A 57,671-nucleotide genomic window follows, 5' to 3' on the forward strand; every position below is an offset into this window, starting at 1 on the left:
TATTTATCATTAGAGGTGATCAGCAATGGCGAGGCAAGCGCGACAATTAAGTAACAGTGGTTTTTATCATATCGTGCTTCGAGGGATCAATCATCAACACGTTTTTGAAGATGAGAGTGATTATATCTACTTTTTGAAAAGTTTGCACGACCTGAAAATAGCCCTTGTCTTTGAGGTGTATGCCTATTGTTTGATGAGTAATCATGTGCATCTTTTACTACGGGAAAAACAGGTCGGAGACATATCATTAATTATGAAGCGATTATTGACTAAATATGCAATGTACTTTAACCGCAAATATCAGCGTAGTGGGGCGTTAATAGCGAATCGGTATAGAAGTATGCCAGTTGAGGTAGACGAATACTTTATTCCATTACAACGCTATATTCACCAGAATCCGCTAAAGGCTGGGCTAGTGAATAAACTTGAAGCATACCCGTTTAGTAGTTATAGAGAATATCTATTAGGCGGAGGATTAACTGATACTGCATTTGCGTTAGAATTGATTGGGCGTGATGAATGGATCCGCTTGCATCGGGTAGAGTCAGATGATGATTTTGAGATTTCAGGAAAGATCAGTATTAATAACAATGAAATACGTCGTAGGATTATGCATTATACTCATGGGCGTGAGCCGCACGAGATTGGCTCATGGGCAAAAGCTGAGCGTGATTCTATGCTGAGAGAATTAAAAGAGACAGGCTTATCAATCCGGCAGATCGAGAGAGTGACCGGCATTTCACGAGGTGTTGTAGCAAAAAGTTGACAAAAAAGGAACGTCCCCCACTGTCCCTTATCGATGCTAAATGCTGCTTGTCTGGACTATAGCAAACGGCTCCAGTGCAGGATGATCGTGCCATGTGCGTAACCGGTAAATAGCGGTTGTCTTTTAGTGTGTTATAATGTAATTAGACGGAAGCTCAGTTTGCATAAACACCAGTTTTTTCAAATGTAGACTGCATAATGAATAATGAAAGGAGTGTTATTATGTTTAACAATAATATGCTGGATATTGTAACAAGGCGGGAGGTGCATACAAAATAATTTAGTGTATAGACCTCCCAAGAGTTACTGTATAACACTTTTGGAGGATTAAAAAATTGAGTAAAGATATGACAAATTTAGGACTCAGCCAAAGATTTATTACTGAGTCTGCATTATATGCCAGTCTTTATGTCGGGCGAGTAGTTTCCCAATATAAGGACCTATACAAGGTTATAACAGAAACTGGTGAGTTAGCGGCAACAATTTCAGGGAAGCTTCGTTTTGCTAGCAGAACTTTATCGGAGTACCCTGCTGTTGGTGACTTCGTTATGCTTGACCGAAATGATGATAACTGCGGGAATGCAATTATTCACCACGTTCTGACAAGAAAAAGCGCCTTTATTAGAAAAGCTGCAGGGACATCGAACGATGAACAGGTGGTAGCTTCGAATATTGATACAGTTTTTATATGTATGTCGCTTAATAATGATTTTAATCTTCGTAGATTAGAACGTTATCTTGCAGTTGCCTGGGATAGTCGGGCAATTCCGGTTATCGTGCTTACGAAGGCTGACTTATGTGATAATCTCCCTCAAAAGCTGTTGGAACTGAATGCTGTTGCCTGTGGTGTTGATGTGCTTGTTACTTCCAGTATGAGTGAGGATGGATACTCATCTGTTAAAAGTTATATTGGTAGTGGAAAAACTATTGCATTCATTGGTTCGTCTGGTGTTGGAAAATCAACCTTGATTAACAGACTCATGGGTGAAAATACCCTTGAAACCCAAAAAATAAGAAATGATGATAAAGGCAGGCATACTACTACCAGGCGGGAACTCTTTGTTCTTCCGAGAGGTGGCATTGTCATTGACACTCCGGGGATGAGAGAAATTGGGATTGAAAGTGCTGACTTATCAAAAACCTTTTCTGATATTGGTGAACTGGCAACAAAGTGTAAATTTCATGATTGTACTCATACAAGTGAGCCCCATTGTGCGGTACAAAGGGCCATAAAAGATGGTCTTTTGCCGGAGGAGAGGCTTGCAAATTATTTGAAACTAAAAAAAGAGGCTAAGTATGAGGGCTTAAATTCTAAACAGATTGAGACGGAAAAGTTAACTGCCATGTTCTCAGAAGTGGGCGGCATGAAAAATGCACGAAAGTTTCTCAAAGAAAAAAATAAGAAAAGGCAGGTTTTTTAATAGGGGACTCTGATTAGGCAGAAGACGGGACCCGATTTTGTAGTGTGTATGAATACTGAAAAAGTAGTGAAATACCCTGAAGCAAGTGTTTGCTTCAGGGTAACTTTTTTGATTAAATTGGAGAGGACATTAACTAGTTCCATATACCTCATAATTAGAAAAGACTCTCTTCCATGCTTGGATTGTAAACGGTATGCAAGTATCATATACTGGTAATGTATGGTTGAAGAGAAAGTAATGGAAGGGAGTCTGATAATTTGATGGGATTTTTGCGAAAGTTTAAATGGGGAGCTGCTTTGCTAGGGAGTTTACTGTTTGTAGCAATGCACACATCGTTTGCATTTGCTGCGGAAAAACTGCCGCCGGAAAAAGCCTACTTATATGATGTCTACAAAAACATGGCCAAGATAAGCAGTGTTCACTATGATGTATCCATTAAGGCAGACACCCCGCTGGGAACAGTAGAAACTGTTGTTAATGGGGATGCTCAGGATAAACCGCTGAGTATGAAAAATGATGCTAGCATTACGTATCGTGATATGCTGAATAACGAAAATACCATGCTGGTCAAGCAGTATGTAGAGCAATACCAGGGTAATTTAATGATGTATATGTTTGTTAATCAAACCTGGGTCAAACAAATGCTGCCGGTTGATCCTGTCATGAAGGCGAGCCTTGCTGCTGATGAAAAGTTCAATTCTCAAGCTGAGATGCTAAAATTTATTAAATCAGTAAAGCTGATAAGGGAAACACCAACTTTCAAATACATGGAAGTAACTTTGGATATGATCGAAGTAAGTGATGCTGTTGGTGCAACTGTCAAACAAGATAAAATGCAGAATAAGGATATGCAAAGAGCGGCTGCGGTAGGACGGCTTGCCTTGTTAGCTGCCGGTGATATCAAGTATATTGTTAAAGTTGACAAAGCAACAAAAATGATAAAAGAATTTGAATTTGATTTAACAGAACCGATTCGCAAAGGAGCAGGTTTGTTTTTGGATATAGCTGAGCCCAAAGATAGAGCAGCTATTGAAGATTTTTTAGCAAAGTCAACATTACATATGCAGGCAACATATTCGCAATTTAATCAAATAAGTCCTATAGAAATACCGCAAGAAGCGCGTGACAATGCAACGGATATCAGTCCGATGAGTAAAATATAACTTCACAATTGTGCTAGCGTGCAACGAACCCCCGAAGCTTATAATAGGCTTACGGGGGTTCGTTACATCTGAATGATATAATTGTGACAATAAAACTTATTATTTTCTAGAAACGTTCGATAGTATAAGTAGAACAGTACGGATGGAGTGGGAGTATGGCGATTAATCAAACTGGTTTAAATAACTTATTGGCTACTCTTTCGCCCAAGAATAATATGGCGGTCTTACGGGAACAACGTAGCAATGCTCTACAGAAATTGCAGCAGAAAATAGATGCCGGCAAACCGGATGAGTTAAAACAGGACATGCAAGAGCTGGCTGCAGTTGACCGGCAGCTTGCCCAGGGGATATATGATGAGGTATCCCAAAGACTGGAGAAAGAAAGGGTGGAAAGAGAAGCTGCTTTCGCTAAAAAGGAGAGGGACAGGGAACGGGCGCTGGCCAAGCATGAGCGCTTATTAGTAAATAGAAGCATGAGTAAAATCCTATCAGCTGCCAATAAGGCTGACTATCCGGGAGAAGTAACTATTAGTGCTTTTAGCGACGGCACCCCAAAAGAGCGAAGCTATGTGTCTGCTGTTGATCGCGATCTGCAGGAAGCAGCGCAATACGGGATTGCGGCGGCAGAAGTGGCTGTACGCCGGAAAAGCGCGGAGGCCAAGGCGCAAATCGAGGAAAGAATTGAGAAACAGCAGGCTGATCACCGAAAAAAGAATAAACGTGTTAATATCACGGTTTAAATGCAAGTTTTTTGAAAAAATGAAGTGGCATAAGCTATGCATATACACAATGGTAGAGCCTTGAAGAATAAAACTTCGAGGCCATTTCTTTTTTGTAAAAAGAAATGGAAGGAACCTTGCGCATGAAGGCAGAAGTTGAGCTGTAGTTTTTAAACTTCTCGTTGTGCAAGGAGACAAAAAATGGCGCCTAAAATAGGAATCATTTCACCATCAAGTACTCTAACTCAGTTAATACGAAAAAAGATTGAGGAAAGAGGCTTAGCTTTTGCAATTAGGCAAGCTTCGCAAGAAGATGCTCTGGATGCTGCGAAAGAACTAATTGCTAAGGGAATATCTGTAATTATCAGCCGTGGGAATACGGCGCGAGTGTTACGCAGTCGGTTAAATATACCGATTGTTGATGTACAGCATACATTTTTTGATTGCTATTCCAGTTATCAAAAGGCTCGCCGTATTTCTGACAAAATTGCTTTTTTAGCTACATCTGAAGGCTACATGAACATCTTAACCAAATCTAAACCGTTTTTAACCGATGCGTTAGTTTTCCCGATTAATCCACTGCTAGGAACAGAAGCTACCGAAAAGAAATTAGATGAATTGGCTGCCTTGGGGATCGAGGTGGCTATCGGTGGCCTATCTTTGGAAAAAGCGGTAATGAAGCGGAATATTCAATATATCATGACCACTGCTGATCAGGATGCCATCCAAGATGCCATTCATGCCGCCCTCCATTTTCTAAAGATTGAAGAGGAAAAAATTCGTAAAGGCTTAGAATTGCAAAGTCGCTATGAATTGACCCGGGCCATTTTAAACTGTGTATCAGAAGGCATTATCAGCATTGATCATAAGGGCATAGTTACGAATATGAATGCCGAAGTAAACCGGTATTTTGAGACATTGCGCTATGGACAGCCTATTGACAGTGTAATAAAGAAAAGCTATTTTTCCGATGTCCTTACTAAGGGTGAACCTATCCGCGGGGCTTTATTATCAACCGGCAAACACTCGCTTATTATCAGCATTGATCCGATTAAACTGGACCAGAATGTGATAGGTGCTGTAATGACACTGCAAAAGCAAACCGAGATTCAAAACATTGAACACAAAATGCGGCGGGTGCTTGCACAAAAGCATTCTGCCGATAAAACATTCGCTGATATTGTCGGCTCCAGTCCGGCCATTCAGGCAGCTAAGAAATTGGCACTTAAATTTGCCGCAGTGGATAGCACAGTTATGATTGTCGGTGGTACAGGAACAGGTAAAGAAATGTTTGCGCAAAGTATCCACAATGCCTCCGGCCGGAAACAGGCGCCTTTTGTAGCGATTAACTGCGCAGCATTTCCGCCCAGTGTCCTGGAAAGTGAATTATTTGGTTACGTAAAAGGGGCATTTACGGGGGCGCTTAGCGAAGGAAAACCGGGAATATTCGAATTAGCCCACAAGGGAACAATTTTTTTAGATGAAATAAGTGAAACGCCGTTGGATGTCCAGTTGAAACTGCTCCGTGTCATACAAGAGCGAAAAGTAATTCGCATTGGTGATGATAAGGTTACTCCAGTTGATATTCGGATCATTACTGCAAGCAATAAAAATTTGAATGATTTAGTTAAACAAGGCGTATTTCGTGAAGATTTCTTTTATCGCTTATGTGTGCTAAAATTACGCCTCCCAACCCTTAATGAACGGCGGGAAGATATTTCTGAGCTTACACGCTGCTTTTTGAAAAATGCCAATTTACAGCTCTGTGATATTACAGAGGAGGCTTTAGAGCTACTGGCATCTTGTGAGTGGAGTGGCAATATTCGGCAGTTGAGCAACATTGTGGAACGATTAGCTGTTATGTGTGATAACGGCATAATTGATAAAAAACTAGTGCTGGAAGTTGCTGATGATATTACCATTCCTAGTGGCGACAACTTGCCTGAGATTTTGGCTGCAGCGACTGACAGCGGAAGTGTGACAGAAAAAGAGTTTATTTATCAGATTCTATATAGAATGAATGGCAATAAAGCTGCTGCCGCAAAGCAACTTGGGATTAGCACGACCACTTTATGGCGAAAAATGAAAAAAATTACAGAAAGCGATCCGCATTATTTTGAGTTAGTCCGTTACAAAAAATAGTACTTTTCAATTGTTTTCATCTCTGAAGAATATGAAATGTTTTGCAATATATTGCAATGAAAATAGTTGTAGGGCAATAGACAAAATAATGATAAATCAATAAAATATTAAGATTATTTTATCAAATAAATGGTGGTTTTATCAGGCTTATGGCGTTCTGCTGTCTAAAAGCTGATTCTCAATGAGGATCAGCTTTTTTATCTGGCATACTTTTTGCTATTAGTTAGAAATGCATGCAGTAGTGCAGAAGGAGGAGCATAGTTATGCGATTAGTATTTATTGGTTTTGGAGAAGCGGCCTATAATATTGCAAGTGGACTAAAAGCAGAGGGTTTAATAGATATAGGCGCATATGACAGGAATGCGGCAGATCCACAATTGGGAGGTTTAATTCAACAGCGCGCTGCAGAAGTTGGTGTAGAATTATTTGAAAGTTTGGAAGGTGCCTGTCAGGCAGGTGAATTTATTGCTTGTCTAACCAGTGCCAATACTGCTCTTACTATTGCCGAGCTGGTTATTCCCCGGCTTAAGGCAGAACAGGTCTACATTGATATGAATTCAGCTGCGCCAACCATCAAGGCTGATATTGCTCAGATCCCCCGCAATGAAGGTGTCATGGTTTGTGATGCTGCCGTTATGGGGACAGTACCTGGCAATAAGCACAAGGTGCCTATGTTTTTAGCTGGTGACGGGGCCGCAAATTTTGCGGAGGCATTTTCCCCATATGGCATGAAACTGACTGTGCTTGATGCAAAAGCTGGAGGAGCTTCGGCTATTAAGATGTTTAAAAGCGTAATCATGAAAGGTCTTCCACAATTGATGTTTGAATCGTTTGAGGCTGCTGTGAAATATGGTGTGCTGAACACATTGGTGGACTCCCTTGCCAGCTCCCTTAACGGTAAGACGGTAGAGCAGCTGGCTGATACCTTTACTGCCCGCACAATGATCCATGCCGCCCGCCGCAGTGAGGAGATGCAGGATGTGGTTGCAACGCTGGAAAGTCTGGGAGTTGATGCTGCCATGTCAAAAGCGACGGTAGCCAAGTTAGACCGGCTGGCTGAACGAAATTGGGTGGAGTTACTTGGCGCAGATGGTGATAAGATGAATTACCAAGATGCGATATATTCGCTGATAGAAAATAAAGAAAGAGGTGCTATTGATGAATAAAGTTAATTATAAAAGTCTTCCTGATTTAATTCCTCAGGAAATTATTGACCGGGTGAAAAAATTAAGCCCTGCACAGCTGTGTGACGGTATGGAAGCGCTGGGCATAGAACGCAATGGCTGTATGGATGCCAGTCTGCTGCCATTAGATAGCGATAAAATTTTAATTGGTACAGCTTGCACTGTCGATACGGAAGATGGCGACAATTTTCCGATTCATGTCGCGATTTATCAAGGTAAACCCGGTTATGTACTGGTTGTTGCCGGTAAAGGCTATACCGAAAGATGCTATATGGGGGATCTGATGGGCAGTGCAGCAGAAGCCGTCGGGTTAAACGGAATTATTATTGATGGCTATGTCCGTGATAAGGTAGGCTTGTCTCAACTGTCTATTCCTATATATGCGAAAGGACTTATGCAGAGAAGTCCAGCCAAAAGAGGACCCGGTGAAATTAATACGGTAGTGAATTGTGCTGGCGTGAAGGTGACGCCTGGTGACTTGATCCTTGGTGATTATGATGGTGTTACTGTTATCCCTCGTGACCGGATTGAGGAAGTGCTGGCTGCTGCTGAGAAAAAAGATGCTTATGAAGCAAAGCGCCGGGAAACGATAGCGGAATTTGTCAGATGCAAAAATAATCAGGAGCCTTTGCCTGAGTTAGCTCCAGCCTGGGTAACTGAAATGATTAATAAAAAATAGGGTTGCATTCGGTATTACCTTGTTGCTTAAATGGCACTTTAGTGCCATTTAAGCTGTTAATTTAGAGAGAAAAGATAACGGTGTACCATACTTGAAGTGTTAGGAGAGGGGATAAATGTTAACGATTTTAGGGTATTTGCTGATCCTTGTATTTTTAGTTTTAGTCATTAAGCGGAAGTTATCACCCTTTACCGGTTTAATTGTTGTATCGCTGACAGCGGGTGTTCTTGCCTGCTTATTAAATGGTATACCTGTCGAAAAGATCCTTACCTGGGTAAGAGAAGGCCTGTTTTATACGGTTGATGCCAAAGGTAAGGTAAAACTAGGCACAATGAATACAACAATCATGATTTTGTTTGCAATTCTTTATTTTAGCTTAATGATGAATGTTGGTCTATTTGATCCGCTTTGCACTTATTTAATCAGAAAAGCAAAAGGCGATCCTTTAAAAATTATTATGGTAACCGCGTTTACGGCAAGTGTTGTTACCCTTGATGGCGACGGAACAACAACCATTTTAATTATCACTGCGGCTTTTGTACCTTTGTATAAACAAATGGGGATGAAATTATCCAATTTGGCTATGTTAATTATTCTTCCTACCGGTTTGGGCAACTGTTTGCCCTGGGGTGGACCTCTGGCGCGAGCGGCGGCCGTACTGAATGTGGAAGTAAATGATTTATTTGTCGCTATGCTGCCGATTTTAGGGGTTTCTTTTATTTATATATTTTTCATGGCCTATTTGATGGGGAAAAACGAAAGAAAGAGACTTGGTTTTATCCCTGGTGTAAATGCGGTAGTATCGCAAGATCAAATAGCGGAAATGGTAGCTGTTATCGAAAACAATGATAAAGAGTTGAAGCGACCCAGTAAGTTCCTGTTCAACTTGCTGCTTACCGTTATTATGTTGTTGACTCTGATTTTAGGATGGGTTAGCGGGGCTTTTGTATTTTTGATTGGTACGGCGATAGCCCTGGCAATTAATTATAATGCCAAGGAACAGCGTGAGCGTATTACGGCAAACGGTGGCGAAGCCATTGCTGTAACTTCAATAATTATCGCGGCTGGCTGCTTTTTGGGCATTTTAAATGGCAGCGGTATGGCAGAGGCGATAGCCAAGCATATGGCTAGCCTGATACCGGACTCCTTAGGCAGTCATACAGCTTTCATCTTTGCTTTTCTGGGAGCGCTGGCTTGCTATGCATTGCCTGTGGATGCGTATTATTTTGGCATCCTTCCGGTCGTTGCTCCGCTTGCCTATCAGTTCGGCATATCTCCCAGCGAAATTGGCATGGCATCTTTTATGGGGCAGGCTCTCCGCTATGCAAGTCCTACCGTTCCATGGCTGTTTTTATTAATGGATAGAACCGAAATGAGCTTTGGCGATTATCAAAAAGAGTTCTTTAAATGGTCGATACCCATGTTCTTCCTATTTATCATTACGGCTGTTCTCACAGGCCAATTACCCTTATAGGGATAATGCTGCAAAAGCATGCACCAATTAATGATGCATGCTTTTTTGTATCAATTTGCCCAGTGAGCGATGTTCTTTACTCTTCAGGCAATATTCTTGTTGTAGTTGTGCTGGTCCTGATATTCCTGCCGGTTTTTTATTACGTGACATCCGTATATTCCCGCGAAGGCAATTAAAAAGAGTACCGAAACCCGATACATTACGGCGTAATTCGTATGTGTGGCAATAAGCCCAAGCACTACAGCACCAACCGCATAGCCTAAATCCAGCGATGATAAAAATGTACCGTTGGCGGCGCCTTTGCGGTTAGCTGGTGAGCGGTTAATTGCCCAGGCTTGTAAGGAGGGATGCGCAGCTCCATAGCCCAATCCATAGAACAAAGATGCAATCAGTAAAGACGACTCTGAGGTTGCATAGGATAGTAGTGTCAGGCCGGTTATCATCAAAATGACTCCCGGGATAATCACAACAGTATGCCCCTTTTGATCAAACAGCTTACCGGCAAAGGGTCTGCTGATTAAAATCATGGCAACATGTCCGGCAAAGTAAATCCAGGTGTTTTCGACACCGATTTCTGCGCCATACAGCATCAGGAAGCTCATAATGCCACCAAGAGTAATGGAATGTAAAAAGCAAAGCACAGATGGCAAAAGTGCACTTTTTTCAAACAAGTCACTCCAGGTGAGTGATTTGTTTTTGTGGGAAGCTTTGGCAAGCTGCTTGATTGGTGCAATTGATATTCCCAATGTCAACAGCATCCCGATTACGGCTAAAGATGTAGATACGAGAAGCAGAGTCGTAAAGTCATAATGCTTCATAATCTCAATGCCTGCAATCGTGGCGAGTGATGTTGCCAAAATAATGGATAAGGCAAAATAACCTGTGCCTTCGCCGCGGCGATTGGCAGGAACAATATCAGACATAATTGTTGCAAAGGTCGTTGAGGCCATGCCCCAGCCGATTCCCTGACAAAAACGTAAGACAAGAATGACTCCGATAGTGGAAACGAAGAAATACGAGGAGTTAAAAAGAATTAGAATCAACAGGCCTGCCAGCAAGAGGGGCCTTCTGCCCAAGGTATCTGCTGCATTTCCGCTGAGGGCACGGACAATAAGGGCGGAGATTGAAAAAACGGCGAAAGGAAGACTGGCCTGCAAATCGTTTCCGCCAATTTGTTTCATATACACAGGAAAGGAAGGAATCAGCATCAGGATACCCTGATAAAGGAGTAAATTGCCTAATAGCAGCAGGACATAATTTTTGGTCCACAATTTTTGCTTTGAATTATGCAACGATATCATTCCATTCTATTTATAATGTATTTATGTTAAAAGTGTTCGTGATTGACGAACCAGCTTCGTATTGCTGTGCAGTTTGGTGAATGGTCTTCAGCAGGCGGGTCAGTTCATTTCTGTCATCTTCCGATAAAGCCTCTAAAATGGCCTGTCTGTGAAGTCCGGAGATTTCCTGCCACTTAGAGTATTGTTGTAAAGCCACGGCGCTCAGGCAGACGTTTTTTTCCCGCTTGTCCAGGCCGGGAGTTCGTGTAATGAAGCCTTTCTTTTCAAGCTTGACCAAGCTCCGTGACACAGCAGGCGGCTCAATATTTAAATAGCTTGCTAAAGTACCTTGTGTTATTGGACCTGTTTGTTTTAAAGTCGTAATAATTGACCATTCTGAGCTATATAAGTCATACGGCTCTAAGCAGTAATTTAATCCTTTGGAAATAATGCGTACAGTCTGAAACAACTGATGCAGCAGGTTTTCAGTGGTATCCATATTTAAATCTCCTATTAGTTAACTAGGTAACTAATAGTATAAAGGCAAATGTTTTATCTGTCAAACAGACTGATAGAGGTTAAAAAAGACAGGTAGTTTTTTTCTTAGCTTAACAGGGAAAATCGTTCGGATATCGAATACTAGCAATGTTCTTTTAAAAGGGAATAAATGGATGTTTGTTGGCGAAAAGGTTGTTAATTCTAAGCGAGGGGCGTCTTATTATGCGTAGATGTATCTGTCTAGTAATGGCCATGACTGTTTTACTAATACTTTTGTCTGGAATGTCATTTTGTAACGCGGCTGATTCGCAGGCAGAAGTGGACTGGGACTATCTGATTCCTTTTCACAGTGATCGTGATCTTAATACGGTAACACTGCATGTGATGAAGAAGTTCTCTGAAACTAAAGATCGTTCTTTGTATAGAGGCATAACCATTACCCGGCCCTATGGGGATATTTTTTATGAGAATAGGCAGCAAGCAAGCTCGGCAGTCGGCGTTGGTCCAAGCTATATGGTTCGCTTTGAAAAAGCCGGCTCGGGAAAACTGACGACTGCCTTTGATATCAGCGGCGGACTTATTTTATATGACAAAACCTTTCCGGCCGGAGGAAAGCAGTATAACTTCATGTGGCGAGTCGGACCGCGTTTTATTTATAAAATCAATGATCATTCTGCAGTGAATGTGGGATATATGGTAATGCACGTTTCGAATGGTTTAAAAAACGATAACCCATCTTATGATGCCTATGGGCTTTCGGTGGGCTTCACTTCCAACTTTTAAAGCAGTGCCAGAATAAAACGCCTGCAGAAATGCTATATTTCTGAGGCGTTTTATTAAATGTTGAAAATGGTGCTGTTATAAAAGTTGATTTTATTGTACCTTTATATAAATAACTCAAGTTAAATCTGGAGGGATACATATGTTTAGAAAAATGAGAAGATCTGACAGATTAATGGCGGAGATAGATACAGCCGTACTTTTGGACAACGTCCAGTATGGAGTATTATCAACTGTAGGAAAGGATAGTAATCCCTATGGAGTTCCCATAAGCTTTGTTTATATGAATAATGCAATTTACCTGCATTGTGCTACGGAAGGTGAAAAGCTGGATAATATCATTACTAATAATCGGGTTTGCTTTACTGTTGTTGATGCAGTAGAGGTATTGCCGGCTGCATTTTCAACTAAATACAAGTCAGCTGTGGTATTCGGGGAGGCTGCTGTTGTAGAAAATCCTGAGGAAAAACGCAGTGCACTTATCGGCTTCATAAAAAAATATAGCCCAGAGTTCTATGAGGCAGGCTTGCAATATATTGATAACGCCTTCGAAAAAACGAAGGTACTTAAGATTGTAGTCCGCAACATGACTGGGAAAGCAAGATCGTAATATTTTATAAACACTTGCCTGGAGTGTGCTTGCGCCGGTGTTGTTGATAGAGGAGAATCAGTGTCACGGTGAGGGGAAAAAGTACAAACCATCCTGAAAATAAGAAGACAATTCCTGATAGTAATGCACTTAGCCAGGCAAGGCATTTAGCCCATCTTTCGGAGACAATACGGGCTGAAGCAATCATTCCTACGGTGTATACTGCAAGAAAGTTTGCGCAGGGAATGGTGATGAGTGGTTTTAAGTCCCACGATAGACCATAGCTGAATAATAGGATAATGGTATAAATCGGGGCAAACAGGAGTAATGCAGTATAAGGGGTTTGAAATCGTGGATGCAATTTGCCGAAATAAGCAGGGAGATTGCCATCCCTTGCCTGTGCATATACGAGACGGGAAAAACCTGCAATGAAGGTATGGATAGGACAATAACAGGCAATGAAGCCCAGGAAGGCAATTAAGCTTCCCGCCATATTACCCCAGCGGTATGCTACCAGTGTTACCATAGCAGTGAGCGGGTTATCTGAATGATAAATATTTGTTCCTACTGTTATGAATGCTACTGAAAAATACAAACCATTAACCACTAATACCGATACTCCTAAGCTCAAAGGAAGATCTCTCAATGGGTTTTTAAATTCTTCGGCCAAATTTCCGATCATTTCCCAGCCGATAAATGCGAAGAAGATGAGAGCCATTGCCTGACCTACCGGTATCCAGCCATGAGGAAGAAAAGGAGTAAAGGCTGTTGCTTGCATTTGAGGAATAGCCGACCAGACAGCAAAGGTGAGGATAAAGAGGATAACGGTTATTACGCCGATTTGTGTCCGGCCGGAAAGCTCAATGCCTCTGTAGTTAAGCGTTATGGCAATCAGTAAGAGGCCAGCTGCTGCAACGTGTATGCCTGCCGGCGACCAATTAAAAACGCTGCCGAGATAATTTGCACCGATTAATGCGGTAACAGGCATGCCAAATGGCATAGCAGTCAGCATGAGGATGCCTGTTATATAACCGGCAGTATTACCGATTCCCTGGCGTACATAGGTGGCCATTCCTCCTGAATCAGGAAAACGGGAAGACATTATTCCGATAACGATAACCATTGGCAAAGAGAGAAGCCCCATGAAAAGCCAGCTGAGGATGGACGCAGGGCCAGCCATAGAAGCAGTGACCGCAGGAAGAACCAGAATACCTGCACCAAGAACAGCTCCGATCGTCAATGCTGAGCCTTGAATCCAGGTAATGCTTTTTCTAAGTTCGATTTGTTGGGCCATGATCCAATCTCCCCTGTAATTTAGATTCTTATTGCGAAAAAGCTGTTTATATCTTATCATAAGGATAACATACTGATAAGACGATTATTTAGAACGGAATGATCGGTTTTTCCGATTGGTGTGATGAGATGTATATAAAACACTTAGAGACTTTTATTGCAGTTGCCCGCCTGCTGAACTTTGGGGAAGCTGCCCGGACGCTTAATTACTCACAGTCGACCATATCCGAGCAAATTCATAGTCTTGAAGACTATCTTGGAGTGCAGCTTTTTGAGCGTATCGGTAGAAAAGTGTTTTTGACGGGGCAGGGGGAGAAACTGCTGCCGTTTGCTGAACGTTTGATAAGAGATGCCCAAGAGATTAAGCATTTATTCAATAATGAAGAAAAGTATGCCGGCTCAATTGTCGTAGGAGCAGCAGAAACACTATGTGCGTTTTGGCTTCCACCGCTGTTGAAAGAATTTAGATCCCTTTATCCTCATGTTCAAATCAATATTAAAGTAGGGAATTGTGTGGATTTTCCCCAATGGCTGCAACAGAACAGCATTGATGTTGCCTTTGGGCTTAATGATGAATCTAAGCAGCCTCAGTTGCGGCAAAGGATGCTCTTTCAAGGAGAAACTGTGTTTATTGCAGCTCCTGATCATCCGCTTTCCGCTACGGCGGTATTGCACTTGCATGATCTTACCGGCCAGACACTGCTATTGCCGGAAGGATATTGCGGCTATCCGATGGATTTAAAACGCCTGCTTGAGCAAAAACAGGTTGGGGCCAATACTATTTTGGAGTTTGGCAGTCTTGAATCTATTAAGCAGTGCGTTAAGAACGGTCTCGGGGTATCGTTGCTGCCGAGAATTGCGGTGGATGAAGAGCTAAAACGCGGTGACTTAGTTAGCCTTAATTTGCGTGATGTAGCCATTGCAATTGAAGCACAGATGGTTTTCCATCGGGATAAATGGTTGTCACCACCATTAGCGGCTTTGGAAAACTTAATATTGTCCAAAATAATTAAAAACCCGCAGGACTCCTGAAAAGTCGTGCGGGTACTTTTGTTATTTCTCATATGCCATAGCCGCTTTCGATTAAGCCGGATAACCGCGAAATAAACCGTGCAGCCGGGGCTCCATCAATGACATCGTGATTGAGTAATACCGTCATATATAAATATTCTCTAATTGCAATTTCACCCTCGAAAACTCCCGGTTTCTTCACAAGTGAACCCAAAGCGAAGCAGATTGGATGAATGCTGACCGGAATTACCCAGCCTTTTGCATTTCCAATTGCTGTAACAGAAGTTACAACAATCGTTCCAGCCGTGTTCTTCATGAGAAAAGGGTTTTTTAAAATATGCTTCCAAATCATAATTCGGAGAAATTGGGGCAGTGTAAGGTAGAAGCGCATGACCCATTTGTACGGATGATTGCCTAGTACATAATCCTCAGTAGTTTCTATAGTTTGCTCTTTGGCAGTCAAAATTTCATCCTGAATGTCTTGCAGTGTTTTTTCATTTACTTTTCTGATTACCAGAGGCAAGGGGACCTTTTCACCGTTAATTTCTTTCTCAACAATGATGGAAATATCAACATCATCAAAAATGACCAGCTCATCCTTACCTTTTCGGATACCGTGGACAGACTTGTGTTCGGCAACAGCCTGGCTTATGCATTTCATGATCCAGCCTGTAAAAGATATGGGTTCTTTATTGCTGCCTCGATAATGCCTAATCAACTCTCTGCCATGTGTGACATCCAACTCCAGGAGTGCCTTCATATGATGATTTCTAACTCCGAGATAGCCGATATCAAAGGTGGACTGCCTGCTGGAAGGGATTTCTTTAATTGTATATGGCTCGTGTTCTTTCATAGCCACCTCTTCTTTATTCTAAAGTGTATTCAAAGTGCGATAGTAGTTAAAGGGAGTATTTCCAGCTAAGCCCGCTGTATTCCTAGTGAGCTAAAGGCAAATTACACAATTTCCACTTTGTTTTTTCGCAGACTGTTAATAAAATTCGCTCCCAGGTGCAGGTTGCTTTGTACCAGCTCGGGAGGTGTCAGCGCCATCCATTGGTTGAGTGACATATCGGCATAACGGGCAGCCCGGAATATTTCCAGGAACCAGAGACTGCATTCACCGGTATTCTGTACATAATGGCCGTAGGGGAAAGGGATGTACCCGACGTCTCCGGCTTGCACATTAAAGGTGCGGGCGTTGCCGTTAGCGGCAAAAGCTGTCATTCGCCCAGCACCGGAGATATAATACTGCCATTCATCGTCGAAGTGCCAATGCATTTCGCGCATGCCTCCCGGTTTGACTTCTACCAGAGCGGCAGCTGTTGTCGTTGAGATAGGGAAGTTGGTAGAATCAACGATACGTACTGTGCCGTAAGGATAAACAAGTGGTTCCTGAGCGAGCAGCCTGTGCTTAAAACTTAAGGGGACAGTACCGAAAGGGTCAGGGACTTTTTGACTCTGTAGCGAACCAGGTACGCTTGACTGGTAAATATAGCGTTGTTTAGAAGGAATATTAGCAAAAGCGCTCTTGGGAACACCGAAGTTAGCGGATAATATATCCTTAGGTGTATGGGCAAACCAGTCAGAAATAGAGAAAGTATTAAGATCGGAAAAATTGCCGTCGTTGAAGACGAGCAAAAATTCGCAGCCATTTTCCAGTCCCTTGATGGTATGAGGGATTCCTTCGGGAAAGAACCAGAGATCGCCGGTGAATATATCGCCAATGAAGTTACGACCATCCTGATCTACTGAAGTGATACGAGCGCTACCTTTCAGTACATACGCCCATTCTGTCTGTGAGTGCCAGTGCATTTCCCTTACACCGCCCGGTGTCAGCGCCATATTGACTCCTGCCAAAGTAGTTGCAACAGGCAGCTCTCGTATCGTCACTTCCCGCGACCAGCCACCGTGATTTAGGGTCATATGAGCATCAGAAAAAGAAAACTTTAAATTGGGAATTAAGCCTGCATCAGTTTTCGGCGGGATAAACATATCTGGATTTTCCAGGTCACGCAAGACATTGCGTGGACCAAGATCAAGTGCTCCGGCGCCATCATCTCGTATTGGCTGAGGTATATCTTCGCACTCAGGCTGATTCCAAAAGCGTTTAGCCATAACGCATTCTCCTTTTAAAATTTATGTTATATTTTATGTAAATTTATAAAAGATGGGAACTTGCTTGCGCACAAAAGAATGAACCGTCTGAAACAAGAAGGTTTCAAACGGTTCATTCTTTTTCTTTGCAATCTGGTGATGCTTTCGCCTTTTCAGCAAGAGCATATATTTTTATAACTAGCCAGCGAATGAAGATTGCCATCGTGATATAGATAGGGAAGCCATAATAATATCGCCACTTAAGCAGTTCGTAAAAGCCGCTCCATACTAACAGCGGCTCCAGGATGAAGCAGAAAATAGTCGCCATCATCAGTGTCGCCTGGAAAAAGCTTTTCCAGGTTGGATATTTTTGATAAATGAGTGAATAGATCATGGGAAGACTGGCCAGGTCTACTGCTGATAAAGGTGGAAATATTGGAAAGATATCAGCAGGATACTCCCAGAGAGTCATTTCCTCCCCCATCTCATCCAAGATGAGAGTAATAATGGCAGTTAAACCGGCGTGCAAGGTAATTTCCGGCAGACGGGATTTATCAACTAATTTGCACCAGACAAGAGTGGAAAAAACAAAAACCCCGATCAGGAAGAACCAGCGGAAGTGAAAAAGGTCTTCCTGCAGCCATTCATTCATGCGTAGGTGTGTCAGCAGCTTTTGCAATTCTACAGCAGCAGATGTTTCTGCATCAGAAAACATAAGCGCCTCCTTAGTTTGAATCTCTTTGGGCATTATGGGCAATAGAGAAAAGAGTAGCAACAATTCCTCGAACGAGTAGTCCCACTATAACGTATAGCAAGAAGTTATAGCCATAGTTCCAGTTCAGTAATTGATATAAATTAATGAAGGAAAAGGCAGGCTCCAGGATAAATGCTAGTAAGCCGGAAACCACGATAGTAGCCGTACTAAAGCTTTTCCAGGTTGTAAAACACTGGTGGGTAATGGATAGCATCAGAATTGCAGATGTCAAATTGATTGCTGTTATAACCGGAAATACCGGAAATAAGTAGATTGGATAAACCCAGAGTGTCAATTCTTCGCCGCATTCGTCAACGCCCATCATAATAATGGTGGTAAAGACTGCATACAGTAGGACTTCTGGCAGTCTTACCTTATTGAGCAGTTTCCACCACATGCTAAGGGCGATGATAGACAATCCTAGTAACAAAAACCACTGAAAGTGAAATACATCTTGTATCCATTTTTCAATGTGGGCAGAAGTAAGCAGTCTTTGCATTTCCACTTCAACCGCCATACCTGTCACAGAAAAGAACATATGCTGCCTCCCAGGCAAAACTTGTTTAAGACAAGCATATTATGCCACAAGGCATAGGTCTGCATCCCAAAGTTAACAAACAAAAAACAGGCCCAATTACGGGCCTGTGAGACTGGCGACAAAAGTAATCCAGCAAAAGAGATCGCCACGCTACGCTCGCGATGACACCCGACTTTATTGTCATTGCGAGGAGTAAAACGACGCGGCAATCTCCTTCCAGGTACGGTTGTCTACACGCTGACAGGCCCAATTACGGGCCTGTCTTGCTTTGTTTTGAAATTAGAGTATACCGGTAAGGCTGTGGATGGTAATAGCGACAAATACCATGGCTGTCTTAATGATAGTCATTACGAAAATATCCCCGTAGGAGTCACGGTGAGTGAGTCCGCAAACAGCCAGCAATGTAATTACGGCTCCGTTATGCGGAAGTGTATCCATACCACCGGAGGCCATAGAGGCAACGCGATGGAGAATATCAGGAGACATACCAATGGCATTAGCCCAGGCCAGCCAGTCTTTTGCCATGAGATCTAACGCAATCGACATGCCGCCAGAGGCTGAGCCAGTGATGCCAGCAAGAACATTAACGGTAATCGCCTCAGAAACAAGCGGTGATCCACCTACTTTAATACCCATAAGTGCAGCGGAGATCGCTTTGAAACCGGGAAGGGAAGCAATTACGTTGCCATAGCCGACTTCAGAGGCAGTGTTCATAATTGCCAGCAGTGAGCCGAGGGCGCCTGCATTCAATGTTTTGGCAAGCCCGCCTGCCGGTAAGCGCTTGAAGCCGAGCACTACTGCCAGTATAATGCCGCATAATAAGGCGACAATTAAAGCCCAGATACTAATTACGTTTTTAATAGAAGCTGCGATAAGCGGTAATTTCATAGCTGTAAAGGGAGCGAGGAGACTGGGGTCCCAGTTAAAGAAGCGAATCATTGTAAAATTGACAACTAAAACAGTCAGCAGCGGCAATATAGCGATCTGCCAGGAAGGAAGGTCAACATCATTACGGATTTCTGGCTCGTTTAGCGTATGATTACCGTAGCCTTCACCAGCAGCTTTAGCTGCCTTGCGGCGCCGTTCAAGCCACATAATGCCCAGAGTAAAGATGGCAAAGCCGCTGATTATTCCGAGAGTTGGTGCTGCGTAAATATTAGTACCGAAAAAATTGGTAGGGATTAAATTTTGTATTTGTGGTGTGCCAGGCAGACAGTCCATAGTAGCGGTGAAAGCACCTAAGGCAATGGTGCCTGGGAGAAGGCGTTTGGGAATGTTAGCTTCCCGGAATAAAGCAGAGGCGAACGGATAAACAGCAAAAACAACGACAAAGAGGCTTACCCCTCCATAGGTCAATACTGCTCCGGCCAATACTACGGCTAGTATGGCCCGTTCTTGACCAAGGCTTTTAATGATGTATTGAGCAATGCCTTTGGCAAGACCGGTTTCTTCCATTACCTTGCCGAATACGGCTCCCAATAGAAATACTGGGAAGAATGACTTGATGTAGGTAACGCCCTTGGCCATGAATAGTTCGGTATAAGCCGGCATAACGGACAAACCCGAAAGTGCAGCAGCGAGCAGTGCAAATACTGGTGCAAAAAGGATAACCGAATATCCCCTGTAAGCAAAAAACATGAGCAAAAACAAACTAAGAATAATGCCGAAAACTTCCATAATATGTGTACCTCCTGAAAAATTTAAATTTGCCGAAAATTGTCTTTAAGCGGGATTTCAACTCCTTTCACAGATCTGACATACTTTATATTCGCAATTTCCGTGCCAAGTCTGAATTTTATCTAAAAATATAGAAGAAACGCTGATTAGAAAGGTGGTCTTATCTTAAAAATAAACAATGGATAATGCTGATTGTGACAAAAGTGTACGTTTTTGAGGAATGTGTGTGTTTGGATGCGTACAAAAAAACGAGTATTTTAATAGAATTTCTACAAAGAAAAAAATCTGCAAAAGGATTTGCAGATGCTATTGTGGAAGTATGCTGTACATATGTTATTACACTTATGAGGTGCTAGATGTACATAAATAATATCATTAATCGTAAGGCAGTACCAATTTCTGCGGAGATGACGCTGCAGGAAGCGGCTGAAACTTTTAAAAAGGCGGATATTGACGGGCTGCCTGTTGTAAATCAAACAGGTGTGCTTATTGGCATGCTTACGAAGACTCATCTGGTAAATGCCATTACAGAGCCTGCTTTTTTTCGTAGGCAAGTAAAAGATGTAATGGAAAAAAACGTTTTTTCGCTGCATATATCTGATGAGGTGAAGGAGATCCAGCGAAAGCATGGATTTAACCGGCACGAGCTCATTCCAGTAGTAGATGATAATAATTGCCCTGCCGGAATAGTAAGTCAGGCTGATTTTATGCGCTTTCTTTCTGAAGATGCTACGTTTTTAGCGGAAGAAATCCTGGCGATTATTAATTCAACTTGCAACGGAGTTATAGCAATTAATGCGGATGGTATTATTACGCTGTTCAATCAGGCCGCTGAACAAATTACCGGAATAAAGGCTCAGCAGTCGGTAGGCCGTTGTATTGACGAAGTTATTCCTGGCTCCGGTTTGCGTAAAGTATTGAAAATGGGAATTGGTGAAACCAATCAACAGCAATTGGTCGGATCGTGCAAAGTGCTAACGAATCTTTCTCCGATTCGCAAGGGGAATAGAATTTTAGGGGCAGTCAATGTTTTTCAGGATATAACGGAGTTACAGGCAGTTGCTGCTGAACTGGAAAGTGTTAAAGACTTAAAAAGTATTTTAGAATCTGTTATTGAAAGCATGTTTGAAGGTATTGTTGTTGTAGATGAAAAGGGCATCATTACGATGCTTAATCAGGCTTACGGTGACTTTTTGGGGATTGATGCCACTACCGCGATCGGGCATCCTGCTACCGAAATTATCCCTAATACCCGGATGCACCTTGTTGTACAGAATCGCAAAGCTGAGATAGGTGAAGTGCAGCGCATCGGGGAAAATAATGTGGTTGTAACCCGAATTCCGATCATTAAGGATGGGGAAATTACAGGGGCGGTAGGCAAAGTGCTGTTTAAAGATGTAAAAGATTTGCGGACGATGGCGAATAAACTTAATAAATTGCAGTCTGAGCTGGAGTATTATAAGGAAGAATTGCATAAAACTTACGGCGGTAAATATACGATTGAGAGCATTATCAGCCGCAGCGAAAAAATGGAATGGCTTAAAACGATTGCCGCTAAAGCAGCAAAAGGAAATTCGACAGTGCTGATATTAGGTGAAAGCGGGACAGGTAAGGAACTGTTTGCTCATGCTATTCATCAGGGCAGTCCAAGGCGCAATGGTCCTTTTATCAAGGTGAATTGTGCTGCAATTCCTGAACCATTATTGGAGTCCGAGTTGTTCGGATATGAAGAAGGGGCATTTACCGGCGCCCGCAGGGGTGGTAAGCCCGGTAAGTTTGAATTGGCAAACGGCGGCACTATTTTTTTGGATGAGATTGGCGATATGACGATGGCAATGCAGGTCAAACTGCTGCGTGTACTGCAGGAAAAAGAAGTGGAAAGGCTGGGTGGAACGAATACCAGTACGGTAGATGTGCGGATCATTACAGCAACAAACAAAGAACTGGAGCAGCTAGTAAAGCAAGGGAAATTCCGTCCTGACTTGTATTATCGCCTTAATATCATTTCACTAAGTCTGCCACCCCTTAGAGAACGTTACGAAGACATTCCCCTGTTGTGCAATGTTCTGCTGCAAAAAATCAGCAATACCATTAATACAGCAATTAAAGGAATATCGCCAGCAGTGATGAAACTTTTTACTGAGTATAGCTGGCCGGGAAATGTGCGGGAACTGGAAAACGTGCTAGAGAGGTCAGTGAATTTAATGGATGATGAAGAGTTCATTATGCTTGAACATCTGCCGCCGACCATTAAAAAATCGTATAAAGTGGTGGAAGAAACTTCAGCTGATATCTACAGCGTACTGGAAAATGCCGAACGACAGGCGATTTGTAAGGCTCTTGAGGCAATGGAAGGCAATAAGAGTAAGGCTGCTCAATTGCTGGGATTGCATAGGTCTGGCTTTTATAAAAGATTAAAGAAATATAAGATCCTTGATGGTGAATAATCTGCTGCTGGCGGCAGGATTACGTGAGAGTGCTACCGAAAGGCTGAATAAAAGGGGTGCTGAAATGTGGCGGTAAAATTAGAAATAGCCCAGCAGGCGCTGCTCGAGCAGGCGGCTGTTCAGCCGGTTGAGTCAGTTAGCCTGGAAATGAGCTGGCAGCGAATAATCGCACAGGAAGTGATTGCACAGAGTGATTTTCCGCCGTTCGATCGTTCGCCGCTTGATGGGTATGCTCTTTTGGCAGATGAAGCTGCTCTGGCAGTGCCGGAACGACCGGTAGTGCTGACTGAAATTGATTCAGTTGCAGCAGGCGAAGTCAGCCAAAAAACAGTTCGGGCAGGTACGGCCTGCAGGATTATGACTGGAGCACCCATACCGGCAGGGGCAACCGGAGTGGTACGAGTAGAAGATACTATTGTGTCGGGTAAGCAAGTTCAGGTATTAAATGGAAAGGGTTTGAATCTCAATATTTGCCGCCAGGGGGAAGAAATTGCTGCCGGAGAAAAAGTCATTGTTCCAGGAAGTGTTATTAATATGGGCGTTATGGGGATGCTTGCGGTTTTGGGGGTAGCCCGGCCATTGGTATTTAAACAGCCCCGTGTGGTATTGGTTGCTACCGGCAGTGAGTTGGTTGAAGTTCACCAGGAGCTTGTTCCCGGCAAGATTCGCAACTCTAACAGCTACATGCTCAGTGCCATGGTGAGGGAAGCCGGTGCTCAGCCTTTGCTGCTGGGCACTGCCAGGGATGATATTGACGAAATTAGTAGCATGATTACCGGTGCAAATGATTTTGATGTGTGCATTACTACCGGAGGGGCCTCGGTAGGGGACTATGACTTAATCGGTGAGGTATTTGCCAAGCTGGGAATTACCATTTTATTTGAACGGATTAGTATGAAGCCTGGTATGCCTGTGCTGGCAGGAGTAAAGGATGGCAAGCTGTACATTGGCTTATCCGGCAATCCGGCAGCAGCTAGTGTCGCCTTTGAGCAAGTAATCAGGCCTGTACTACTGAAAATGGCCGGACGGACAAACTGGTGGCGCCCGGTTGTCAAGGCTCAGCTGACAATACCTTTTGTTAAATGCGGTGGTGCCAGACGCTTTATCTGGTCACGCTGTTGGCAGGGGCCTGAGGGCTTATTGGTAGAGCCGCTCAAACTGCAGGGGCATGGCATGCTGAAATCAGCAATGGGTGCCAATGCTCTCCTGGTTGTGCCTGAAGACAGTCCGCCGCTGGCTGAAGGCACATGGTTAGAAACGCTACTGCTTGTGGAATAAAGCAAGCTCCTGACCTGACATTCTCGTCAAAGGTTAGGAGCTTGCTTTTTTATTCAATGCTTATTTGTTGTGCTTTGGGAATAGGCGGCAGCAATGTTAATGGTGAAGGTATAGCCGCAGCAGCAGGTAATGCTATTTTTTCCGGAAGAATATCTTCTCCGTTGATGCCCGGTTTGGGGAACTGAGGGATACGACCATTCGGATAATTTAGCTGGTAAGCAGCATAGCGACTGGTGAAGTGTTGTATTGTATTGAGTCCACGATGATATATGTCAGGCCACACTGCCACATAAAGTCCATCCGGTTTTTCTTCGAAGACCATTGTTTCATACGAAATGATCACTGGAGTCCCGACTTCTACATACTCGTATAATTCCTGTACATCCTGATTATGCATGCGAATACAGCCACCGGATACAGGATAGTTAATATCCCATCCTTTATTTGTCCCATGAATGCCGAAGGTTGGTTGAAATTCCAGCCACCTTGTTCCTAACGGGTTATCAGGGCCGTAAGGCACAGGTGTTTGATCTTCAAATTTTGAACCGGGAAACCAGGTGGGAAACTCTTCTTTGGATAAGATGCGGTATGTACCAGTCGGTGTTTGCTCGTATTGGGTGCCTACGGCAACAATATAGGTCTTTAAAACTTTGTTGTTCTCAATGAGGTTGAGACGGTATTCAGGAAGGTTGACGGTGATATGGCGAACGGCTTGGGCAGGCACGGTAAGGCTCATGGCAAGAAGCAGGACGGTCAGGATGAAACGCAACATAGCTGCACCTCGCTTTTCAACTGATATGCTTTTAGCTTGTCAATGGCAGGCTGGTAATACACTCGTTAATTATTGGCAATACTGTTATGGAAATGCAGCAGACGTGATAAAGGTCACAGTATTGCAGTCCTCTGCGCAGTACAATAAAGCTAACAAAGCAGAAACAACCGGGTCTCGAAGTTAAATAAGGAGGAATACAAGTTGAATAAAGTAACAAAAGACAGTATTATCGGAGATATTGTTCGTCAATATCCGTCCAGTATTGCCGTTTTCCGCTCCCATGGCATGGGGTGTCTTGGATGCCCTTCGGCTAGTGGTGAAAGTGTAGAAAAGGCAGCCGGCATACATGGAATTGATGTAGAAGAGCTGCTGGAAGATTTGAATAAAGTGCTGTAAAAAATAAGCCCGTTGGGAAGAATAAAGGCTAAAGCAGGCCGAAAGGAATGACAGTCATGCTACCCTTTGTACCCAAACGGGCTTTTTTTGAGCCACAGGCACTGGATTATCCGCTAGGTAAAAAAATCTATAACCATCTAACTGATATGGGCGTAGAAATTGCAATGACAGGCTCTCATAACAGAGTTACTGGCATACCGGGCAAAACCACTGGTGAAGCATTTCGTGAGGCCAAGCGAACCTTGGTAGTGGGGGTAAGAAAGACGACTGATTTTGCCAGCTGCAAACCGTCGGCTCATTATCAGCTGCCTCTAAATACCAGTTGTCCCAGTATGTGTGAATATTGCTATCTGGCAACTACGCTGGGGCGCAAACCGTATATGCGAGTATATGTAAATATTGAGGAAGTACTGGAGCAGGCGCAAAAATACATGGACGAACGGAAGCCGGAAATAACGTATTTTGAAGGAGCAGCGACCTCTGATCCTATACCGGCCGAATACATCACAGGGGTGCTGAAACAGGCAATTGAATTTTTCGGCACGCAGCAATTTGGCCGGTTCCGGTTTGTCACAAAGCATTCTCATGTTGATTCGCTGCTGGATGCAAAGCATAATGGGCACACCCGGTTTCGCTTCAGTCTCAATGCGGATAAAATAATTACCCGCTTCGAACATGCTACGCCTGGCATGGAAGAGAGAGTCCAGGCTGCGGGTAAAGTCGCCCGTGCCGGTTATCCAGTAGGATTTATCATTGCTCCGATCTTCTATTACCCTGAATGGCAGAATGATTACAGGCAGCTGTTTGCTGCGCTTGATAGGCAGCTTCCAGAGCATGTCCGGCAGGATTTGGCGTTCGAATTTATCACTCACCGCTATACTACACGTGCGAAAAATCAGATTACGGAAATTTTCCCAGCCACTACCCTGCCGATGGATGAAGAGCATCGTAAGTTCAAATACGGTCAGTTTGGGTATGGCAAATACGTTTATAATAAAGATGTAATGACAGAAATGAAAACGGCTATGGTGGACATGGCGGGCGAATTTTTCCCTGATGCCAAAACAGAATATTTTGTCTGAAAAGTTGAAAAAACCGCCACTAACTGTGGCGGTTTTATTATTTAACAATAACTTATTGCTGAATATGAAGGATATTGGAGGATTTGAACGAATTTTGTTGTATGTCATAACGAAACGAACCTGTATTATCAGGAGGTTAATATGCACAGTTATGCCGTTTCATCTTTAGATGAATTTTCCGGCGTGCGAGAGCAAATTCGCAGCATTACGTTAAAACTTTGCCCGGACAGAGGGGATCTGCTGTTTGTTGCATTAAATGAAGCAGTGAATAATGCACTGTTTCACGGCAATGACCGCGACAGCAAAAAATGTGTAGAAATTATCTTGACCCTTGAAGATAATCAGGTATGCATTTGTATCCGGGATCAGGGCCGTGGTTTTGATCACCGTAACCGGCAGGCGGTGGATGAGGAACTGGATGAACATGGACGGGGTATTGCTATTATGCAATATTGTGCCGATGTTATTGAGTTTAACGAAGATGGTAATGAAATCATACTGCGGAAGAATATCAATTAAGCATACGTGATATGCATAAAAATGCTGCAAGATGAACTAATCGATTTTACTAGTTATAGGCAGAATGAATCAATAGCAAGGAGAGATGTTGAAATGAGACAGGAAATTAACATTCAGGATGGTCAGGTATTTGTCAGCCTTTATGGCAGTTTATATGTGGAAGAAGCGGCTGTATTACGCCAAAAATTACTGATGAACATTGATAAGGGTTACAGCCGGTTTATCGTCAATATGGCAAACGTAGACTACATCGATAGCTCGGGCTTAGGTGTTTTAGTAGCGATTCACAAACGTTCACTGCAGCATGGCGGCAGTGTAGCCATTACCGGACTGAAAGGTACTGTTAAAGAGTTATTTGAGCTTACCCGCTTGAATAAAGTATTTGATATTCAATAGCTAAAGGTTACATAAAATGGTCTCTTAGGACCTAGTAAGTAGCGAAACAGGTAGATCAAAAGTCGCATTTTCTCAGTAAGTAGACCTAAGGTCTCATTGCAGGGTAGACAAAAAGTATTGTCGAATGATAAGATGAACGTGAAGATTAAATCGAATTTTGGTGGTTAATAGGTCCAAATTTTCCATTAAGGCTGGAGTTTGGTAGGAGGTCTGAATCTTGGAGTTAGCAACGATTATAGGTATGGTCCTTGGGTTTTTAACAATTACAGTCGGAATGGTGCTTAAAGGATCTAGTGTGGCTGCTCTTATTAACCCTGCGGCAATAGTTATTATTTTCGTTGGTACAGCAGCCAGTTTATTTAATGGTTTTGCCATGGACGATCTGAAAAAATTTCCGATCCTTCTAAAGCTGCTTTTCAAGAAACAAGAACTGATTGCAAAAGGGGAGCTGCTTAGATTATTTGTTGAATTATCCCAGACAGCTCGACGGGAAGGCATCCTGGCATTAGAAGGCCGTATGGAAGAGCTCAGTGATCCTTTTTTACGTAATGGCATTAGCATGATTGTTGACGGATTAGACGCAGAGTTTGTTGGTGACGTATTGGAAGCAGATGTACAAGCTATGGAGGAGCGGCATCGCTCCGGTGCTTTGATTTTTAGCCAAGCAGGTACCTATGCGCCAACACTAGGGGTACTCGGAGCTGTTATTGGTCTTATTGCTGCTTTGGGCAATTTGGATGATATTGAAAAGCTGGGGCACTCTATTGCAGCAGCTTTCGTTGCTACCTTGCTTGGTATTTTCAGCGGTTATGTCCTGTGGCATCCTTTTGCGAATAAGCTTAAGAATATGTCTAAGCATGAGGCCGAAAGAAAACGCATGATGATTGAAGGCGTTTTATCCCTTCAAGCTGGCGATTCGCCAATTGCTGTAGAAGCTAAGCTGCTGGTATTTGTAGGACAAAAAGAACGGGCATCCTTGAAACCTAGCAAGCCGGAGGCTTAAACCATGTCAAGAAAACATCGCAAAGAACATCATGAGGAACACGCAGATGAATCCTGGCTCATTCCCTATGCGGATATCCTGACACTGTTATTGGCATTATTTATTGTGCTCTTTGCTTCTTCTCAGGTGGATCAGAAAAAATTTGAACAGATGGCAACTTCTTTCAACAGTGCTTTTCAAGGCGGCGACAAGTCTATTTTTGATAACACGCAGAGTCCGCCCCAGATAACGCAGGGGCAGCCGCGGCCGCAAGGGCCGGATTCTGATTCAAAAGGCTTTGACAGCATGACGATACGGCCTGATCGGACTTATATAGAAGAGACACTGCAACTAATTGAAGTCAAGAAGCAGCTTGATAATTATATTCAAAATAATGGCCTTGCCGGTGATTTGGAGACTAGTCTTTCGGAAGATGGCTTGCTGGTACGCATTAAGGATACGGCTTTATTTGAATCAGGACATGCCGACTTACTGCCCGAATCCCGTCGTTTTGCCGGAGAACTGGCTAAAATGCTGGCTCCGATGACGCAGCGCCTCTTTGTATCGGGTCATACGGATAATGTGCCGATCAATACATATGAATTCCCGTCGAACTGGGATTTGAGCACAAAGCGCGCTCTGAATTTTATGAAGTTTCTCCTGATGCAGGAGCCTACGCAAAAGGCAGAACGCTTTAGTATTACCGGTTTTGGTGAATATCAGCCGATTGCCGGCAATGATACCGCTGAAGGTCGTGCTAAAAACCGCCGGGTAGAAATTTTGATTATGCGCAATCATCCTATAAAAGCAAGATAAGCAAAGAACCTTGACGATCAGGTCAAGGTTCTTTTTTCTATCTCAGAATTTATAAATTGTACATTCACTAAGAGGATTACTCTAGTAGATTTTATTAATTTTTTGACTCGAGTGATAATTGTCTGTAAAATAGGGATGATATTTGTTTGCAAAACCAGGCCCGTATTGATAAGATACAGGGGAAAGTACAGGGTGATTGGCATATGATAATAGGCGTAGGCATTGATATTGTTGAAATAAGCCGGATTGCGGCAGCAATCAAACGGAAGGCATTTATTGACCGCGTCTTCACTCCTGCTGAACAGGCGTATTGCGAAAACCGTGGAGTACAGCGGGCTGCGTCTTATGCCGCACGGTTCGCTGCCAAAGAAGCGGTGCTCAAAGCATTAGGTACAGGACTTAGAGGTGGTACGTGGCAGGATGTGGAAATTACAAACAATAATCTTGGCCGTCCGCTTGTTCAGATGACAGGATATTATCAGAATTTGGCTGGTGAGCTGGGTGTGCAGGAAATATATTTATCAGTGACTCATGCGCGCGAATATGCTGCCGCGCAGGTTGTCTTATGGGGAGGAAAACAGAATGAAGCTAGCAACAGCAGCCCAAATGCGGGAGATTGATAAACTGGCAATTGAACAGTACCAATTACCGGGTGTTGTATTAATGGAAAACGCCGGTTCGGCAGTAGCCAGGGAAGTAGAGCGTTTGCTGACTGGACTGAAAGATAAGAAAATCTGTGTTTTTGCCGGTCTTGGCAATAATGGCGGTGACGGGTTTGTCGCTGCCAGGTATCTTGTGAATAGCGGGGCCAAGGTTAAAGTTTTTTTAATTGGTGAAAAGGCAAAAATAAAAGGTGACGCGCAAATTCATGCGGATGTAATAAGCCGTATGGGCATTGATGTAATGGAAATTACCGGTGAGCGGGATTGGGATAAGGTACGCATAGCGGTGACTTTTTCTGATTGCCTGATTGACGCTTTAGTAGGAACCGGTTTTCATGGAGAAATGAGTGAGCCCCTTGCGCTGGTCATTGATATTATTAACAGATCAGGCAAGAAGGTTGTTGCTGTTGATATTCCCTCTGGTGTCAATGCTGATAATGGTCAGATACAGGGAAGCGCGGTTAAGGCACACCTGACTGTGACTTTTGGTCTTCCTAAACCTGGGCTGCTGCTATATCCCGGAGCCAGTCAGGCGGGAGAAATCATGCTTGATGGCATTGGTCTGCCGCTGCCATTGCTCACAACCGCACCAGTGCAGCAAATGACGATTACAGCAGGCTATGTGAGGCAGCTTCTTCCCAAACGCCGGGCTGATTCGCATAAAGGGCTGAATGGACATGTGGGAGTGCTCGCGGGGTCGCACGGGTTTACAGGTGCTGCCGTCTTATGTGCGACAGGTGCACTACGGGCAGGCTCCGGTTTAGTAACATTAGCCGTTGCTAATAGCTTGCGTGGTGTGATGGAAGCAAAAACAACAGAAATAATGACAAGGACCTTACCTGAATTAGCTGGCGGTGCCATAGGGCTGAAGTCCACTCCTTATGTGGAAGAATTGGCTAATCACTGGGATGTAATTGCTATGGGACCTGGAATGGGCCGCCACAATGAAACACAGGAAGCTATCCGGGAAATCGTTCGTAATGTGGAAAAGCCGCTGGTAATTGATGCTGATGGTATTGTTGCTCTTGCCGGACACATGGATGTTATGCATCAAGCAGATACTATGGCCATATTGACCCCCCATCCTGGTGAATTGGGACAGCTTACCGGCTTATCTGCCCTGCAAGTCAACCAGGATAGAATTGGAATTGCCAGGAGAACTGCCAGCCAGTGGGGCAGTATAATTGTTCTGAAAGGTGCACCTACTGTAGTGGCTTTTCCTGATGGTGATGTATACGTTAATACCAGCGGCAATGCAGGAATGGCTACTGGAGGCACTGGTGATGTGCTGACAGGTGTTATTGCTGCTCTTATTGCCCAGGGGCTATCCAGTCATGACGCAGCAGTAGCCGGGGTATATCTTCATGGTCTGGCCGGTGATATTGCTGCTCAGAGCGGAGCCGTAGGGTTGATTGCCGGCGACTTGCTGCAAGCTTTGCCTGCAGCGATTGCCGGATTACAAAGTGGAGTGTAAGCATATTTTGCCATTGTAATAGCCATACTGAAAATGGTATAGTTGTATAGCAGGATATTATGCTTGATGAGATGATATTATATATATAAAAGTTGACATTTTTATATACTGTTTTATATAATTAGTCATATTAGTGGATGTTGCAAATGGCGGGGGTGAGGGTGTGGCCGATTTAAAGCGTATCATGATTAGCATCCCGAATAGCTTGCTGCAGGAAGTGGATGGCATAATCGCCATGGAGAAACTCAGTCGCAGCCAGTTTGTTCGGGAAGCGATGCGTTTGTATATAGAAGACCGCAAACGCAAAGCGGTGCGCGATTTAATGAAAAGAGGATATCAGGAGATGGCCATCATTAACTTAGCTTTAGCTGAAGAAGGCTTGGTAGCCGATGCTGAAGCATACGACTTGATGCCTGCCAGCTTGCTGTCGGAGCGTGAATAATCGATGATTGTAAAGCGCGGAGATATTTATTACGCCAATTTAAGTCCGGTGGTAGGATCGGAGCAGGGAGGTCATCGGCCTGTTTTAGTTATCCAAAATGATGTAGGCAATAAATACAGTCCTACTATCATTGTGGCGGCCATAACCTCACAGATTTCAAAAGCGAAGCTGCCTACCCATATTGAAATTAGTTCAAAGCAGTTTAGCCTGGAAAAAGATTCTGTTATTCTGCTTGAGCAATTACGAACAATAGACAAAAGGCGTCTGAAAGAAAAAATAACACATTTGAATGAAGAAGTTATGGGAAGAGTCGATGAAGGCATTCGTGTCAGCTTGGGACTTATCCAGATCTAGCGTGCGAATAGGCGGGTAACTGCCTATTTTTAGTTTATAGTGCTATGCAGCATTACATATACATATGGGGAGAATGATTCATGATTACATGGTTTCAACGACAAATTCGCCCAGTGGCAGTTTGTCTGGTTTTAATATTCACGATATTGGCTGCAGGCTGCAGTACCGGCAACCGTCCGGCAGGAGTTGATACGACCGGGCAAGTAGTTGTAAAAGTACTGGACATTGGACAGGGGGATGCTATACTTATCCGGTCCGGCGGGCAGGTTACAATGATTGATACCGGTGATACGCCTGCCAAAGAAAAATTAGCAGCAATTTTAAGTAAAGAAGGAATTACTACTGTCGATAAGCTGATCCTTACCCATCCTCACAGTGATCATATTGGTGGTGCAACAACGGTTCTCGAACGTTTTACCGTTAAGCAGGTTTATGACAGCGGGCAAACTACAACTACTGCTACTTACCGCAAATATATGCAGACAGTGGAAAAGAAGAAGATACCCTTTACTTTGCTTGCGGCAGGTGATACTGTCGACATAGGGGGAGGGGCGAGCCTGAAAATACTCAGCCCGAAAAAACCTTTTTTTACTGAGGATAATGGACAGCTTGATCTGAACAATAATTCGATTGTGGCAAAGTTAATTTTTGGATCATTCTCAATGCTGTTTACAGGTGACGCAGAAAAACAGTCTGAATTACAAATGATCAAAAATAATGGCAGTGAGTTAAAAAGCTCGGTTCTGAAAGTTGGACATCATGGCAGTAATACCTCATCAACGCCAGAGTTCCTGAAAGCAGTAGCAGCTGAAGCTGCAATTATTTCTCTTGGGGAGGGTAATGACTATCATCATCCTCATCCGGGAACCTTAAAAAAGCTGGAGAGTCAGAAGTACAAAATATACCGTACAGATCGCAGTGGAACGGTAACGGTAACCAGTGACGGCAGAACATATACAATTGGCAAGGAGAAAGAATAATTGTGATTAAAGCAGTCATCGACCGGTTTGAAGGAAATAAGGCTATTTTGTTATTTGATGATACTGAGGATCAGGTAGTTTGGCCGAAAAACAAGCTGCCAGATCCGGTTGCTGAAGGCGATATTCTCACGATGCAGATTGAAATAGATGTTGAGGCAACCGCTATTGCCCGAAAAGAAGCTGATGCATTGCTGCAGAGAGTTCTACGGCAAAACAAAAATGACTGATCACTCATTAATTTCTCCATTATTTAGAGAAAATGACTGATCAGTCATTTTCTTCACTTTTTGACAAATATCTGCAGGAGTTTTGGTAATAAAGCGCGAACCAAGGTAAAATTAGACGCAATAGGGGAGGTGTATGCAATTGCACCGTTTTGTTATGACAATTATTTCCCTGGCAATATTCCTACTGCCCTTGCAAATTGGAATGGCTGCCAGTGAAGCAGCAGTCGGAGCGCCGGATGCCAAACCGGCAGTAAAAGCACCTAATATTAAAAGCAATGCAGCCGTGCAGGCGAAACTGGATAAGAATAAGAACCCGCAAATTACCGCTCTTCGGTGGGCGAATCATATTGATGCGGTTACCGGACTTAGTACACTGCGGCTTGTTTTTGATGTATCAGGCCCGGTTACGGTAAGTTCATCCGTTATTGGCAGTCCTGTGCCGCAGTTGGCGGTTGTTGTTAAGGGGGCTGTTCCGGGGGATGTTGCCAGTACCTATGAGTTTGACGGACGTATTGCTGAGTTGCTTACCGTATCGGCAGCCGGAGCAGACACCCGTCTTGTTATGCAGCTACCGCTCATGCTCGAAGACACGGATTATAAAGTATTTACATTGCGCAATGATCCGGCCAATAAAAAGCCATTCCGGGTTGTTATTGATATCGGACAGAAAATGCCCCCGATTAAGTTTAATTTTACGGCAGGTCTGAAAGATAAGACAATTGTGCTTGACCCTGGGCATGGTGGGTCTGATCCTGGTGCCGTAGGCGCTAATAAAACAATGGAAAAGACGATTACACTTGCCGTCGCGCAGCGGTTGAAACCAATGCTGGAAAAAGCGGGAGCTAAAGTTTTTTTAACGCGTAATGATGATCGTGATGTATTTGGTCCGAATGCCTCGGCCGTGGACGAGCTTAGTGCCCGTACGACGGTTGCTAACAATAATAAAGCAGATATTTTTGTCAGTATACATATCAATTCTTTTACAAATCCTATAGCTGGCGGTATAGCGACGTATTATTATCAGAAGACGCCGTATGATGCACTGTTGGCCAGCAGTATACAAAGCACAATTGCTCCTGCAAGCGGCTTACAAAACAGAGGCATTAATGCAGCTAATTTTTACGTTATTAAACGGTCAGTTATGCCGGCAGTTTTAACTGAGCTAGGGTTCATCTCCAATCCTGAAGAGGAAAAACTGATGAATACTGCCGATTTCCAGCAGAAAATGGCACAAAGCATTTACCTCGGCTTGGACAAGTTTTTCACCCAGGCCGCTAGACTAGGGGGTGGGCAATAATGGCTCACACACGTAAACTATGGTTTCTTGTCTTGATGATGCTGGCCTTGCTTGTGTCCGCTTGCGCAAATGATAAGACGCCGGACATGACCAAACAATCGGAGAATCCTCCGGCAACTGAGCAGCAGTCTCCCGTTAAACCGCCAAATGGCCAAGGAGCCATGCGGCTGACTGTGTATTATGCCACTCAGGATGCTATGAATCTGGTACCTGAAGTGCATGCAGTGGAAAAAAATGATCATCCTGCTAAAACGGCGATTGAATTATTGCTGGCTGAGCCGAGCAACAAGCAGCTGGTCCGTGTACTTCCAGCCGGCACAAAACTAAAGAGTCTGGCCGTACGGGATCATATAGCCTATGTTGATTTTAATGATAAAATCGTTAAGAATAACGGAGGCGGATCGGCTACGGAGATACTCATTGTCGCTGGGATTGTGAATACCTTAACCGAATTTCCAGATATCCATAAAGTACAAATTTTAGTAGAAGGAAAAACGGTGGAAACATTAAACGGACACATGAGTGTAGGAGAGCCTCTCAGCCGTTCAGAAGGCATTATCAAGAAGATGTAAGGATAAGAAAAGCCGTTTAACCAGACAAGCGTCGGTTAAACGGCCTTTTTAATAGGGACAGAGCTTTTTCTTTTTTTGTATCACTGGAACCGTCCCCGTGCCATATGATGGGTTTCGTTCTTTATGGCCTTTCAAGTCTTTTGGAAGAATTGAAAGGCCTTTTTGCTCCTATTGATTTACGTATACCCGCGGTACGCGAGGACTAATGGCACACAAAAGCTCATAATTAATGGTATCTGCCAGATCGGCTAATTCGGTAACCGTAATTTCCTCGCTACCCTGCTTGCCAAAGAGTATTACCTCATCACCAACAGACACATCACAAACGGGGCCGATATCGACCATGATTTGATCCATACAGACCCGGCCGACGATCGCGCGGCGTTTGCCTCCTATTAAAACAGAGGCTTTATTGGAGAGAACGCGGTGATAGCCATCGGCATAGCCAATCGGTAAGGTCGCCAGCCAGGTTTTCTCAGCACAGCGATAGGTACAGCCATAGCTGATTGGAGAGCCTGGCAAGACTTCCTTAACATGAACGACTTGTGTATGCAAACTCATCGCCGGAATGAGATCAAGCTGATGCTGCATTTCATGAGAAGGCGGCAGACCGTATAGAATAATTCCCGGACGTACGGTAGTTAATTGACTGTCAGGCAGATCGATAACGGCAGCACTATTGCCGGCTGAAATGAAAGGTAGTGAAATGTTGGCAAGCTTTACCTGCTCAATTGCCTGCTGAAAAATTTGTAGCTGCTGATTGGCGTACGTTTTATCAGCTGAGTCGGCCGTAGCCAGGTGCGTAAAAACGCCGCGCAGGATTAATTGAGGAAACGCCTGTACTTGCCTGATAAAGGGAAGCAATTGATCAGGCAGAAGTCCTACCCGGTTCATACCGGTATCAACTTTTATCATAATCCGGACTTGTTTGCTGCAGCGATCTGCTGCTCCAGCCAAAGAAAGGAGCTGTGCTTCAGTACATACGGTAGCTGTTAATTCCTGTTCGGCAAGCATATCTGACTGCTCAGGCAAGGATAGTCCTAGAATGAGAATAGGCACGGTAAAACCCGCAGACCGTAATTCAGCACCTTCTTCCGGGATGGCGACTGCCAGGCAATCGGCGCCTGCTGACAAGGCCGTATGACTGACGGGAATAACGCCGTGACCATAGGCATTTGCTTTTACTACTGCGGTAATTGAAGTGGCCGGTTTAAGTATAGACCGGATTTGGCGAATATTATGGCGAATTGCTGCTAAATCAATTTCTACCCTGGTGGCACGCATGGAAGAACACCTTCTTATTTGATTTCTATAGATGGAGATTGTATTTCTTTAGCTTTTTTAATATAGCTGTATGGGATAGCCCTAGCATTTTTCCCAATTGGCGTGATGATTTATGCTGTTGGAGGGAGCGAATGAGTACGTCCCGCTCTACAGCCTCGACAATGGAATCAAGTGTTTGATTTATGGGAAGCAGCGCAGGCTGCCTTGGTGTGTAATCATGATCAAAGATAATATGTTCGGCTAATACGACGGAGCCATTCATGACATTGACTGCCCGCTCAAGTACATTTTCTAACTCGCGGATATTGCCGGGCCAATGATATTTGCTCAATTTAAGCAAAGCGGTTTCACTGATTGTGTTTACTTTCTTTTGCATAGTGGCGGCAAAACGCTGCAGGAAGTAATGGGCAAGCAAGCTAATATCAACTACTCGCTCTCGGAGCGGAGGGAGAAATAGTGGAATTACATTTAACCGGTAATATAAATCTTCCCGGAAACGACCTTTATCAATCAGCTCCTCCAAATTACGGTTAGTTGCTGCTAAAATGCGCACATTGACCGGGATTTCGCGGTTGCTGCCGATCCGGCGTACTTTTCCATCTTGTAATATACGGAGCAGCTTGGCCTGCAAATGACCGGAAAGCTCAGCAATTTCGTCAAGAAACAGGGTTCCGCCATTGGCATATTCAAATAAACCTTGCTTGCCTCCTTTGGCGGCACCTGTAAATGCTCCATCCTCGTAACCGAATAATTCGCTCTCCAACAGTGCATCGGGAATAGCGGCACAATTGAGAGGTACAAAAACTTTCTCCGATCGCGGGGAGGCAGAGTGGAGCGCTCTGGCAAATAATTCTTTGCCTGTACCTGTTTCACCGCGGATGAGGATAGTGGAAGTACCGGCAGCAATTGTTTTGGCCATGGCAACTACTTGCTGCATCGTATCTGAAGTATAAAGGATTTCGGCAAAGGTAAAAGTGAGCTGTCCTGTTATTGTATAAATCAGTTTCCGGACATCACCAATATCTTTTAACACGGCTACGGCTCCAATAATTCGCCCTGCCTGGTCAAAGACGGGACGGCCGCTGGCCAAATAATGACTTTTGGTTTTTTCCAGAAAAATTTCGCGGTTATTATATACCGTACCGTGCCGCAGGGCATCAAGCAGCGGGATGTCATCAGGAAGCAAGGCAGTAATTTCGCTGCCGAGCATTTGCTGACAGGGAACACGGATAATCCGCTCTGCTGCAGGATTGTACTGAGTGACGCGGGTTTGCTGGTCAATTGCAATAATCCCGTCACTGACTGAGCTCAGCACTGCTTTTAGCTGTTCCGATTTCTCCTGGTGAGGCATCAAAGGAATTTCCACAACTGCAAGCACTTGTAGTATGCTGCATAGCCGTTCTATTATAGCAGTTTTTTCGGACGGCTGGAGAATGATTTCAAGGTAAATGGTGTTGATTTCCACTTCCATAGAGATAATATTAATGTGGCGTTCGGCTAACACTTGCGAAATATCAAGCACTAGTCCTACTCGGTCAACATTGGGTATTTTCAGCCGTACCTGTTCCATAGACAAAATGACCTCCTGACAGGATATACATTACAATTAGCCGGAGAATGACAAAATCCTTTGGGTGATACAATTTTTTTTGCCAGAGTGGTATACTACCAATGCAGGAAATAGTTGCCTCTATTTCGAATGTCATCTTAGGATGCAACGCAATTTCAGACAAAAATAGATATGGTGGTGTCCCATGGAACTCAAAGATGTGGGCGAATTTGGTCTTATTGATCTTATAAAACAAGATACGATTAACGATCCGGGAACGGTTGTTACAGGTATTGGTGATGATGCTGCCGTGCTTTTGCCGACACCGCGCCAACTGCAGCTGATAACGACGGACATGCTGGTGGAAAACATCCATTTCGATTTAACGACAACGACAGCAATGCAGTTGGGATATAAAGCGGTAGCGGTAAATTTAAGTGATATTGCTGCAATGGGGGGAGTGCCTCGCCATGCTGTTGTATCTATTGCATTGCCTCAGCATACGGCAGTAGATTTTGTGCTTAATTTGTATAATGGTATGAAAGAGATCTGTCGTGAACATGGTGTAAATATTGTTGGCGGTGATACCGTGGCCAGTCCTGGGGGACTGGTAATTAATGTTGCAGTCATGGGTGAAGTGGAACCGACTAATCTCGTGAAGCGTTCGGGGGCCAAAGTTGGTGATATTGTTGCTGTTACTAACGTACTCGGCAGCTCCTCAGCCGGCTTGTCCTTGTTGTCGCGCGGTGAGTGGGAAGAGCATGATTTTTCCTGGCCACTGGTAACTGCTCATTTAACTCCCCGTCCTCAGGTGAAGACCGGTCAGCTATTGGCAGCTCATGGAGCAACCAGCATGGACGATATCAGTGATGGGCTCGCCAGTGAACTGCATGAGATTGCTGAGGCCAGCCATGTCAGTATTCAGGTTATTGGTAAGCATATTCCCTTATCACCGGAGTTGCGTGAAGCTGCTCAAGTCCTTGGGAAAGAGCCGCTCGATTATGCACTTTACGGCGGGGAAGATTTTCAGTTATTATTTACAATGGACCCGGAACAATTTGCTGTGATGAACACAATTGATCCGGGAGCAGCGATAACTAAGATTGGAGAAGTATTGCCTTTTGGTGATGGTGTTAGTCTGATTGACGAGATGGGACAGGCTCGCAAGCTGCAACCGAAAGGCTATAACCATTTTGGCTGCGATTAAAACTGGAGGATATTATGGAGATCGTTTCAACAGCACCGGAGCAGAGTTTTTCCTTTGGCAGGCAGCTGGGACAATTGCTGCAAGAAGGAAGTGTGCTTTGCATTATTGGTGATCTAGGGGCAGGAAAAACCCTCTTAGTACAGGGAATTGCCCAGGGGCTAGGATTAAACGAAGAGATTACTAGTCCCACTTTTACTGTAATGAATGTATATGAAGGTACCATACCTGTTTATCACTTTGACTTATACCGTTTGGAATCGCCTGAACAGCTGGTGGATATTGGTTTTGATGAGTATACCAATGGCGGCGGTATCGCGATTATTGAATGGCCTGATAAATTTCCAGGCTTTATGCCGGACAGCTATTTGCGGATTGAATTAATAAAAACCGGCGATAATGACCGGTTGATTAAGGTGTCCCCTCAAGGGGCGCACCATCATTTGTTATATGAGGAGTTGAAACAAGCGTGCTCCTAGCGATAGATACTGCTACACTGGCCTCCGGTGTCGCATTGGCGACAGCTGATAAACTGGTAGCCGAAATCATTGTTCAGACAAAGAAAACCCATTCAGAAAGATTGATGCCTCATATTGAGCAGTTGCTGGAACTGGGACAAGTAGCAAAAGAGGATATTACAGCTATTGCCGTTAGTATTGGACCGGGCTCGTTTACCGGTCTTAGAATCGGGCTGGCAACTGCCAAGGCCCTGGCGTATGTCTGGCGCGTTCCTGTAGTTGGGGTATCGACACTGGCTGCATTAGCCTATGCCTGTCCTGCGCCCAATTCTTTGCTATGTCCGCTGCTTGATGCGCAAAAAGGCAATGTATATCAAGCTGTATACCGCTGGGAAGCGGGAAATTTAATTGAAATTACCGCTCCCCGTGTTATTGCTCATCAGGATGCAATCAAGGAATTAAAAGAGCAGCCTCTGCCCGTAATGATGCTGGGAGAAGGGGCTGTCTTATTTCAGGAAGCGATTGTTGCTGCCGGCAGCCCGATTGAGCTGGCACCGCCTCATGTTATCCTGCCCCGGGCAGGGAGTGTAGCCCTGCTTGGACATCAAATGTTGGCACAGGGAATCAATGACGATGCCATGACCTTAGAGCCGCTTTATATTCGCCGCAGTGAAGCGGAGGTATTATGGGAGCAGCGCCATGGTGCATGTGTATGAGTGGCCTGAGAATCAGGCGCATGAACTTTATGGATGTTGACGCCGTGGTAAAGGTGGAGCAGGAAACCTTTACCACTCCCTGGTCTAGAGCGGCATTTGAAGCGGAAACTTCCGATAACGAACTAGCTTACTATCTTGTTGTCGATGATAGCGGAACAATAGCCGGTTATGCTGGAATGTGGCTGATCATTGATGAAGCACATGTTACGAATATAGCGATGTCGGCTGCCTACCGGGGGGCTGGCTTAGGTGAGAAACTGGTCCGGGCATTAATGGAGCTGGCACGGGAGCGGGGTGCTGTCAGTATGACACTGGAAGTGCGTGTTTCTAATGAGAAAGCCCAGTCCCTGTACGCAAAGTTGGGCTTTGTACCTCGCGGCAAGCGGCGTAATTATTATACTGATAATCGTGAAGATGCTCTTATTATGTGGTGTGAACTATAAATGCTCAAAAAAAAAGCGAGCCGCTTTTCTTACGGCCCAGGGTGATTGTGTTACAGCATATTCACAAGAAGACTGTTGTGTTACTACAGGAAAATAAATAAGGGCGGCTGCAAGCCGCCCATTAAAAACTTACTTCAGAGTGGATTCATATTGCTCAATCATCTTACGAACCATATGACCGCCTACGCGACCGCAGTCAGCAGAAGTCATTGTGTTCCAGCCTTGCGAACGAACGTGATCGGCAATACCCAATTCGGAAGCCACTTCCAATTTCATTTGATCCAGCGCGTTTTCAGCTGCCGGATTTACTGGTTTTCTCGAGCGTGCCATTGATAAACCCCCCTTTCTGGGCACTTATTTTCATAGCCCGTTTTTAATTTGCCTATTTTAAGGCTGATCCATACATGTAAATAATAGCAATAAAATGGAGGTCGGTTTTTGTGCATGTAACCCTTGCCCTGGAAACCAGTTGCGATGAAACATCGGCAGCGGTAATTGCTGATGGGCGGACGATCCTGTCAAATATTATTTCTTCGCAAATACCGCTGCATCAAAAATACGGAGGAGTTGTACCAGAAATTGCCTCCCGCAAACATATTGAAAGCGTTTTGCCTGTGGTGGAGGAAGCGCTTCAGGCTGCCCGTGTATCCTTGGAGCAGGTAGACGTTATTGGTGTGACGTACGGTCCTGGGTTGGTTGGTGCTCTGCTTGTAGGCGTGGCTACTGCCAAAGCACTGGCTTTTGGCTTGGACAAACCGTTAGTTGGTGTTAATCACCTGGAAGGACATATTTTTGCTAATTTCCTGAGCCATCCTGAGCTTAAGCCTCCCTTTGTCGCTTTAGTTGTATCCGGAGGACATACATCGCTGGTGTGGCTGAAAGACTATAATGATTTTGAATTGCTTGGCCAAACACGCGACGATGCAGCCGGTGAGGCTTTTGATAAGATTGCCAGAGTAATGGGACTCCCTTACCCTGGGGGGCCTCAGATCGACCGCCTCGCTTTAGATGGGAACAGCAAAGCGATTGAATTCCCCCGGGCTCTGGTAGCTCCGGGGAGTTTTGAATTTAGCTTCAGCGGACTAAAATCAGCAGTGCTTAACTACTTAAATAGTGCTGCTCAGCGCGGGGAAGCTGTGAATCAGGCGGATGTGGCTGCCAGCTTTCAAACTGCCGTCGTTGATGTACTTGTTGCGAAAACATTACAGGCAGTAGAGTCTTGCGGGGCCAGACAAGTGGTTCTGGCTGGTGGTGTGGCCGCTAACAGCAAACTGCAAAGTCTGTTAGGAGACGCATGCAGCAGTAGAGGAATTCCGTTATATTTTCCGTCATCGTTGCTTTGTACAGATAATGCAGCAATGATTGGCTGCCGGGCTTATTACAAAGCTCAGGCCAATAAATTTGCTGATTTACGCTTGAATGCCCTGCCTTCGTTAAAATTAGGGCAGTAATTGTGGATTAATAATTATACTACAATTGTGGATACTGTGGATAAATAGTAATTTCATGCGGAAAATGGGATATTTGGATTGTGGATAAAGCTGTGGATATTGTGGATAAACCGGGGATAACTAAAAATGCTCAAAGTGTAGAGTTACATAGTTACAAAAATATCCTAAAAGCTTGTGAAAATTAGCAGCTAGTAACAAGGAATTTGAGCAATGCTGGTGGAATAGATAAAAATTCAAATCAGCGGGAGGTTGCTATGGGAATTGTGGCAGATGTATGCCGGAAAACAACTACTTTGTCAGCTGTTCAAATTGACAGGCTGGAACAAAGTTGTACTCTATTGCAGCTTGCCAGCGATCTATCTCACGCTCAAGCTACTGTTTATTCGCGGGCGATTCATGAACAGTTTCTGGTCATTGTTGCTCAAGCAAGACCGAATACTACATTGGTTAAAGATAGAACCAATTTGCTGGGGTCTACTGTTCAGTCAGCAGAAGAGCCGCTTGTATGGCGTACATTAAACTCGGGTGAGCATATTGCCGGACAGCGCGAATGGGCAATCGGCCTGGTTGCCGAAATGCAAACTTCAGCCTTGTACGATGATGAAGGCAACATTATAGCAGTTGTCAGCTTTGAGACGGGTGGAGTTGAAACGGTGCTGGGGCAAAATATCCTCATGGAGACTGCCAACATGCTGTTAAGTATGACACACAGCCGCGGTGGCGCTGTCTACCGTCAGTTATCTGCACGCGATGGCATCATCTTAGTTGATGAGCAAGGTGAAATTATTTTTGCTAATGCTGCTGCCAACAGCATATATAATATTATGGGTGTAGGACGAATGGTAGGGCGCCGAGTCTATGACCGCCGTATCAATTTGCGCCTGGCTCAAAAGGCAGCCAGTACTCAAATTGCCAATGAAGAAGAACTGGAACAAGGACAGATGGTTCTTGTTCAGCGGGCAATTCCTATCATAGTAGCTGGCAAAACGGTTCGCACAGTTGTTATCACTGCCGATGTGACCGAACTGAAGCAAAAAGAAAAAGAACTGTTGATTAAGTCAGCTGTCATCCAGGAAATTCATCACCGTGTCAAAAATAATCTGCAGACAATTGCCAGTCTGCTGCGACTGCAGGCACGCCGCACTCAGTCTGATGAAGTAAAAGCAGCTCTTAGAGAAAGTGTCAACCGGATTTTAAGCATATCAGTTGTGCATGAATTCTTATCCCAGCAAGATGCAGAAGTGATCGATGTCGCCGAAGTTGCAAAGAATATTTTGGACCTGGTGATTCAAAATATGCTGGAGCCCAATTTTAACATACAAACAATCTTTAACGGTCAGACGGTGATCATGCCTTCTGAGCAGGCTACAAGTTTGGCACTTGTTATTAATGAGTTGATCCAGAACTCGATAGAGCATGGTTTTATTGGTCTCAAAGAAGGTCTGATCGGACTTGATATTGCAATATTGCCTGATACGTATCAGATTGATATCTATGACAATGGTGTTGGTCTGCCGGAACATTTCGGGCAGCGTTCTTCCAGCAGTCTTGGCCTCCAAATTGTCCGTACACTCATTGAGACAGATTTAGGCGGTCGTTTTGAATTATATTGCAAAAACGGCACTCATGCCTGTATTACCATTCCTAGACCAAGGGAGGGAGAGTAATCCATGGAAAACTTACGAATTGTAGTTGCTGATAACGAATCCATCATCCGCATGGACTTGCGTGAACTTCTGGAAGAGGCAGGCCATACGGTGGTAGGCGAAGCTACCGATGGTGTTAAAGCCGTTGATTTAGCCCGCAAACATCGCCCCGACCTGGTCATCATGGATATTAAAATGCCAGAAATGGACGGCATTACTGCTGCCAAAATTATCTCTAATGAGAAATTAGCGCCTGTATTGCTTCTGACTGCTTTCAGTCAAAAGGATATTGTGGAGAAAGCTAAGGATTCCGGTGTTTTGGCCTATTTGGTTAAGCCAGTTAAAGAGGTAAATCTTTTTCCTGCTATGGAAATTGCTATTTCCCGCTTCCAGGAGTTTGCGGAACTGGAACGGGAATTGGAAGACGTGAAAAACTCGCTCGAAACTCGCAAAATTCTTGACCGGGCGAAAGGCATACTCATGGATGCATATAACCTGAGTGAAAATGAAGCGTATCGCCGTATTCAACAATACAGTATGAGTAAACGGAAATCGATCCGTGAAGTGGCGGAAGCAATAGTCGAAGCGTCAACCAAAAAAAAATGAGATTGTATAAAATCGCCAGAAGGTGAAAAACTTACCAAAGGCGGTTTTTTTTTTGGCAAAAAAAATATGCATTTTTTGCCTAAGCCCCTTGATTTTTACAGTTAAATTAGATAATATTAGTATTGTAATTAGCACTCGCCATCATCGAGTGCTAACAAGAAGTCAAAACAAAAGTTATATAAAAGGAGGTCTTTTCAATGATTAAGCCATTAGGCGACAGAGTAGTCATTAAGGTACTGGAAAGAGAAGAAAAAACCAAGAGTGGTATCCTGCTTCCCGATACTGCCAAGGAAAAACCCCAGGAAGGCCTGATCGTAGCTGTTGGCACTGGTAAAGTACTGGAGAACGGACAACGCGTGGCGCTGGAAGTAAAAGACGGCGACAAAGTTATATTCTCCAAGTATGCTGGTACTGAAGTGAAACTCGACGGCCAAGATTATCTGATTCTTAGTGAAAGAGATATCCTGGCAATCGTTGAATAACTTCTTAATTTAAAAATAAATTTGTGGAGGTAATACATAAATGGCTAAGCAAATTCTTTTTGACGAAGAAGCACGCCGCGCACTGGAAAGAGGCGTAAACGCACTGGCTAATGCTGTAAAGGTTACTCTTGGACCTAAAGGCCGCAATGTTGTTCTGGACAAAAAATTCGGTGCACCTACTATTACTAATGATGGTGTAACGATTGCCCGTGACATTGACCTGGAAGATCCGTTTGAAAATATGGGAGCTCAATTGGTGAAAGAAGTTGCTACTAAAACGAATGACGTAGCAGGCGACGGCACCACGACAGCTACCCTTTTAGCTCAGGCTATGATTCGCGAAGGTATGCGCAACGTTGCAGCCGGTGCAAATCCAATGATCCTGAAAAAAGGCATTGAAACTGCTGTTAAAACACTCGTAACCGAGATTAAAAGCAGTGCAATTGCAGTAGAAGGCAAAGAAGCAATTGCGCAGGTAGCTTCTATTTCCGCTGGCGACGAAGAAATCGGTAAACTTATTGCCGAAGCTATGGAAAAAGTAGGCAAAGACGGCGTAATTACTGTTGAAGAATCAAAAGGTATGGGAACTGAACTGGAAGTGGTTGAAGGTATGCAATTCGACCGCGGCTACATTTCCCCTTACATGATTACTGATGCAGACAAAATGGAAGCGGTTATTAATGAGCCGTATATCCTGATCACTGACCGCAAAATTGGTGCGATTGCCGATATGCTGCCTGCTCTTGAAAAAGTAGTGCAAGCAGGTAAAGAATTGCTGATTATTGCTGAAGACGTAGAAGGCGAAGCACTGGCAACTTTGGTTGTCAACAAACTTCGTGGTACTTTCCGCGCTGTTGCTGTTAAAGCTCCTGGCTTTGGCGACCGTCGTAAAGCAATGCTCGAAGACATTGCCATTCTTACCGGTGGTGCGGTTATTACCGAAGAATTGGGACGCAAACTTGACAGCGTAACTCTGGAAGATCTGGGCCGTGCTCGTCAAATCCGCGTATCCAAGGAAGAAACTACCATTGTTGAAGGTTATGGCGACGCTGAAGAACTCAAAAAACGCGTTAGCCAAATCAAAGCACAAGTGGAAGAAACTACTTCCGATTTCGATAGAGAAAAACTGCAAGAGCGTCTGGCTAAACTGGCTGGCGGCGTAGCGGTTATTCAAGTAGGCGCAGCTACTGAAGTTGAGCTGAAAGAGAAAAAACTTCGCATTGAAGATGCTTTAAATGCTACTCGCGCTGCAGTAGAAGAAGGTATTGTAGCTGGCGGCGGCACTACCTTCATCGACATTCTGCCTGCACTTGAAGGCTTAGAGGCAGTTGGCGACGTTAAAACCGGTATTCAAATCGTTAAACGCGCTATTGAAGAACCAGTACGTCAAATTGCCAACAATGCCGGCCTGGAAGGCTCCGTTGTTGTAGCAAACGTGAAAAAGACTGGCAAAGGTATCGGCTTCAATGCTCTTTCCGAAGAGTATGTTGATATGATTGCTGCTGGTATTGTAGATCCTGCCAAAGTAACTCGCTCTGCCCTGCAAAATGCAGCAAGCATTGCAGCGATGGTTCTTACTACCGAAACTCTTGTTGCTGACAAACCGGAAAAAGACGGCGGCGCAGCAGCAGGAATGGGCGGTATGGGTGGAATGGGCGGCATGGGTGGCATGGGCGGCATGATGTAATCACGCCTCTCTAGCTTGTGGCATATAAGGGTCTATTGTGCGATAAATCCTTAAGGAACACAGCCTGACCAATTTCATCAATAAAAAAACTAATTCAACTTGGATGAGTGACCAGGTTAAGTTAGCTGAGGCTTCTCATGAGTTCGCATGAACTTGTGGGGAGCCTCTTTTTATGCCGCCTATTGGGCGGTCAAAGATTTTCTAACTTGCTAATTCTCTGTTCAAAATTAGTAAGCAGCTCGCTCAAAGCATTTTCTGTTCTTTCATTTCTGAATCGTTCTTTTCTTTCGCAGCGTTGAGCTAATAATTCTGCGCCAAATCCAATGATATGTCCCAAAATAGTAACTGCAATAGCTAAAAGTATTAATCCATCCACATCATCACATTTCATAATTGTAACTCCCATAAATTTTATACAGTTTATGATTTAGTCAATATTTTGGTTCAAATGAAAAAAGATATTGCAGATGAGAATTTGTTCTGATATTGCCTTTGCTTAGTTTTGTCCTATAATAAAGGAGGGAGGTAGATAACATGCAAGACTATACTGCGAAAGCCCTGCTGCCGGCCTGCAGCTTAAATGAAATGATATTGCGTCAATTATGGGTTTGCTTCGGACAAGCGGGCACTTTTACCTGGTGTGCCGAAATTGGTACAGGTGGAGACCGCCTTGGTAAGGACAATGACCGCCCGTCTCAAACCATACAAGATTGGCAGCAAATGATTACCTTGCTGGAGCAGCTGGCATATATTGATTATATAGTGCTTACTGTAGAAGTACCGGACTCTGGCACCATTGCTATTGTCTTTTGCAATTACCCCCCTGCAGGCGGCTCTTATGTAATAACTGGTAAACTTGAGAAATGGGTGCACGAGAAGGCAGAAGCGATTCAACATGTATTTACCGCCCGGCAGGATGAACAGACAACTCGCATATATAGCAAATGGGTTTTTGGTGCAATTCAAACGCTTCTGCCACTTAGCATTGCGTTTATTGTAGTGATTGCAGCGGCTGTTCTGCTAATCCCGGCAGAGTTTAGGCGCAGCGATTTTATCTGGTGGATAACAGCCGGTACGGTTGTGCTTACGCTGCGGCTCGCTTACAGTATCTCAGATCAGCTGATCCTGTATATAGTAAAAAAATTCCCCTACGTACGCTGGCAATAGGAAAACGCATAATGGGCCATCTTCAAGCATAGATTGGTAGTGTATGTTGGGAGGTGGAGCGGAATTATGATTCTTGATTTGCGCCGGCTGTTTAGCCATCGGCACATTTTTTTCAGTATCATCGGTCTTTTTGCCATCAGTGCGGTTTATGTCCAGGTTTCGGATCAAATTAATACCAATGGCCCTATCGCAATTGCAGCTACCAGGACGGAGCAAAAGGTAGTGGCATTGACTTTTGATCATTCGTGGGGCAATAAATTTACGCCATCCATTTTGGATACCCTAAAGAAAAATGATACGAAAGTTACTTTTTTTATCATGGGACCCTGGGCAAAAAAGTTCCCGGAAGTTGCTCAGCGCATGGTAGCCGACGGGCATGAAATAGCCAGCCATGGCTATCGCCATGAGAACTATGGCGATAGAACGCCGGAATGGGTAAAAGAGGACCTTCAGAAAGCACATGCCCAGATTAAAGAAGTGACAGGCGTAGACGCAACCTTGATGCGCCCGCCAAATGGACACTATAATCAAAAGTCGTTGCAGGCCACTCAGGAAGTTGGCTATAAAACGATTATCTGGAATGTAGACTCTTTGGACTGGAAAAATCCCGGCAGGGACGTCATCGTTGACCGGATTATGAAGCGACTCAAGCCAGGGGCGATTATTCTCATGCATGCATCTGACACACCGGTTCAAACGGCAGAGGCATTGCCAATCCTGATGGAGAAAATAAAAGCTGAAGGCTATCAGATCGTTACGGTCGGTGAGCTCTTGGATAAGTACAGTGAGAAAGGCATACAACGCCACTAATTAAGAAAGTTTCGGTACTAGTAATTTGACCGGGTTAGGTTTGAGGTTAGGTTGGGGAAAAAGATACTCAAGATAAACCAAAATTTAATGCGGTTAATGTACTAAAGGTTGACACTTGTTGCTGTCAGGCGCTATACTAGTATAAAATAAATATTGTTAGGTAGAGGTGCGGTTATTAATAGTAAGTATCTTGAGCTGGCCAGCGAAGACAGATACTGAAAGGAAGGGCCGCCGAAGTGAATGGCAGCAGGCCTGCTCCCGTTTGCTGGTTCTGGGCTGAATCAAGCACAGGACTGTCATCCGATTTACGGATGGAGCGCTATCTTGCACGGCTAAGTTAATTGAGTTATAAACTAGCGGTTTGCGAAGATAGTATTTACGCGAACCGCTTTTTATTATTTTAAGCGGTTTGCTACAATATTGAGGAGGAATAGAATTGGCTGATAAAAAAATTCCCGTTTCCAAGCAGAAACTTGAAGAAATTATTCGCAGTTATCCAACCCCCTTTCATCTTTATGATGAAAAAGCAATCCGCGATAATGCCCGTAACTTGTTGGCAGCTTTCGCTTGGGCTCCCGGTTTCAAAGAATATTTTGCTGTAAAGGCTGCGCCTAATCCCTATCTGATGCAAATTCTTAAAGAAGAAGGCATCGGTGCTGACTGCAGCTCAATGGCGGAATTAATTCTCGCTGAAAAAGTAGGCGTCACCGGTACTGATATTATATTCTCATCGAATGATACTCCCTATGATGAATATGTGAAAGCAAAAGAACTGGGCGCGATTATCAATTTAGATGATATTACCCATATTGCTTATCTGGAAAAACATGCCGGTTTGCCGGAAATGATTTCCTTCCGCTATAACCCCGGTCCGCTTCTCAAGAGCGGCAATACCATCATCGGGTTTCCTGAAGAAGCGAAATATGGCTTGACACGGGAGCAGATTTTTGAAGCATATCGTATCTGCAAAGCTAAAGGGGTTAAACGCTTTGGCTTGCATACGATGGTTATTTCAAATGAACTCAATCCTGACTCCTTTGTGGAAACAGCCAATATGATGTTTGATTTGGCAGTCGATATTCACCGCGAATTAGGTATACGCGTGGAGTTTATTGACCTTGGCGGCGGTATTGGCATCCCGTACCGGCCAGAACAGGAAGCTGTTGACCTGCAGTATGTTGGCAAGCAGGTCCACAAGGCCTACGAGGCTAAGATCGTTGCAAACGGTCTTCATCCGCTCCAACTGGCGCTCGAATGCGGCCGTATGGTTACCGGACCTTATGGTTATCTGGTATCAACTGTGCTGCACAAGAAAAACATCCATAAGAACTATGTCGGACTTGATGCCTGCATGGTTAATCTGATGCGGCCTGCTTTGTATGGCTCGTATCATCATATTACCGTACTCGGCAAAGAAACATGGCCTTTGGACCATGTCTACGACGTAACGGGATCGCTGTGTGAGAATAATGATAAATTTGCAATTGACCGTGCCTTGCCACAAGTGGATATCGGTGATTTAGTCGTTATTCATGATGCCGGAGCACATGGTCATGCTATGGGCTTTAACTATAATGGCAAACTGCGTTCCGCTGAATTGCTGCTGCGACCTGATGGATCGGTCCGGATGATTCGTCGCGCAGAAACACTGGAAGATTTGTTTGCTACTTTGGATTTTGATGCTCTAGAAGAGAAGCAGCTGGCAGCAGCAACCAAAACACAAGAATAGCAGGTAATGAAGCTGTTTAGAGAGACAGTCACAATCAAGTGACTGTCTCTTATTTTTATTGTAAAAATATATAAATTTTTACAGTCGGTTCTTATATTTTGCTATAATAGTTTTATGTCGTTTTAGCTAAAGGAGAGATATTGTGTTTGAACTGAATCATGCTCGTATTGATAAATTGGCCATACATAAAGTCGGCAATAAGTTAAAAGGGGAAGGCATGACAATTACTCCTGCTCTTTACCCGCTGACAGATGGTAACTTAGAAGAAATACTGCTTAAATACTTTTTGTCATCTTTTAAGAGTGAACAGTTGTACTCTTTTCACCATGAGACGGATATTCACCTGAATGAAGTGTATATGTGTGTCAGCAGGGCTTTTATTAACAAACAGAATTTTTATGACCAATCAGTTAATGTATTAAAATGCCTGTATGAGAATTCCACTAATCCCAAAGTTAAGCAAGGGGAATTTTATATGGTTTATTTGGCTGACTGTATTTTAGACGGACAGGCAGTTGATGCTATTGGTATTTTTAAAACAGAGAATAAAGATACTTATCTGCGGATTAGTGAGCATCGTCTGGATATTACCATTGCCTGTGAGGATGGTATTAATGTCCGGAAAATGGATAAAGGCTGTCTTATTTTTAACAGTCAGTCACTTGGCGGCTACCGGGTGGCAATTATCGATAAAGGCAATAAAAGCGATACTGAAGCGCAATACTGGACAGAAGAATTCTTGCAGGTCGTTCCTGTAGAGGATAGTCATTTTCATACGGAAACGTATTTAAATTTATGTCGTGATTTTTCCGAGAATGTATACGGGCAAATGTATCAGGCTGATAAAAAGGACCAGGTCTCGTTTATTAACAATTCAGTAGCCTATTTTGAAGGGAAAAGCAGCTTTGATTTAAACGACTTTGCAGAACAGGTTATTGGTGATCCGGAACTTATGCATGAGTTTAAACAGCATAAGAAAAACTATGATCTTACCCAGGAAAAAGTGGTTCAGGAAACGTTTGATATTTCCAATGGTGCAGTAAAATCGATGAAACGCAAAATGAAGAGCAATATAAAACTGGATACGGGCGTGGATATTCAGGTTAAATCCGGCTTAGAAGATGCAACTCGCCATATTGAAAGGGGATTTGACGACGAAAAAGGCATGCATTTCTACAAAGTTTACTTCAACAACGAAGAATAGCTATAAGATACTAATGACCTTTCTCCAGGCTTTGGCAGGAGGGACGGTATTTTATTTATTGAATTTGCCACTGCCGTGGACATTAGGGCCGCTTGCGGTAATATTAGTGATTCAACTGGGATTTCAAAAGGTTGTCTATTGGCCTGCCGCGCTGCGCAAAGGAGCTTTAGTCGTACTGGGGATTACAATGGGCAGCCCCTTTACCATGACTACTGCCAGGCAAATTGCCGATCAATTGCCTGTGATGCTTGCTGCGACTGTTGCAACCATTGCGTTTAGTTTACTTATGGGGTATATTACGCATAAGCGGACAGGCGTCGATCTGGCAAGCAGTTTGCTAGGCTCTGTACCTGGTGGGTTAAGCCAAATGGCAGTTTTAAGCAAGGAATTGAATGCTGATGCTACTGTAGTTACCTTTATGCAGACATTGCGCTTATTGGCAGTTGTGTTTACTGTACCCTTCCTGGCTCGTCATGGCTTGGCAGAGGTGGTGGATACGACTATTCAGCGGACAACTGCTCAGAGTACAATGGAACCTGCTACAGAGCTATTCTTTGTGACAGCCGTATTAATCGGAACCTTAGCTGCTCAGCGGATAGGACTGCCGACACCCTGGATGTTAGGCCCTACTCTGGTTACGGCAGCGTTAGTGTGCTCCGGCCTGGAGCCGCTGCCTATGCCGACATGGGTGATTACAGTAGCGCAGGTATCAACCGGTATTTATATGGGGGCTAATATCAAAGCAGAAAGCATGAGCAATTGGAAAAAGCTGCTCCCCTATACAGTAAGCGGTATAGTTGGCATTCTTTTATGTTCGTTTGCTATTGGATTTATCCTGAATGCGTTGTATGGATTCAGCCTGGTAACAGCCTTTTTAGGGACAGCACCTGGTGGAGTAGCCGAGATGGGGTTGACGGCCATGATGGTTCATGCTGACTTATCGGTTGTTATTTCCTATCAAATGTTCCGGTTGTTGTTCATCTTGCTGGTGGTTCCTATAGCGCTAAAATGGATGTTAAATAAGATATAAAAAAACACTTGTCAAAACGTTGAAAAAGAATTACAATGTATAATCATAGAAGACAAACGTTTTTGAGCAACGATGCTTTATTAGGGCGTATTACACTACGCCTTAGTAAAGCATCTTTTATTTTCTGAGTATGTAATTTTATTAACGATGAGAGGGGGCGGTTGCGTACAGTAAAAGCGGGTGGTTTGCACAGAGGGGATACGATAAAGGGGGAGAAAAGAAATGTTCAAAAAGAGTTTAAAAGTTTTTAGCGTAGGATTAATAACTGTTATGATGTCGAGCTTGTTGGCCGGGTGTGGCGGCGGCAGTCCCGCTTCCAGCTCCAGCGATATTAAGATTGGCGTAATTTACGAATTAACTGGCGGAACGGCATCTTTTGGTACAGCTGCTGCGAATGGTGCAAAATTAGCTGCTAAAGAGATCAATGCAAAGGGCGGCGTATTAGGCAAGCAGATTCAAATGGTAGTAGCCGATAATAAAAGCGAGCCGTCTGAATCCTCCAACGCCATGACAAAAGTTATTTCTCAGGACAAAGTAGTTGCCGTTACCGGCTTTACTGTCAGCTCTAATGCTATTGCAGCCTCTACTGTTGCTGAAGACAACAAAATTCCTTTTGTAGCCGCTGCTACTACGAACCCGAAAGTTACTTTGGATGAAAAGACCGGCAAAGCGAAAAATTATGTTTTCCGTGTTTGCTTCATTGATCCTTTCCAAGGTACTGTAGGAGCCAACTTTATCCTGAACACCCTTAAATTGCAAAAAGCTGCTATCATGATTGACAATTCCAGTGACTATAGCAAAGGCTTGTCAAAATTCTTTAAAGAAGCCTATACAAAAGGGAACGGTACGATTGTAGCGGAAGAAGCTTACCTGCAAAAAGATCAGGACTTCAAAACCATTCTTGTTAAAATCAAGAGCACTAATCCAGATGTAATCTATGTACCAGGCTATTATGAAGAAGTAGGTAAAATTGTTAAACAGGCTCGCGAACTTGGCATAACTGCTCCTTTCGTTGGTGGTGACGGCTGGGATTCACCCAAATTGGTTGAAATCGGCACAGCTGCTGCTCTGAATAACACTTTCATGACCAACCATTACTCCGTAGAAGACACCAGCTCAGCTTCAAAAGCCTTTGTTGACGCTTATAAAAAAGAATACGGCCAAGTACCGGATGCGATGGCAGTTTTGGGCTATGACGCAATGTATGTTCTCATCGACGGAATCAAACGCGCCAACAGCGCTGAACCCGGCAAAATCCGCGATGCACTGGCTGCAACAAAAGAGTATCCTGCTGTAACAGGCAAAATCAGTCTGAACGAAAATCATGATGCTGTTAAATCCGCTGTTATCCTTGAATTGAAAGACGGCAAACAGACTTTTAAATCAACTGTAAATCCCTAAATAGTACAGAAAAAAACCGTGCCAAATAAATGGCACGGTTTTTTTATTGTTGATTAATTCTAGGCCGTTCAGAAAGTCTCAGATGCTAGGAAGGCCGAGGAAGCGAGCGAAGACAGTACAGCGACGGTACGACGAGTGAGCTCCCGCAGGCCTGACAACGCAGATGGGGCTTTATCAACGGCCGTTTTTTATTTCTTTACCTGGTGGATTACCCGGCCAGTAGCCTGGTGTGTAGGCGTAACGGTGACTTCACAAATCTGCACATGTGCCGGAACGCTTGCTGAGTATAAAACAACATCCGCGATATCCTCTGCTGTTAGAGGCGTAATCCCTTCATAAACGGCAGAGGCTTTTTGTTCGTCGCCATGGAAGCGGACGATACTGAAGTTTGTTTCTACCATTCCTGGCTGAATTGTTGTTACCCGGATGGGGGTATCAACAACATCCATGCGGAGGCCATCACTGATAAATTTTACTGCTGCTTTGGTGGCACAATATACTGCGCCACCCGGATATGCGTGGATGCCGGCGATCGAACCAATATTAATCACCTGACCGTTAACCTCATTGGCAAGCATGAGGGGGACGATCTTTCTTGTTAAATATAACAGCCCTTTAATGTTCGTATCAATCATGGCATCCCAGTCAGCAAGGTAACCTTCATGCAGTTTTTCCATTCCTCTGGCTAATCCGGCATTGTTAATGAGAATGTCAATTTTTTGCCATTCTTGCGGCAGAGAGCTGCAGACTTCATTAACCGCATCTTTATCCTGAACATCAAGCTGCAAGGTTAAGGTGTCGGTACCATACCTGGTTTTCAGGTCCTTGGCAATTTCACTAAGCTTTTCACTGTTTCTTGCACATAAAATGAGTTTTGATCCTGCTTTGGCAAAAACCTCAGCGCAGGCCAGACCAATTCCACTGCTGGCACCACTGATAAATACAAGCTTGTCTTTTAGTACTTGCATGCAGACACCCTCCCCAAACCATAATTTGTCAATACCTTTATTATAGGAAAACACGCTGCGCAACGCAAGGCTAATAAAAGGAATTTCAGATCGCTAGAAACTTCGTCCCCAGGCCGTTCAGAAAGTTCCAGATGCTAGAAAGGCCGAGGAAGCAGAGCGAAGACAGTACAGCGCGGGTACGGCGAGTGAGCTCCCGCAGGCCTGAATGCGAAGTCCCTGGCACTTTAGTGTCTTAGAACTCGGGTACAACGCAGATGGGGCTTTATCAACGGCCTGTAAAGGAATTTACTGGTGCAGAAAGCTGCATTCACAGAGTATAATAAAAAGAAGAGATATGAGGAGGCTGGGAGAATGAAGCTACCGGTTATTGATTTGCATTGTGATACCATCCTGGAATTATATGATAATCCTGAAAAAGGCAATTTACGAAAAAGCAGCTTATGTGTTGATATTGGCAAATTACAATCGGCTCCTGCCAAAGCTCAGTTCTTTGCTCTATATATTGATGCCAAACGGCCGGAAGATCCTTTGGAGCAGTGTCTGGCGATGGCTGATCTGTTTCACACCGAACTTGCCCACAATCAGGATGTTATACGCTTGGCTGCTAATGCACAAGAAATGAATGAGAATTGGAATAAGAATATTATTTCCGCTTTTCTCACCATCGAAGAAGGAGCGGCGATAAAAGGCAGTTTGGCTAACCTTAGGAATTTTTACCGCCTTGGAGTACGCTTAATAACGCTGACGTGGAATTATCCCAATGAAATCGGGTTTCCTAATAGTAGTCCTGAGTTTCAAACACGGGGCCTGACCGAGCGGGGCCGCGAAGTGGTGGCAGAAATGAATCGCCTGGGGATGCTGATCGACGTGTCTCATCTTTCGGATCAGGGCTTCTTTGATGTAGCTCAGCTTTCCCAAAAGCCTTTTCTGGCCTCTCACTCTAATGCCCGGACCATTACTGGTCACAGCCGTAATCTAACAGATGAAATGATCCGGCTGCTGGCGGAGAGAGGTGGAGTGATGGGCCTTAATTTCGCACAGGCTTTTTTAGGCGAATCATCTGTCAGCCGGATAGAGGATATGGTCAGGCATCTTCGCCACATCTATCAGACCGGCGGGATTGAGGTTATGGCTCTGGGGAGTGATTTTGACGGTATTAATCCGGCAGTTGAGGTAGAGAATATCGGCCAAATAGGCAAGCTTCTGGAAGCGATGGAGAAAGCAGGCTTTTCTGAAGATGAAATCGAAAAAATTGCTTGGCGTAATGCAGAACGGCTTATTCGGGATACACTAGTACCATATCAGCCCTAAAAATATAATCACAGTAAGTGAGGTCTGACCAGATGAATCTATTAAAAACCGATTTTGCCATTATTGGTGATACGGATACAATGACAGGTGAATTTCCCATGGATACCGGCGAAGCCGGTATTGAAATACTGGCTGATGAAATGGTTTTTGAAACGCCTTATGGGCAAAGTCCGGTTTTTCGTTTGTTTGCCCTTGATGGTCGTCAGGTTATTACCTGTCGGCTGCAAGGGGGATCGCTTATAAATGATCAAAGCGAGGAAGTACGCCGCGTGTTCTGGGTACTCAGGGAAGTCGGAGTCAAGCGGATTGTGGCTCCGGGCTGTGTACGAGGAGTTAATCATTTGCTGGAAACGGGAGATATTGTCGTTCCTGAGGACTATATTAATCTTTCTCCGCACAGCCATGTTTTTTTAGAAGGAAATGACCGGTTGGTGATGGAAGATGCTCTTTGTCCGGAGGTACGCGAACAGCTGGTACGGACCGCCCGGGAACAGGGGGAAGCACGCATTTTTAAACGCGGTGTATATGCCGTTAACAGTGGTTCTCCCGGTGAGAGTTCAGCAGAGCTTGCCCTGCTTAAGGGCCAAGCGGATATGACCGGACGCCGCTTATGCCCGGAAGTATATCTAGCCAGGCAAATCGGGGCATGCTATGCAGGTATTTATGTGGTAGCAGGCAACCCGGCGGCAGTTGATGCTGCACTGCTTAATCCGATTATTATTGGTACCGTGCGCAACTTGGCGGTACTGGGAAAATGTGATTGTAAAGCATTAGCAAAAGAGATGCAATGAGATATTTACACGCTAGGCGAGATGTGATATAGTTTGGGAATATCGAAAGGGACAGGGAGGATAAAATGGAAAATAAAGAACTAGTGCTTGTTATGGATTTCGGGGGCCAATACAGCCAACTAATAGCCCGGCGGATTCGCGAATGCGGTGTATATTGCGAAATTGTGCCTTTTAATACGCCTGTTGCTAAAATCGTGGAGCGTCAGCCGAAGGGCATTGTTTTCTCCGGCGGTCCGTCCAGTGTATATAGTGAAGGAGCACCTCGCTGCGAGCAGGAAGTATTTAACCTGAACATACCGATATTTGGTATTTGCTACGGTATGCAGCTTACTACTTACATGCTGAATGGACAAGTTGCTCATGCTACTTCCCGCGAATATGGTAATACCCGTTTAACCATCGATAAAAGCGAAGGCTTGTTCGACCAATTAAGCGGTGATACGCAGGTGTGGATGAGTCACGGTGATTATGTTGCCGCAGCTCCGGAAGGATTTACTGTAACAGCACATACCAGCAGCACCCCTGTTGCCGCTATTGCTAATGAGCAGCTGCGGATCTATGGTGTTCAGTTCCACCCGGAAGTGGTTCACACTCCGGAAGGTATGAAAATGATCCGTAACTTCCTGTTTACCACTTGTGGCTGTAAAGGCGACTGGGATATGGGATCTTACGTTGATATTGCCGTTCAGCAAATCCGTGAGCAAGTAGGCAATAAAAAAGTGCTTTGCGCCCTAAGCGGCGGAGTAGATTCTTCGGTTGCGGCAGTACTGGTACATAAAGCAATCGGCGATCAATTGACCTGCGTTTTTGTTAATCATGGTTTCCTGCGCAAAGGTGAGGCTGAGCAAGTTGTTAAAACCTTCCGTGAAGGCTTCCACATGAACCTGGTTTATGCCGAAGTTGTGGATCGCTTCCTGACCCGTATGGAAGGCATTACCGAACCGGAGCAGAAGCGTAAAATCATCGGGGAAGAATTC

The 57,671-nt window shown here is 44.2% G+C and carries 59 protein-coding genes and 1 riboswitch (1 of these 60 cut by a window edge); of the genes, 45 read left to right on the forward strand and 14 right to left on the reverse strand.

Features of this window, described 5'->3' with window-relative positions; translation table 11 throughout:
• Positions 1–25: 25 nt before the first annotated feature.
• The 8 genes from RTR76_RS03680 (at position 26) to RTR76_RS03715 (ending at position 9,547) form a co-directional block, all read left to right on the forward strand.
• The gene (locus RTR76_RS03680; protein WP_312516825.1) at positions 26–766 is read left to right on the forward strand and encodes a transposase; all 741 of its coding nucleotides are present in this window, start codon (positions 26–28) and stop codon (positions 764–766) included.
• 334 nt (positions 767–1,100) lie between these two features.
• The gene (rsgA, locus tag RTR76_RS03685; RefSeq protein WP_312516827.1) at positions 1,101–2,186 is read left to right on the forward strand and encodes a ribosome small subunit-dependent GTPase A; all 1,086 of its coding nucleotides are present in this window, start codon (positions 1,101–1,103) and stop codon (positions 2,184–2,186) included.
• A gap of 260 nt (positions 2,187–2,446) precedes the next feature.
• A complete protein-coding gene (locus tag RTR76_RS03690; protein WP_312517259.1) occupies positions 2,447–3,349 on the forward strand; it encodes a hypothetical protein in 903 nt (300 codons plus the stop codon).
• 155 nt (positions 3,350–3,504) lie between these two features.
• The gene (locus RTR76_RS03695) at positions 3,505–4,089 is read left to right on the forward strand and encodes a hypothetical protein (RefSeq protein WP_312516829.1); all 585 of its coding nucleotides are present in this window, start codon (positions 3,505–3,507) and stop codon (positions 4,087–4,089) included.
• Between the two features lie 180 nt (positions 4,090–4,269).
• On the forward strand, positions 4,270–6,210 hold the full coding sequence (locus tag RTR76_RS03700; RefSeq protein WP_312516831.1) for a sigma 54-interacting transcriptional regulator: 1,941 nt from the start codon (positions 4,270–4,272) through the stop codon (positions 6,208–6,210).
• 263 nt (positions 6,211–6,473) lie between these two features.
• On the forward strand, positions 6,474–7,376 hold the full coding sequence (locus tag RTR76_RS03705; protein WP_312516833.1) for a DUF1932 domain-containing protein: 903 nt from the start codon (positions 6,474–6,476) through the stop codon (positions 7,374–7,376).
• Positions 7,369–8,073, forward strand: coding sequence for an RraA family protein (locus RTR76_RS03710; RefSeq protein ID WP_312516835.1), 705 nt, complete (start codon positions 7,369–7,371; stop codon positions 8,071–8,073). The genes RTR76_RS03705 and RTR76_RS03710 overlap by 8 nt, the downstream gene beginning before the upstream one ends.
• A gap of 115 nt (positions 8,074–8,188) precedes the next feature.
• A complete protein-coding gene (locus tag RTR76_RS03715) occupies positions 8,189–9,547 on the forward strand; it encodes a citrate:proton symporter (protein ID WP_312516837.1) in 1,359 nt (452 codons plus the stop codon).
• Between the two features lie 83 nt (positions 9,548–9,630).
• Here RTR76_RS03715 and RTR76_RS03720 read toward each other — a convergent pair whose 3' ends face one another.
• Together RTR76_RS03720 and RTR76_RS03725 are read right to left on the reverse strand one after the other, a co-directional pair.
• Positions 9,631–10,848, reverse strand: coding sequence for an MFS transporter (locus tag RTR76_RS03720; protein ID WP_312516840.1), 1,218 nt, complete (start codon positions 10,846–10,848; stop codon positions 9,631–9,633).
• 10 nt (positions 10,849–10,858) lie between these two features.
• Positions 10,859–11,326: a MarR family transcriptional regulator gene (locus RTR76_RS03725; protein ID WP_312516842.1), complete on the reverse strand. Its 468-nt coding sequence runs from the start codon at positions 11,324–11,326 to the stop codon at positions 10,859–10,861.
• 221 nt (positions 11,327–11,547) lie between these two features.
• Here RTR76_RS03725 and RTR76_RS03730 point away from each other — a divergent pair, with 221 nt between their 5' ends.
• On the forward strand, positions 11,548–12,108 hold the full coding sequence (locus RTR76_RS03730; protein WP_312516844.1) for an acyloxyacyl hydrolase: 561 nt from the start codon (positions 11,548–11,550) through the stop codon (positions 12,106–12,108).
• Positions 12,109–12,247: 139 nt separating this feature from the next.
• The gene (locus RTR76_RS03735; protein WP_312516846.1) at positions 12,248–12,715 is read left to right on the forward strand and encodes a pyridoxamine 5'-phosphate oxidase family protein; all 468 of its coding nucleotides are present in this window, start codon (positions 12,248–12,250) and stop codon (positions 12,713–12,715) included.
• A gap of 4 nt (positions 12,716–12,719) precedes the next feature.
• Here the strand turns inward: RTR76_RS03735 and RTR76_RS03740 are convergent, their stop codons facing one another.
• Entirely contained in the window at positions 12,720–13,988 is a 1,269-nt protein-coding gene (locus RTR76_RS03740) for an amino acid permease (protein WP_312516848.1), read from the reverse strand.
• 128 nt (positions 13,989–14,116) lie between these two features.
• Between RTR76_RS03740 and RTR76_RS03745 the strand changes: the two genes are divergently transcribed.
• The gene (locus tag RTR76_RS03745; RefSeq protein WP_312516850.1) at positions 14,117–15,019 is read left to right on the forward strand and encodes a LysR family transcriptional regulator; all 903 of its coding nucleotides are present in this window, start codon (positions 14,117–14,119) and stop codon (positions 15,017–15,019) included.
• A 28-nt stretch (positions 15,020–15,047) separates the two neighbouring features.
• Here the strand turns inward: RTR76_RS03745 and RTR76_RS03750 are convergent, their stop codons facing one another.
• The 5 genes from RTR76_RS03750 to RTR76_RS03770 form a co-directional block, all read right to left on the reverse strand.
• Positions 15,048–15,851 carry a 2-oxo acid dehydrogenase subunit E2 gene (locus RTR76_RS03750; protein WP_312516852.1) on the reverse strand — a complete coding sequence of 268 codons (804 nt, stop codon included), beginning with the start codon at positions 15,849–15,851 and terminating at the stop codon, positions 15,048–15,050.
• A 101-nt stretch (positions 15,852–15,952) separates the two neighbouring features.
• Positions 15,953–17,113: an oxalate decarboxylase family bicupin gene (locus RTR76_RS03755; protein ID WP_312516854.1), complete on the reverse strand. Its 1,161-nt coding sequence runs from the start codon at positions 17,111–17,113 to the stop codon at positions 15,953–15,955.
• Positions 17,114–17,225: 112 nt separating this feature from the next.
• Positions 17,226–17,807, reverse strand: a complete 582-nt coding sequence (locus tag RTR76_RS03760; RefSeq protein ID WP_312516856.1) for a CBO0543 family protein — start codon at positions 17,805–17,807, stop codon at positions 17,226–17,228.
• Positions 17,808–17,817: 10 nt separating this feature from the next.
• Positions 17,818–18,384 (reverse strand): hypothetical protein, encoded by a 567-nt coding sequence (locus RTR76_RS03765; RefSeq protein WP_312516857.1) that lies wholly within the window; start codon positions 18,382–18,384, stop codon positions 17,818–17,820.
• Positions 18,385–18,663: 279 nt separating this feature from the next.
• Positions 18,664–20,061 carry a GntP family permease gene (locus RTR76_RS03770; protein WP_312516858.1) on the reverse strand — a complete coding sequence of 466 codons (1,398 nt, stop codon included), beginning with the start codon at positions 20,059–20,061 and terminating at the stop codon, positions 18,664–18,666.
• Positions 20,062–20,417: 356 nt separating this feature from the next.
• Here RTR76_RS03770 and RTR76_RS03775 point away from each other — a divergent pair, with 356 nt between their 5' ends.
• Together RTR76_RS03775 and glp are read left to right on the forward strand one after the other, a co-directional pair.
• On the forward strand, positions 20,418–22,508 hold the full coding sequence (locus RTR76_RS03775; protein WP_312516861.1) for a sigma-54-dependent Fis family transcriptional regulator: 2,091 nt from the start codon (positions 20,418–20,420) through the stop codon (positions 22,506–22,508).
• A 66-nt stretch (positions 22,509–22,574) separates the two neighbouring features.
• Complete coding sequence (gene glp, locus RTR76_RS03780; RefSeq protein WP_312516863.1) at positions 22,575–23,786, forward strand: gephyrin-like molybdotransferase Glp; 1,212 nt, start codon at positions 22,575–22,577, stop codon at positions 23,784–23,786.
• A gap of 49 nt (positions 23,787–23,835) precedes the next feature.
• Here the strand turns inward: glp and RTR76_RS03785 are convergent, their stop codons facing one another.
• Positions 23,836–24,558 (reverse strand): L,D-transpeptidase, encoded by a 723-nt coding sequence (locus RTR76_RS03785; protein ID WP_312516865.1) that lies wholly within the window; start codon positions 24,556–24,558, stop codon positions 23,836–23,838.
• 201 nt (positions 24,559–24,759) lie between these two features.
• Here RTR76_RS03785 and RTR76_RS03790 point away from each other — a divergent pair, with 201 nt between their 5' ends.
• The 14 genes from RTR76_RS03790 to RTR76_RS03855 all read left to right on the forward strand — a co-directional run bounded on the left by RTR76_RS03790 (position 24,760) and on the right by RTR76_RS03855 (position 34,757).
• Positions 24,760–24,954, forward strand: coding sequence for a DUF1858 domain-containing protein (locus tag RTR76_RS03790; RefSeq protein ID WP_312516867.1), 195 nt, complete (start codon positions 24,760–24,762; stop codon positions 24,952–24,954).
• 47 nt (positions 24,955–25,001) lie between these two features.
• Positions 25,002–26,036 carry a spore photoproduct lyase gene (gene splB, locus RTR76_RS03795; protein ID WP_312516869.1) on the forward strand — a complete coding sequence of 345 codons (1,035 nt, stop codon included), beginning with the start codon at positions 25,002–25,004 and terminating at the stop codon, positions 26,034–26,036.
• A gap of 141 nt (positions 26,037–26,177) precedes the next feature.
• On the forward strand, positions 26,178–26,555 hold the full coding sequence (locus RTR76_RS03800; RefSeq protein WP_312516871.1) for an ATP-binding protein: 378 nt from the start codon (positions 26,178–26,180) through the stop codon (positions 26,553–26,555).
• 93 nt (positions 26,556–26,648) lie between these two features.
• Positions 26,649–26,951, forward strand: coding sequence for an STAS domain-containing protein (locus RTR76_RS03805; RefSeq protein WP_312516873.1), 303 nt, complete (start codon positions 26,649–26,651; stop codon positions 26,949–26,951).
• Positions 26,952–27,168: 217 nt separating this feature from the next.
• Positions 27,169–27,954 (forward strand): flagellar motor stator protein MotA, encoded by a 786-nt coding sequence (gene motA / locus RTR76_RS03810; protein ID WP_312516875.1) that lies wholly within the window; start codon positions 27,169–27,171, stop codon positions 27,952–27,954.
• 3 nt (positions 27,955–27,957) lie between these two features.
• Positions 27,958–28,749, forward strand: coding sequence for a flagellar motor protein MotB (locus RTR76_RS03815; RefSeq protein ID WP_312516876.1), 792 nt, complete (start codon positions 27,958–27,960; stop codon positions 28,747–28,749).
• A 203-nt stretch (positions 28,750–28,952) separates the two neighbouring features.
• On the forward strand, positions 28,953–29,369 hold the full coding sequence (locus RTR76_RS03820; RefSeq protein WP_312517261.1) for a holo-ACP synthase: 417 nt from the start codon (positions 28,953–28,955) through the stop codon (positions 29,367–29,369).
• Entirely contained in the window at positions 29,332–30,885 is a 1,554-nt protein-coding gene (locus RTR76_RS03825) for an NAD(P)H-hydrate dehydratase (RefSeq protein WP_312516878.1), read from the forward strand. Before RTR76_RS03820 ends, RTR76_RS03825 begins: the two co-directional genes overlap by 38 nt.
• Positions 30,886–31,048: 163 nt before the next feature.
• The gene (locus RTR76_RS03830) at positions 31,049–31,327 is read left to right on the forward strand and encodes a CopG family ribbon-helix-helix protein (protein ID WP_132075336.1); all 279 of its coding nucleotides are present in this window, start codon (positions 31,049–31,051) and stop codon (positions 31,325–31,327) included.
• A gap of 3 nt (positions 31,328–31,330) precedes the next feature.
• Positions 31,331–31,681, forward strand: a complete 351-nt coding sequence (locus RTR76_RS03835) for a type II toxin-antitoxin system PemK/MazF family toxin (RefSeq protein WP_132075333.1) — start codon at positions 31,331–31,333, stop codon at positions 31,679–31,681.
• A gap of 80 nt (positions 31,682–31,761) precedes the next feature.
• Entirely contained in the window at positions 31,762–32,661 is a 900-nt protein-coding gene (locus tag RTR76_RS03840) for a ComEC/Rec2 family competence protein (RefSeq protein WP_312516881.1), read from the forward strand.
• Positions 32,662–32,663: 2 nt separating this feature from the next.
• Positions 32,664–32,888 carry a DUF3006 domain-containing protein gene (locus RTR76_RS03845; protein ID WP_312516883.1) on the forward strand — a complete coding sequence of 75 codons (225 nt, stop codon included), beginning with the start codon at positions 32,664–32,666 and terminating at the stop codon, positions 32,886–32,888.
• A gap of 133 nt (positions 32,889–33,021) precedes the next feature.
• A complete protein-coding gene (locus RTR76_RS03850) occupies positions 33,022–34,185 on the forward strand; it encodes an N-acetylmuramoyl-L-alanine amidase (protein WP_312516885.1) in 1,164 nt (387 codons plus the stop codon).
• Positions 34,185–34,757 carry a GerMN domain-containing protein gene (locus tag RTR76_RS03855; RefSeq protein WP_312516887.1) on the forward strand — a complete coding sequence of 191 codons (573 nt, stop codon included), beginning with the start codon at positions 34,185–34,187 and terminating at the stop codon, positions 34,755–34,757. The genes RTR76_RS03850 and RTR76_RS03855 overlap by 1 nt, the downstream gene beginning before the upstream one ends.
• A gap of 168 nt (positions 34,758–34,925) precedes the next feature.
• Here RTR76_RS03855 and alr read toward each other — a convergent pair whose 3' ends face one another.
• Both alr and RTR76_RS03865 read right to left on the reverse strand, forming a co-directional pair.
• Positions 34,926–36,041 carry an alanine racemase gene (alr, locus tag RTR76_RS03860; protein WP_312516889.1) on the reverse strand — a complete coding sequence of 372 codons (1,116 nt, stop codon included), beginning with the start codon at positions 36,039–36,041 and terminating at the stop codon, positions 34,926–34,928.
• A 25-nt stretch (positions 36,042–36,066) separates the two neighbouring features.
• The gene (locus RTR76_RS03865) at positions 36,067–37,611 is read right to left on the reverse strand and encodes a sigma 54-interacting transcriptional regulator (RefSeq protein ID WP_312516891.1); all 1,545 of its coding nucleotides are present in this window, start codon (positions 37,609–37,611) and stop codon (positions 36,067–36,069) included.
• Positions 37,612–37,795: 184 nt separating this feature from the next.
• On the opposite strand from RTR76_RS03865, the gene thiL reads away from it, so the two are divergent.
• From thiL to rimI, 4 genes are read left to right on the forward strand one after another with little or no spacing between them, the layout of a single operon-like run.
• A complete protein-coding gene (gene thiL / locus RTR76_RS03870) occupies positions 37,796–38,797 on the forward strand; it encodes a thiamine-phosphate kinase (RefSeq protein ID WP_312516893.1) in 1,002 nt (333 codons plus the stop codon).
• A 14-nt stretch (positions 38,798–38,811) separates the two neighbouring features.
• Positions 38,812–39,273, forward strand: a complete 462-nt coding sequence (gene tsaE / locus RTR76_RS03875) for a tRNA (adenosine(37)-N6)-threonylcarbamoyltransferase complex ATPase subunit type 1 TsaE (RefSeq protein ID WP_312516895.1) — start codon at positions 38,812–38,814, stop codon at positions 39,271–39,273.
• Positions 39,264–39,968, forward strand: a complete 705-nt coding sequence (gene tsaB / locus RTR76_RS03880; protein WP_312516897.1) for a tRNA (adenosine(37)-N6)-threonylcarbamoyltransferase complex dimerization subunit type 1 TsaB — start codon at positions 39,264–39,266, stop codon at positions 39,966–39,968. Before tsaE ends, tsaB begins: the two co-directional genes overlap by 10 nt.
• Positions 39,965–40,411, forward strand: a complete 447-nt coding sequence (gene rimI / locus RTR76_RS03885; RefSeq protein WP_312516898.1) for a ribosomal protein S18-alanine N-acetyltransferase — start codon at positions 39,965–39,967, stop codon at positions 40,409–40,411. Before tsaB ends, rimI begins: the two co-directional genes overlap by 4 nt.
• A 129-nt stretch (positions 40,412–40,540) precedes the next feature.
• Here the strand turns inward: rimI and RTR76_RS03890 are convergent, their stop codons facing one another.
• Entirely contained in the window at positions 40,541–40,741 is a 201-nt protein-coding gene (locus tag RTR76_RS03890; protein WP_312516900.1) for an alpha/beta-type small acid-soluble spore protein, read from the reverse strand.
• A 110-nt stretch (positions 40,742–40,851) separates the two neighbouring features.
• Here RTR76_RS03890 and tsaD point away from each other — a divergent pair, with 110 nt between their 5' ends.
• The 5 genes from tsaD (at position 40,852) to groL (ending at position 46,283) form a co-directional block, all read left to right on the forward strand.
• Positions 40,852–41,862: a tRNA (adenosine(37)-N6)-threonylcarbamoyltransferase complex transferase subunit TsaD gene (gene tsaD, locus RTR76_RS03895; protein WP_312516902.1), complete on the forward strand. Its 1,011-nt coding sequence runs from the start codon at positions 40,852–40,854 to the stop codon at positions 41,860–41,862.
• Between the two features lie 254 nt (positions 41,863–42,116).
• Positions 42,117–43,529: a histidine kinase N-terminal domain-containing protein gene (locus tag RTR76_RS03900; protein WP_312516904.1), complete on the forward strand. Its 1,413-nt coding sequence runs from the start codon at positions 42,117–42,119 to the stop codon at positions 43,527–43,529.
• Between the two features lie 3 nt (positions 43,530–43,532).
• A complete protein-coding gene (locus tag RTR76_RS03905; RefSeq protein ID WP_312516906.1) occupies positions 43,533–44,114 on the forward strand; it encodes a response regulator in 582 nt (193 codons plus the stop codon).
• A gap of 197 nt (positions 44,115–44,311) precedes the next feature.
• A complete protein-coding gene (gene groES, locus RTR76_RS03910) occupies positions 44,312–44,596 on the forward strand; it encodes a co-chaperone GroES (protein WP_312516908.1) in 285 nt (94 codons plus the stop codon).
• 40 nt (positions 44,597–44,636) lie between these two features.
• Positions 44,637–46,283 carry a chaperonin GroEL gene (groL, locus tag RTR76_RS03915; protein WP_312516910.1) on the forward strand — a complete coding sequence of 549 codons (1,647 nt, stop codon included), beginning with the start codon at positions 44,637–44,639 and terminating at the stop codon, positions 46,281–46,283.
• Between the two features lie 190 nt (positions 46,284–46,473).
• Here the strand turns inward: groL and RTR76_RS03920 are convergent, their stop codons facing one another.
• Positions 46,474–46,674: a hypothetical protein gene (locus tag RTR76_RS03920; RefSeq protein WP_312516912.1), complete on the reverse strand. Its 201-nt coding sequence runs from the start codon at positions 46,672–46,674 to the stop codon at positions 46,474–46,476.
• Positions 46,675–46,817: 143 nt separating this feature from the next.
• Between RTR76_RS03920 and RTR76_RS03925 the strand changes: the two genes are divergently transcribed.
• The 6 genes from RTR76_RS03925 (at position 46,818) to RTR76_RS03950 (ending at position 53,624) form a co-directional block, all read left to right on the forward strand.
• Positions 46,818–47,450 (forward strand): hypothetical protein, encoded by a 633-nt coding sequence (locus tag RTR76_RS03925; protein ID WP_312516914.1) that lies wholly within the window; start codon positions 46,818–46,820, stop codon positions 47,448–47,450.
• A 66-nt stretch (positions 47,451–47,516) separates the two neighbouring features.
• The gene (pdaB, locus tag RTR76_RS03930; protein ID WP_312516916.1) at positions 47,517–48,260 is read left to right on the forward strand and encodes a polysaccharide deacetylase family sporulation protein PdaB; all 744 of its coding nucleotides are present in this window, start codon (positions 47,517–47,519) and stop codon (positions 48,258–48,260) included.
• Between the two features lie 153 nt (positions 48,261–48,413).
• A riboswitch (Lysine riboswitch) is annotated at positions 48,414–48,590 on the forward strand.
• A gap of 106 nt (positions 48,591–48,696) precedes the next feature.
• Entirely contained in the window at positions 48,697–49,989 is a 1,293-nt protein-coding gene (locus RTR76_RS03935; protein WP_312516918.1) for a diaminopimelate decarboxylase, read from the forward strand.
• Between the two features lie 142 nt (positions 49,990–50,131).
• Positions 50,132–51,193 (forward strand): nucleoid-associated protein, encoded by a 1,062-nt coding sequence (locus RTR76_RS03940; RefSeq protein WP_312516920.1) that lies wholly within the window; start codon positions 50,132–50,134, stop codon positions 51,191–51,193.
• A gap of 13 nt (positions 51,194–51,206) precedes the next feature.
• Positions 51,207–52,223, forward strand: a complete 1,017-nt coding sequence (locus RTR76_RS03945; RefSeq protein WP_312516922.1) for an AbrB family transcriptional regulator — start codon at positions 51,207–51,209, stop codon at positions 52,221–52,223.
• Positions 52,224–52,445: 222 nt separating this feature from the next.
• Positions 52,446–53,624: an ABC transporter substrate-binding protein gene (locus tag RTR76_RS03950; RefSeq protein ID WP_312516923.1), complete on the forward strand. Its 1,179-nt coding sequence runs from the start codon at positions 52,446–52,448 to the stop codon at positions 53,622–53,624.
• A gap of 188 nt (positions 53,625–53,812) precedes the next feature.
• Here RTR76_RS03950 and RTR76_RS03955 read toward each other — a convergent pair whose 3' ends face one another.
• Positions 53,813–54,592: an SDR family NAD(P)-dependent oxidoreductase gene (locus tag RTR76_RS03955; protein WP_312516924.1), complete on the reverse strand. Its 780-nt coding sequence runs from the start codon at positions 54,590–54,592 to the stop codon at positions 53,813–53,815.
• Between the two features lie 351 nt (positions 54,593–54,943).
• Here RTR76_RS03955 and RTR76_RS03960 point away from each other — a divergent pair, with 351 nt between their 5' ends.
• The 3 genes from RTR76_RS03960 to guaA all read left to right on the forward strand — a co-directional run.
• The gene (locus RTR76_RS03960) at positions 54,944–55,903 is read left to right on the forward strand and encodes a dipeptidase (RefSeq protein ID WP_312516925.1); all 960 of its coding nucleotides are present in this window, start codon (positions 54,944–54,946) and stop codon (positions 55,901–55,903) included.
• Positions 55,904–55,935: 32 nt separating this feature from the next.
• Positions 55,936–56,694 (forward strand): phosphorylase, encoded by a 759-nt coding sequence (locus RTR76_RS03965; RefSeq protein ID WP_312516926.1) that lies wholly within the window; start codon positions 55,936–55,938, stop codon positions 56,692–56,694.
• Positions 56,695–56,759: 65 nt separating this feature from the next.
• A protein-coding gene (gene guaA / locus RTR76_RS03970; protein ID WP_312516927.1) for a glutamine-hydrolyzing GMP synthase crosses the window boundary here: on the forward strand, positions 56,760–57,671 show its 5' portion. Its footprint extends 624 nt past the window's final position; only the first 912 of its 1,536 coding nucleotides appear in the window; it begins with the start codon at positions 56,760–56,762; the stop codon falls past the right edge of the window.

It is taken from the genome of Anaerospora sp. (genome assembly GCF_032013335.1).
Lineage (GTDB): Bacteria > Bacillota > Negativicutes > Sporomusales > DSM-15969 > Anaerospora.

Excerpts from the sequence above, each read along its gene's own strand:
- RTR76_RS03765 (WP_312516857.1), bottom strand. The coding sequence starts at position 18,384 with ATGTTCTTTTCTGTGACAGGTATGGCGGTTGAAGTGGAAATGCAAAGA.
- groL (WP_312516910.1), top strand. The coding sequence starts at position 44,637 with ATGGCTAAGCAAATTCTTTTTGACGAAGAAGCACGCCGCGCACTGGAA.
- groES (WP_312516908.1), top strand. The coding sequence starts at position 44,312 with ATGATTAAGCCATTAGGCGACAGAGTAGTCATTAAGGTACTGGAAAGA.
- RTR76_RS03905 (WP_312516906.1), top strand. The coding sequence starts at position 43,533 with ATGGAAAACTTACGAATTGTAGTTGCTGATAACGAATCCATCATCCGC.
- RTR76_RS03785 (WP_312516865.1), bottom strand. The coding sequence starts at position 24,558 with ATGTTGCGTTTCATCCTGACCGTCCTGCTTCTTGCCATGAGCCTTACC.
- RTR76_RS03745 (WP_312516850.1), top strand. The coding sequence starts at position 14,117 with ATGTATATAAAACACTTAGAGACTTTTATTGCAGTTGCCCGCCTGCTG.
- rimI (WP_312516898.1), top strand. The coding sequence starts at position 39,965 with ATGAGTGGCCTGAGAATCAGGCGCATGAACTTTATGGATGTTGACGCC.
- RTR76_RS03950 (WP_312516923.1), top strand. The coding sequence starts at position 52,446 with ATGTTCAAAAAGAGTTTAAAAGTTTTTAGCGTAGGATTAATAACTGTT.
- thiL (WP_312516893.1), top strand. The coding sequence starts at position 37,796 with ATGGAACTCAAAGATGTGGGCGAATTTGGTCTTATTGATCTTATAAAA.
- RTR76_RS03775 (WP_312516861.1), top strand. The coding sequence starts at position 20,418 with ATGTACATAAATAATATCATTAATCGTAAGGCAGTACCAATTTCTGCG.
- RTR76_RS03735 (WP_312516846.1), top strand. The coding sequence starts at position 12,248 with ATGTTTAGAAAAATGAGAAGATCTGACAGATTAATGGCGGAGATAGAT.
- RTR76_RS03755 (WP_312516854.1), bottom strand. The coding sequence starts at position 17,113 with ATGGCTAAACGCTTTTGGAATCAGCCTGAGTGCGAAGATATACCTCAG.
- RTR76_RS03855 (WP_312516887.1), top strand. The coding sequence starts at position 34,185 with ATGGCTCACACACGTAAACTATGGTTTCTTGTCTTGATGATGCTGGCC.
- RTR76_RS03700 (WP_312516831.1), top strand. The coding sequence starts at position 4,270 with ATGGCGCCTAAAATAGGAATCATTTCACCATCAAGTACTCTAACTCAG.
- pdaB (WP_312516916.1), top strand. The coding sequence starts at position 47,517 with ATGATTCTTGATTTGCGCCGGCTGTTTAGCCATCGGCACATTTTTTTC.
- tsaE (WP_312516895.1), top strand. The coding sequence starts at position 38,812 with ATGGAGATCGTTTCAACAGCACCGGAGCAGAGTTTTTCCTTTGGCAGG.
- RTR76_RS03960 (WP_312516925.1), top strand. The coding sequence starts at position 54,944 with ATGAAGCTACCGGTTATTGATTTGCATTGTGATACCATCCTGGAATTA.
- RTR76_RS03800 (WP_312516871.1), top strand. The coding sequence starts at position 26,178 with ATGCACAGTTATGCCGTTTCATCTTTAGATGAATTTTCCGGCGTGCGA.
- RTR76_RS03955 (WP_312516924.1), bottom strand. The coding sequence starts at position 54,592 with ATGCAAGTACTAAAAGACAAGCTTGTATTTATCAGTGGTGCCAGCAGT.
- RTR76_RS03865 (WP_312516891.1), bottom strand. The coding sequence starts at position 37,611 with ATGGAACAGGTACGGCTGAAAATACCCAATGTTGACCGAGTAGGACTA.
- splB (WP_312516869.1), top strand. The coding sequence starts at position 25,002 with ATGACAGTCATGCTACCCTTTGTACCCAAACGGGCTTTTTTTGAGCCA.
- RTR76_RS03945 (WP_312516922.1), top strand. The coding sequence starts at position 51,207 with ATGACCTTTCTCCAGGCTTTGGCAGGAGGGACGGTATTTTATTTATTG.
- RTR76_RS03890 (WP_312516900.1), bottom strand. The coding sequence starts at position 40,741 with ATGGCACGCTCGAGAAAACCAGTAAATCCGGCAGCTGAAAACGCGCTG.
- RTR76_RS03725 (WP_312516842.1), bottom strand. The coding sequence starts at position 11,326 with ATGGATACCACTGAAAACCTGCTGCATCAGTTGTTTCAGACTGTACGC.
- RTR76_RS03825 (WP_312516878.1), top strand. The coding sequence starts at position 29,332 with ATGAAGCTAGCAACAGCAGCCCAAATGCGGGAGATTGATAAACTGGCA.
- RTR76_RS03840 (WP_312516881.1), top strand. The coding sequence starts at position 31,762 with ATGATTACATGGTTTCAACGACAAATTCGCCCAGTGGCAGTTTGTCTG.
- RTR76_RS03770 (WP_312516858.1), bottom strand. The coding sequence starts at position 20,061 with ATGGAAGTTTTCGGCATTATTCTTAGTTTGTTTTTGCTCATGTTTTTT.
- RTR76_RS03705 (WP_312516833.1), top strand. The coding sequence starts at position 6,474 with ATGCGATTAGTATTTATTGGTTTTGGAGAAGCGGCCTATAATATTGCA.
- RTR76_RS03750 (WP_312516852.1), bottom strand. The coding sequence starts at position 15,851 with ATGAAAGAACACGAGCCATATACAATTAAAGAAATCCCTTCCAGCAGG.
- RTR76_RS03730 (WP_312516844.1), top strand. The coding sequence starts at position 11,548 with ATGCGTAGATGTATCTGTCTAGTAATGGCCATGACTGTTTTACTAATA.
- RTR76_RS03920 (WP_312516912.1), bottom strand. The coding sequence starts at position 46,674 with ATGAAATGTGATGATGTGGATGGATTAATACTTTTAGCTATTGCAGTT.
- RTR76_RS03720 (WP_312516840.1), bottom strand. The coding sequence starts at position 10,848 with ATGATATCGTTGCATAATTCAAAGCAAAAATTGTGGACCAAAAATTAT.
- RTR76_RS03740 (WP_312516848.1), bottom strand. The coding sequence starts at position 13,988 with ATGGCCCAACAAATCGAACTTAGAAAAAGCATTACCTGGATTCAAGGC.
- RTR76_RS03710 (WP_312516835.1), top strand. The coding sequence starts at position 7,369 with ATGAATAAAGTTAATTATAAAAGTCTTCCTGATTTAATTCCTCAGGAA.
- RTR76_RS03835 (WP_132075333.1), top strand. The coding sequence starts at position 31,331 with ATGATTGTAAAGCGCGGAGATATTTATTACGCCAATTTAAGTCCGGTG.
- RTR76_RS03695 (WP_312516829.1), top strand. The coding sequence starts at position 3,505 with ATGGCGATTAATCAAACTGGTTTAAATAACTTATTGGCTACTCTTTCG.
- RTR76_RS03925 (WP_312516914.1), top strand. The coding sequence starts at position 46,818 with ATGCAAGACTATACTGCGAAAGCCCTGCTGCCGGCCTGCAGCTTAAAT.
- RTR76_RS03850 (WP_312516885.1), top strand. The coding sequence starts at position 33,022 with ATGCAATTGCACCGTTTTGTTATGACAATTATTTCCCTGGCAATATTC.
- RTR76_RS03820 (WP_312517261.1), top strand. The coding sequence starts at position 28,953 with ATGATAATAGGCGTAGGCATTGATATTGTTGAAATAAGCCGGATTGCG.
- RTR76_RS03815 (WP_312516876.1), top strand. The coding sequence starts at position 27,958 with ATGTCAAGAAAACATCGCAAAGAACATCATGAGGAACACGCAGATGAA.
- alr (WP_312516889.1), bottom strand. The coding sequence starts at position 36,041 with ATGCGTGCCACCAGGGTAGAAATTGATTTAGCAGCAATTCGCCATAAT.
- RTR76_RS03715 (WP_312516837.1), top strand. The coding sequence starts at position 8,189 with ATGTTAACGATTTTAGGGTATTTGCTGATCCTTGTATTTTTAGTTTTA.
- RTR76_RS03965 (WP_312516926.1), top strand. The coding sequence starts at position 55,936 with ATGAATCTATTAAAAACCGATTTTGCCATTATTGGTGATACGGATACA.
- RTR76_RS03690 (WP_312517259.1), top strand. The coding sequence starts at position 2,447 with ATGGGATTTTTGCGAAAGTTTAAATGGGGAGCTGCTTTGCTAGGGAGT.
- RTR76_RS03760 (WP_312516856.1), bottom strand. The coding sequence starts at position 17,807 with ATGTTTTCTGATGCAGAAACATCTGCTGCTGTAGAATTGCAAAAGCTG.
- RTR76_RS03805 (WP_312516873.1), top strand. The coding sequence starts at position 26,649 with ATGAGACAGGAAATTAACATTCAGGATGGTCAGGTATTTGTCAGCCTT.
- RTR76_RS03900 (WP_312516904.1), top strand. The coding sequence starts at position 42,117 with ATGGGAATTGTGGCAGATGTATGCCGGAAAACAACTACTTTGTCAGCT.
- RTR76_RS03680 (WP_312516825.1), top strand. The coding sequence starts at position 26 with ATGGCGAGGCAAGCGCGACAATTAAGTAACAGTGGTTTTTATCATATC.